We start from the raw sequence: 56499 nt of genomic DNA, 5'->3' as shown, positions 1-56499 counted from the left end.
AAGGCTGCAAGATACATTCCCGTCAACCAAGAGTTCGGTCCGAAGAGCTCCACATCAAGCGTGTTGTGCTGCCGACCTTCAAGGACGCCGTCTTTATTGGGATCCCATTTATCCTCATTAGACTCAGCCCACACATATTCAATGGACTTCTTTATCGATTGCCAATTCGCTTTAAGCCATTCATCGTCCCCCGTGAGCTTCCAGTAAGCATAAGCTCTAATCACGCCGCCGAACTGCCCATCTACCGCGGCGTGAGGGAACTCCCATTGCCCTCGCCCCAAAGGCAGCTGAAGCCGAAAACTTATACGTCCATCTTCCCGCATATCGTATTTATAGTGTAGATCCCACATGGATCTATCGAGTTTTGGAAATAGGAAGAGGGGCGCATAGGCGTAACTCCACACATGCATACAGCTTCCTTCGCAGCAACCGGAGCTTGTATGGCAGCCTTCAAAACCATAGAGGGAACCGTCCTCTAAGCGCAGAACCGTAGGAGACTTAAGAATCGAAATATTCGCTGAGACCGCGTCTAAAACAAAGGGCGGCAAAGTTGACGCGAACAAGATGTCTCTAAAGGTGGCCGTCTCCTCATAGAGGCGATCCCAGTTCTTTAAGCAGTATATGGCTGTTTCAACGGAGTCTTTGAAGATCCTTGCGTAATAATTCTTCCATATGGTTGGTCTCTCAGTTTTCTCCGGGTTCCAATAATTATAGCAGTTCGGAAAGTTCCACGCTATTATAAACCTAGCCTTACCAGATCCCCTAGCCTTAACCTTTAAATGAACCGCGAGGGACGCGTGATCCCGGATTCCTTTCTGCGTAGACTGATATGAGCGGTTCTTAAGTTTACCGGGAGCGGTTAGATCTTTCCAATAGACTTGGAGGCTGTCGAACCATCCTCCCCTGAACCAATATTCCTGATAACTGATGTCTGAAGCGTCAGTTGCTATGGTTAAGTCGCCATACTCAGGATCATTTTCAGAGGGCTTTGTTGAAAACATTCTTATGAGGTGATATTCGCCGTTCCTCTCATACTTGTTGATTGTTGCGCCATCTGGAAGAGGGTTCTGAACAGATAAACATATTGTGTAAGTTATCTCGCAATCGGCCGTATTCTCAACATTTATCTCGAAAAAAGCTGCCGGTATACTTGAATCTAAATCATTAAGCGGAATGAAGGGGTTGAAAGCCGTCATCCTAACCTTTCCCGGAAAATCTTCGTCGATAAACCTTATTTCGGCTATCGGGTAAGTCCCCACAAATTCCGAGCCTCTAAAATGTGGCAGCCCAGCCATATAGCCTCTTGGTGGGCCGAAGCCGAAGGATTGGAAACGCTCATGGCTAAACTCACCTGTGTAGGGAGGAGGTAGATCACTATTTAAAACTCGCGCATCTAGAATTTTACCCTCATGTTCAGCTTTGATTGCGAAATGTGAGAAACCATTTACGCTTCCCTTGTTTGGCCTATTAAAGATTTCCCAGTCTATTAGTCTGCCGTTACCGGCCAATCCTATTGAGCCGGTTCCAATGCCGCCGATAGGAAAAGATATCTCTCTAGTTCTGTCCCCTCTATAAGTGAAGTATTCTAAAAACTGTTTAGAAGAACCTTTTAAGCTCAAAGGTGCTTCCTCCTAATCTTTACTCGTTACGCTGCTTTAACTAAGAACACCTTTTAGGTTTAAAAGAGTAACTGTGTGAAGAAGGAATCTTCCCTATATTTCTTTGCGGAGCTTCGGCAGCAAATATGATAATATAAAGCCCAGTGTTAGAAAAGCGATTATTAGCGCTGCGAAGATCATAAGAATCAATGCGCGGCTCACAAGATATCCATAGATAACTGTTCCGAGGGAAACCGCCGAGAAGGCTATTTCGGCATAGCGCTTAACCTTTAAATCGCTCACCACACAATTTGTTAGGAAGAGGGAGAACGCGCCGAGAGCGATCGATAAACCAATTATTATTATGACAAATTCATTATCAATAAGACCACTCATTATCCATAAAAGCCCAAGAACAATTAAGAGGATCGCTTGAATCAAGGAGCGTCTATTTTCTCTCATGAACCATCCCGTAAAATTTAGATGGATTAGAATATATTAGCGTTTTTGTTACGGCATCCTGAATTAGCGGAGAGCGTTAAGGCGGCATCTAAAAATTAGAAATATGTGGTTGCTGGTAGTGGTAGCCCGGGGGAGATTCGAACTCCCGTCAGCGGGTTTCCTCGGCAAGACCTGTTATATCCTGAATAAAAATCCCCTTTATTGCGCTTGCCTCCAAAGCCCGCTATGCTTGTCCACTACACCACCGGGCTTCATAAATAACCAATCAGAAACCCAGTAATAACTTTAACGCTCAAATATTGCTCGGAGACCTTTTTATAGGGCTTTAAACTCGTTAAACCATTTCTCGTATTGAACCAGCATATCTTTAGACACGCTTGGTTTTCTCATCTTTAGAACGTCTAGGAAATCTTTCATAGATATCGGCCTAGGTTCAGCCTTACTATAATCTACGCAGTTTTCAAATATTTCACTGTTTACTTTGAGTTGAACTGACTGACAAACATCCATAATATCGCTTCCAGAAAAACCTTCGGTGAGAAGCGCCAGCCTCTCTAAGTCCACATCAGACGCCAATTTCAGAGGCTTCGTGTAGAGCTTGAAGGTTTCTAGACGCTGCTTATAGTCTGGGGGAGGCACATAAATCCTTTTTTGAAACCTCCTTATAAATGGGGGATCCAGATCCCAGGGTTTATTCGTCGCGCCGATAACGTAAACTTTAAGCGGATTTTTCTTGTCTAATATGCCGTCCATCTCCTTGAGAAATTGATTTCTAACCCTTATCTCGCCGCCAACCTCAAACCGCCGAGCCCCTATCAACGAATCGATCTCATCAATAAAGATTATCACTGACGAGGTGTTTGCCTCCCTCCTAGCTAGATTGAATAGCCTAGCAACATTCTGTTCAGCTTCACCAAGCCACTTGGACATTATGCACGCCGCATCAACAGGTATGAATTTAGCGCTAATCTCGTTCGCAACAGCTGCGGCTAAAAGCGTCTTCCCACATCCAGGAGGCCCGAAAAGCAAGATCCCTCTAGGCCAACCAAGTGGGAATAGGTCTGGCCTAAGTGATGGATAAACTATGGCTTCTCTAATCGCCCTTTTCGCGTCCTCAAGCCCAACCACATCGTCCCAAGTGACTTTGGGCGGCTCCCTTATAATGAGATCTTCGAAGCGTGTTCTTCCTTCGCCGGTGTCTTCGGCTGTTGCTGGACTTAAGTGTAGGGAGGACTTGAGCGCAGCAACTCTTCTTTTATATGCCTCAGCCCTCTGCAGATATATTTTGTTCAGCTCGCAGCTTGGATTTATCTTCGCTATTTTCAGCAAGCTATCTATGGCCTTTTGATAAGCCTCGATAGCCATCTCCTTCTTACCCTGTCGATCAAGCATCACCGCCTGCTCAGCGTATTTTAGCGCCAGCTGCTCCAGCTCCTGAGCTGCGCTCATGTCTCCCTACACCTATTCGATTTTTATCTTACCTTTCTTGCTTAAAGATTCGAGAACAGCCATTATTTTGGTGGGAGACATGTTCAGTTCCTTTGCGCATTTTGAAATGTTCATCTCACCATTGTTCCGTTCAATATAATCCAAGATTATTTCTTCAGCTAAAACGTTTGATGAGCCTTCTCTCTCGCCAATTATTGAGCCGTCTGCATTAACATAGAATTCTGAGCCGTCGACTGCTAGAGCTATGCGAGGCTTAATAGCCACCTCATCAGGCGGTTCAGGAATAGAGATCTCTCTAGGAGGCTCAGGAATCTTCTTTTCAACTTCCTGCCTAAGGAAGTCCGACGCCTCCTTCAGTATGGCCTCTGTGGCTTCATCCTTAACTACTATAGGCTCCGACACCCTTAAGTTCATCTCAGTCGTTACAATCAAATCATTTATAGAACTCATCAGGTTGTTTAGTTCTGGCGTTAGCGACGGCATTACCTTAGCGATATCTCCAAGCGCGCTTTTAACCTCACTGAACACTCCTTTAATATCTTCTAGGGTTGGAGTTACAGCCTTGAGCGTTTCAAGCCGCAGTATAGCTTTCTCAACGGATATCTGAACCCCTTGCACAAAGCCCATAATCTTTCTTACTTCAGCAATCTCATTAGCGTAAATTATAGCTCTGTTTTTCATCCCTTTGCTCAGGTATGAGGTGCACTCCTCAAATAGCTCCCTGTCTCTTTTAGCCAGCTTCAAGTATGCAAGCTCAAGCCTAGAATAATATTTCCCAAGCTCGCTAATCGCCTCCAGCAGGATTTCGTTTAGAGGTTTCCTGTTCTTCCCAAAAATATCCTTAATCATCGGAGAACACCTGCAATATCTACGCGTATTAGCGATTACTCATTAGTTATACGTACATTTACCACCGGCTTTTGATCAACATACTTATCTGCCGCGACGCTAACATCGGCTCGAACGGAGAGACCGGAAACCTTTTCCTTAGTCTTTAATAAACTCATCTTCCTATACGATGCATATTTTATCTCTCTGAGAATTGATAGGAGAGATTGCCGGAACACGTCGTCCCTTACATTGCCTATACCGTGCTCCATCTCAAGGAAAGTTCTGGCTAAATGAAGCATCCTAATAATGTTTTCTTGAGACTGAATCTGCCGCTCTATGTCGCCTAGAACGCCTTGAACTTTAACCCTCATATCATCTATAGACTTATCAAATTCAGCACTCAAGCTCTCGTAGATTTCGGGCAATATCTCCTTATTCCTAAAGAGGGATTCAAGAATCTCACGCTTCTTTAATAGGACTGGAAGTTTCTCGCAAATCTCCTCAACCCGCCTATCAATCTCTGAAACAAGGAGAACATCGTCCTGTCCAGCCTTAAGCCTCTCAACCGGATATTTAATTATCTCCTCACCCTTATTTTCAACCAGGACCTCCCTAACTTCACCTGAAGAATCTATTACAAAAGACACTATTTTGCCAATTTCCCTGCCGCTATCATCCTTTAAACTTCTACCAATTAAAGTTGCGAAAATATTCGTCTGCAAAACATACACCTCCTAAATTATTCTGAGAAACCTGAGTCTTCGCCAGCCTCCTCCGCTGATTTCAGTGAAGGTAAATCCGGGAACTTTTCCCTCATCCTTTGCTCAGCTATAACAGCTGCTTCATTAAGGATTTTTTGAGCGTCGTCGCTGGCAACCTCAAAGTTAGGTGTCACCCCAGTGACCTCACCGGCCTCAATTATTAGATCGTTTAGCATTGCTCCTATCTGCCCGATTTCTTTCTCAGCGTTCGGTAGCAACCCACTTAACCCTACGCTGACGCTCTGCAAAACCTGTGTGGCCGGAGTTAGAGCTGACATAACGTTGCCGAGCTGAGTTACTGTTTTAAGCCTTAATGCAACCCTCTCTAATGCTAGCTCGGCATTCATCATGAAGTTAGCCATCTTTCTTAATTCAGCGAGCTCATTTGCTAGCACGTGAGCACGCTGAATCTGATGCCTAGAATACGCTTCAACAATCTTTGAGAATAGATATTTGTCTCTCTCACTCAACCGATTTAACGTGCCTTCAATATACTGGATTTGGGCTTCAATGCGCTTAATGGCCAGCTCAATCTTAGTCCTTAAGGGCTCAGATGGCTTGAGCATAGCTTTAAGCCCTTTCTGCTCGCCCTCCTCCCATTTTTTAGCGAACTTCGATGACATATCCTCCACCATTCAACGCTAAATAAACGGGCTTAGCAAGTAGAAGTTTAAATTTGTTAATACGCTTAGAATATCAAAGCATATATATGCCTAATACAACGCTGCATAATCTGCAAGAACCAATTTTACTCTTCAAGTGTAAAATCCAATAAGAAGCCACCTGCTATTTACAGGAAGCATAATATAATTTAAGCACGCTCACTAGAAAACTTTATTCATCAAAATAGGCTCGTATATTTTGCCTAAAAATCGATAAAAATTAGGTTTAAGCGCACCCACACTATTTTATCGTTTTTCTTGAGCCTTAATTTTGAACGCTAGTACCTTGTTCAGATACCCTACCAAAAAACTGTGCTTGCTGGTTTACCAGAGAGAACCGCTTCTGTTTCGTCGGGTTCAAGCGTTTTTCTTACGCCAAGCTTATAGTGCCAATCGTATAAGCAGTACCGGACAATTTTTATCCGTTTTCCTCTCAAGTTTTCCGGCAAAACCTCATTGGGAGTACGCTTTGAAAAACCAGTTAGCTCAATGGTGAAGATGCATTTCTCCCACTTTTCACCCTCCTCATCAGTCATGTATTCGCCAGTCCGCTCAATATCTACAACAATCCCCTGCAATTTTCTAATGCTCATCACAACCACCGCTCTTAAACAGTGAAATTTAATTACTTTTATTAATGGTCATAAGCCCTAAAAATAATTTTTGGAGATGATCTGTATGCGTGACGTGGTTTGGGGAATCCTACTGATGGTGTTAAGCGTGGTGACAATGATAGTGTATTTCTGGGCGCTGTTTTTATCGCCATCTAACATGGAGTTTCTGGGGCACTCTATAAGCGAGTGGGCAGTAATTATACCCGTACTAATATTCGTTTACTTATTCCTCTTCGTTATAGCGTGGATAGGGTGGGCTATGGCTACAACGCCGCCAACCCTACCACTACTTAAAGAGAACCTTAAAGGCGACGACACCCACAGAGAAGACGCGGGAGACAATAAGTAGCACACTTTATTAACTAAGGAAAAATAATTCTTCTTGAAGAGTGATCTCATGGTGGAGAAAATTAGTTTGGAGGATGAAGAAGGGGTTGTAAAGGGACCGCACCACTACCTAGTTAAGAAACGCTCTCTGGATGATATTGAGCGCGAAATATACAGCGTTCTGATGGAACATGGATCGATGCCTCTCTCAGAAATTTGGAGGAGACTTGATTGCCATTTATGGGAGGCATCAGCCGCGCTAATGAGGCTGAAGAGGAAGGGTTTGGTGGAGGAAACCGATGTGACGCCGGAAGCGTACAGGAAAAGGGGTTAAAGTTGTTTTCTAAATTGCACAACGCATTTTAAGGTTTTAACAACATATTATGGCTTAGAGAACAATAGGTTGGGAAGAGGAAAAGGAGGGTTTTGTTGAGCTCATCTGCAATTTCAGGATTCTATAAACTGAGTATTGATGAGAGACTTAAGCTGGTTAAAGAGTTTTCTGGCTTAACCGATGAGGAGGTTAATATGCTTAAGGCGACGGGCGCATTAAGCCTAGATTTAGCCGACCGAATGATTGAGAACGTTATAGGGGTTTTTCCGATGCCTATGGGAATAGCGGTAAACTTTCTAATTAATGGCAAGGATTACCTGATACCCATGGTCATCGAGGAAACCTCTGTTGTAGCGGCTGCAAGCCATGGTGCCAAGATGACGAGAAGTAAAGGTGGAATATTCGCGACCAGTACTGAGCCAATAATGATTGGGCAGATACAAGCCGTAAAGATTAAAGATCCATATAGGGCTAGAATGGCAATTCTAGAGGCTAAGGAAGATATTTTGGAGAAAGCTAATGAGCAGGATCCGATGCTGGTTTCCGTTGGCGGCGGAGCGAAAGACCTAAGGGTTAAGGTTATAGATACGTTTAGGGGGCCGATGGTTATAACGGAGCTGCTCGTAGATTGTAGAGACGCCATGGGCGCAAACGCCGTTAACACTATGTGTGAGGCTGTAGCGCCATTAATAGCGCATATAACTGGCGGAAAAGTGCTTCTTCGCATAATCTCAAACCTTGCAACCGAGAGGCTTGCAAGGGCGTGGGCTATTGTTGACAAAAATGCTGTTGGAGGAGAAGAGGTTGTCGACGGTATAATTGACGCTTATGCTTTTGCCGCAGCCGACCCTTATAGGGCTGCGACACACAATAAGGGCATATTAAATGGTATAATTGCCGTTGCGCTGGCAACATGCAACGATCATAGGGCTATTGAGGCTGGCGCACATGCATATGCCGCTAGGTTTGGACGCTATATGCCGCTCTCGGTTTGGGAGAAGAATGAGGATGGTGACCTGGTCGGCTCAATAGAGATGCCTATGGCTGTCGGGATAATTGGCGGGGCGACAAAGGTGCATCCAATATCTAAGATAGCCTTAAAGATCTTGGGCGTTAAATCCGCCCGCGAACTAGCTGAAGTTATGGTGGCGGTCGGCTTGGCCCAGAACCTCGCCGCCTTAAGGGCTCTTGCATCCGAAGGCATACAGAGGGGGCATATGGAACTACATGCGAGGAATATAGCGATTATGGCTGGAGCTACCGGGGAATTAATAGACATTATAGCTGAGCGGATGGTTAAAGAAAGGAGGATTAGGATGGATAGGGCGAAGGAACTCCTCGAAGAATATAGGAGGAAGCATACTGAAGGCTAGACGCGATTATTTCAGAGAGGATAGCCAGCGTGGCTAAATTATTCTTTCTAGTTTCAGGTGAAAACCCCACATTGCCTTTTTCTGAAGTAAAATCTATTCTCAGCGCCGAAGGATATGACTACCGTGTGCTAGGTGAGCTAACTCAGTTACTAAGGGTCGAAGCCGATATTAAATGTGCGGAAGCTGTCAGGTTTAGATCCGCGTTGGCTAAAGACTGCTGCCTAGAAATATTTAGCTGCGGGGCCGCGATTGACGAGATTCTATCCAATGCCAGAAGAATAGATTTCGCGCAATTTCTAGGTGAGGGAGAAACTTTCGCCGTCAGGGTTTTAAGGGTAAGGGGATGTGCTCCGCACATTAACTGTCTAGTGTTAGAGCGTAGTATAGGCGAAAAGATATTTGAGGGCGCTGGGAAAGTCAGAGTTGACCTTAAGAAGCCGAATAAAACATTTGTAGGCATATTGACCGATAACATGTTCTTCTTTGGGTTAAGGCTAGCTGAGATAAAACATAAGGATTTATTGGAGCGTGGGCCTAGAAGAAGAGTTTTCTTCCACCCATCTGCGATGACGGCTAAAGTTGCGAGGTGTATGGTCAATTTAGCTCAGGCGAAGCCGGGACACCTGCTTCTAGACCCCTTCTGCGGAACCGGAAGCATACTGATTGAAGCTGGCTTAATCGGGTGCCGCACACTAGGCTTCGACGCTAAGAGGCGCATGGTTGAAGGAAGCCTAAAAAACCTCAGGTTTTTCGGTATAGAGTCGACCGTAGCTGTCGCGGACGCCCGTTTTCCACCGCTTCCCGCTGGAAGCGTAGACCGTATCGTGACGGATCCCCCCTATGGGACAGCCGCTTCAACGCTCGGCTTTACAACAAGAGATCTTGTGGAACGTTTTTTCTGTTCAGCTATCGATATTGTCAAGGAGGGCGGCATGATATGTATCGCTGCCCCGAAAAATATTGGGGTGCGTGAGATTGGGCATAGATGCGAATTTAAGCATCTTGAATCGCATTTTATTTATATTCATAGAAGGCTTACCCGTGAAATAGCTGTTTTCAAGTATGGCGGGGACGATTAAGCTTGGTCTTAAGGATTATTTTTCTGGGAACCGCTGCAAGCGTGCCAACCAATGACCGTTCGCTTCCCTCGATAGTAATACAGCGTGAAGGCGATATACTGATGTTCGACTGCGGTGAGGGGACGCAGAGGCAAATGATTAAGGCTAAGATCGGGTTAAACCGTAAAATGATCATCTTTATAACGCATATGCATGGAGACCACGTTTTGGGTTTACCCGGCGTGATACAGACGATGTCGCTTCTAGGCAGAGATAAACCCCTCCAAATTTACGGGCCTCCCGGAGTCCGGGATTACCTAGAGTCTATTTTTAAAACCGTTAGGTTTTGGCTAAATTTCCCCGTAGAGATCGGCGAGATAGAACGGGAAGGAACCATATATGAAAACAGAGATTATGAGGTTCAAGCAGTTTGGGCTGAACATTCAATACAGTCATTGGCATACGCCTTCATCGAGAAGCCTAGACCCGGAAGATTCCACCCTGAAAAAGCTATAGCGTTAGGTGTTCCGAAAGGGCCTTTATGGTCTACTCTTCAAAGGGGCGTGGAGGTTACTCTCCCAGATGGGAGGATAGTTAGGCCGCTGGACGTCATGGAGCCCCCTAGGCCCGGAAGAAAGATTGTTTATAGCGGCGATACAAGGCCTTCAGAGAGGATCATCGATTTAGCGAAAAACGCTGATGTTTTAATTCACGAGGCGACTTTAAGCGATGAGCTCGCCGAGAAGGCGGAGGAGGAAGGGCATTCGACGCCAAGCGAAGCTGCTCAAATAGCTTTGAGAGCCAACGTGAAACTTCTGGTTTTAACGCATATCAGCGCGAGATACGCTGATCCTAAAGTTCTATTGGAGCAGGCTAGAAGAATATTTCTGAACACATGTTTACCAAATGATTTGGAGGTTATTGAAGTACCTCTCCCAAAATGAAGTGCTTATGGAGAGCATAACGTTAGAAGCGATCTATAAGCAGTGTTTTGATCATGTCCCATTTCTCGCCGAGAATCTCTCTTAAAATCTTTTCATGCGAAAGCACCTTCCTTCTTAGCGCTCTAGGATACCGCCTTATTCTATCTCCAAAAAGATACGAGCCTGTGAGACTCGCTGCAAGCTCCTCGAAGCTTGGGATCACATTATACTTTTCGCGGTACATCCACACTTCATGCAGCGTTGGCCTTAACAAGTAGCTTCCGTCTTCCAAATAATGCATACCGCAGCAATTCTTCGCCGTATGATAACTGTAGAAACCTTCTTTACATGTCAAAAATTCCAGCCCATATTTTTCGCATAGACTTTTAGTCTTCATGTAGGCTTTTAGTCTCCACTCAATGCTTGGTCGAACAATTTTCGAGGAAACTTCAACAGATGGCGAGTAAGAGAGCCATGAGCCTAAGTTGCTGTACGCGCTCTTCTCGTAAGCTAGCTCCTCATATATTTTCATGTTTTCCACATCATCTCTCAGCGCCTCAACGATTAACTGTTTTACTCCAGCGTAACGGGGAATGCTTAACAATATCCTCAGCCTCGCAATCCGTTATTCCAGGAATAAATGGTTGTAGACGAACAATCACCGGAACATTCTTCTCCGAAAGCTTCTCAGCCATATTTAGCCTTTCAATTGGCGGCGGCGCGTTAGGCTCCAGCAAGCTGGCGATTTTAGCATTAATCGTTGAGAGCGAGATCTGCACTATAACAAGGCCCCTACTGTTCAACTCCATCAGAATACTGAAGAGATCATTCCTTAAGAGAAGAGTTGCCTTAGTGTTAATTATTAATGGCGCGCTGTGCTTTAGGCACATTGCCATAACATGTTTGCTCACCCGACGTTTCTCCTCAATGGGTTGGAATGGATCAACTAGGGTGGATAACCTGAACGGCATAGTTTTCAGGCTTCTTTTCCTAAGAGAATTCAGCATCCTTTTAAAGTCTCTAGCAACATTAGGCTCCGCCCTGCTTCCTTCAGCTGATTCAACCCTGTACCAACGCCCAAAACAATAGATGCACCTATGTCCGCAGCCTGAATACGGCTCAATTCTAAGGATGGAATAACAATACGGGCTAACGTTAATGCTCGGATTTATCACAAAGGACTCTAGACTCATTGGGAAGCTACCAACCACATTATTTTCATCAATAATTGAAAATTAATCTTATTATTAGGTTTAAGGAACCATTAAATTCTATCCTCACTTTTAGTTGTAGCAGGTGATCGAGGTGGTTAAAGTTAAGGTTAGCGTTATTGGCGCTGGCAGCGCTACTTTCTCTCTAGCGCTCATTAAAGATTTATGTCTTACACCGAACCTCGAGGGAAGCACCATTAGCCTTATGGATATAAACGAGAGGAGGCTGAACGCTGTTTACGCGTTATGTAGAAGGTACGCTGATGAGATGAAAATCAAGTTAAATATTGAGAAGACGTTGAGCCGTGAAGAATCGCTGAAGGATGCTGACTTTGTTATAAATACGGCTTTGGTTGTCGGTTACAGCGGCTATAGAGAAGGATGGAATATAGGCTTTAAGCACGGTTACAGGTTTGGCGGCAGCTACCATGTTATGCATGATGAGGGCTTCTGGATAAACTTCTACCAGTTCAAGCTGTTTGAATCAATAGTGAATGATATATTCGACCTATGTCCCGACGCATGGTACATACAGCTCGCAAACCCCGTTTTAGCTGGAACAACATACTTGGGGCGAAAGTACCCTAAACTTAAATTCGTCGGCTTATGCCACGGGTTTACCGGCGTATACCATTTAGCGGAGACCTTAGGATTCAAAAGGGAAAACATAACTTTTGAAGCGCCAGGGGTCAACCACTTCATATGGTTAACCCGCTTCTACCATAAAGGTGAGGACGCATTTCCAATCCTAGACGAATGGATTGAAAAGGAGGCGCCTAAATACTGGGAGAGGTGCCCGCCAAGTGATGATCTGGGGCCTAAAGCCGTAGACTTATATAAAAGGTTTAGAGCCTTTCCAATAGGCGACACATGTACACCCGGCGGTGGATCATGGCCTTGGTGGTATCATGTTGACGATGAAACGGAGCGCAGATGGAATGAGAACCCGCGGAAATGGTGGAGCTTTGTACTTGAGCCGCCAAAAGAGGATCCCGTCGAAAGCCTTCTCAAGGTGGCGGAGGATCCAACTGTTAAAGTTACGAGCGTCTTTCCGCCGGAAAAATCAGGTGAAATAATTGTTCCCCTAATAGAGTCTATTGCCTGCGATATCCCAAGAATATTCATAGTTAACATAATGAATGCCGGCAACTTTGTTTCAGGAGTGCCGGAAAACTTTGAGGTTGAGGTTCCAGCGCTGGTCAGTAAGAGGGGGGTTCAGGGAATTAGAACCCATGGATTGCCTAAACCGTTAATCGCGTACGTATTACGTGACAGGGTTGCGCCCATTGAGGTTGAGCTCGAAGCCTATGAGCGGGGAAGCAGAGACTTATTACTCCAGCTAATCATGATGGATCCCTGGACAAGATCCGAGGAGCAGGCGAGGAAACTTCTGGATGAAATCATGGCTTTACCGCGATGTGAAGAAATGCGTAGCCATTACACTTAGCCCCAGCATTCCATTGAAAAAGCTCTAATTAAATTAGTCTCCTTAAAGCTTGGATGCTTTCCTCAACATTATTCTTAGATTCTATGACCAACACGCCCTTATAATTCATCTTTTTAATGGCGCTTATAGCTTCAACCCAATTTATACTTCCAAACCCTACACCGAGATGCGCGTCAAAATCCCCGTTGTTATCATGAACATGAATGTGAACTATTTTACTCCTAAATCTCTCCATAAACTCGTTTATCTCCCCATTTATATTTGCGTGTCCAACATCAAACGTTATGCCCAGCTTCAGCCCATCCGCCCCCAAAGCCTCATAGAAACTCTCGAATTCCCCAACCCTCTTAAGCAGAAATGGAAATGGATCCGGAACATTCTCTATGGCTATTTTCAGTCCATGCTTCTCAGCCTCTTTAAGGAGCTCATGGGTAGACTTTAAGTTAATCTCCCAGTCTAAGTTTCGAAGCGCATCGCTTACAGCGCTCCGGATGCCTGGATGAAAAACCCAGCATTCTGGGTTTAATTGCGCTGACAACTCCATTGATTTTTTAAGCCGCTTCATCACAGCGTGCCTTATTGTAGGCGACGTTGACGCAATATTTATGTCAGCAAAGGGCGCGTGCACGGAGAGGCTAATACCTCTTTCAGAGAACGCTTTTTTAAGCATGCTTACCCTTCGACGGTTGAGCGCATGCGGCCCCTCATCAACTATCTCCACATGGTTCACGCTAATTTTGTCCAGAAGTTTTATGGCTGCTGAAAGGGGCTCTCTTAGACAGAAGAGCGTAGATAGGCCTAAATGCATATTTTCAGACTCCCACTGATATTCAACATGCTTGGCGCTCCAGCTACTTCGCTGTTTTTGGCGTTAGCCAATCTATTAGGCTATGCGGATCATCGCACTCTATTTCCACGCATATTGGGCCGAGCGGCGATTCACCATACGGCTGCGAAAACGATATGTGCCCCACGTAGGCAACCTGCTTATTAAGGTAGAAAACTATCCTTTTACCTTGAACCCCCCTTAAAAGGACCGTTCTTGCGGCATCCAGTATGCGTTCCCTCCTCAGCAGATCATAGAACCTTGTTAATGCCTCTAACCCCTCCGCTTTCCCAACGAGCCTCCCATATTCGCCTTCTCCGACAAACTCTAAGTTCATGTTTCCAAGAACCTTTTGGACCGCAACCCTAACTTTATCCGCATCCTCTGTAGGATTAACCTCCACCTCGACTTTAACCTCCACTCTGCCTACAGGCTTGCTCATCTTTAATCACCCTCCTTATTACCCGTTTAATTTCCCTTCTCAGCTGTCCCAGCGTGCCTTCATTAATAATCATGTAGTCGGCCGTCGCTATAACCTCACCTATACCGACGCTCAGCTCCCTTTGATCGCGCGCATAAAATGTTTCCCAATCTTTAGGGTCATCGCTCCTACCCCTCTTAAGAAGGCGCTTAAACCTAGTTTCAGGAGAAGCATGTATGGCTATAACCTTAAACCTAGGGAAAACACGCTTAAACTCCCTAACTTCATGTGGGCTTCGTAGCCCATCGACAATAACTACGCGTGCATCTAAAGCCTTAATCTTCGATACGCATCTTTTAGCTAAGACTTCAGGTCCCTCCTCAGCTCTGATCTGTAGCATAAGTTTACCAAGATTATCCGGTGTTGGTTCAAGATTTCTGCGGGCGGCCTCAGCTCTAATCTCATCACCCATAACGATGATTGGAAAACCGTACTCGCGGACGATTTCCCTAAAAGCGTCTTTTCCAGCGCCGGGCATGCCTGTTACCCCTATAACGATGAGAGGCTTCTTATCTGACACGCTGAATCCCACTTCCACCAAACAGCTTTATTAGGCGCTCGGATAGACCCGGTAATAATACAATTTTATATGGAAGATAAACTTATGGTTTCTTAAGTTTAATCTTAGGATACGGCAGATAGCAGAGACCTGCATATGCAAACGGGTAATTTTAGCCCAAGTAAGGAGGAGATTCGCCGGAGAATCTGGTCGATTATGGAGGAATCTAACATTGCAAGGTTTCCTAGACCAGTCTATGGTAGAATACCGAACTTTGTGGGCTCAGATATTGCCGCGCGAAGATTGTCTGAGCAAGAGGAGTTTAAGCGGGCCAAGGTCGTTAAAGTTAATCCTGATGCTCCTCAAAGCATGGTTAGATACTTAACACTTTTAAGTGGTAAAACTTTGCTTATGCCGACTCCTAGACTTAAATCCGGGTTTTTAATCCTTAATCCAGCTAAAATCCCCATAAAAGCGTATAGCGAGGCGTCATCAATTCACGGAGCATTCAAGTACGGTGAGATATGCGGAATAGATGAGATACCCAGCATAGATTTAATTGTCGCAGGCTCCGTCGCGGTCTCCAGAGATGGGGTGCGCGTTGGGAAAGGTGGAGGATACAGCGAGATAGAGTATGGGATACTGCGCGAGATCGGCGCTGTTGACGAGAAAACGCCAATATTAACAACTGTTCACGATATCCAAATAGTGGATTTCGTGCCTAGAGAAGAATTTGATCTAACGGTTGATGCGGTAATCACACCTACAAAAATCGTTAGAATAGTGAACGTGGGCGAGAGACCTAAAGGCATAATATGGGATAAACTATCGGAAGAACGTACTAGAGAGATACCGATTCTCTCTCAACTCAAGGAATTTAAGCGCCCACTTAATTCGCGGCCTTAAGGAAACTTGTGGTTGATGGGCGCAGCGAAACATTCACGGTATCCTCATACTACCGGATATTCAAATTTATAAGCTTCCCTATTCTCAGCAAGCTTGAGAATCTAATTGAGCGTAAAGATTTATTTTTGGAGCCGCATTTATAGCGTAGTGTTTGATGGGGTTTGGTTGATTTGGATCTAGTTCGCAGCTTCATTGCCTTCGATATTGAGGATGAAAGTGTTATTAGGGAGCTTAGTAAGGTTCAGTCGGCTCTTCTTGAGACTGGCGCGGACATTAAGCTCGTTGAGCCGGAGAACATTCATATAACGGTTAGGTTTCTCGGCGAGATACCACAAGCCATGATCGATAAAGTTTATAACGAGATGATTAAAGTTGTTTTCTCACCATTCGATGTTGAGATTAAGGGTTTAGGCGCTTTCCCAAACATAAGACACATAAACGTTATTTGGGCTGGTATAAGAAAAGGCTCCAACGAGTTAAGAAACATATACTATCAGCTTGAACCTAACCTCCAGAGACTTGGCTTAAGACCTGACGATAAAGGCTTCAGCCCGCATCTGACGATAGCCCGCGTTAAAACCAGCAGAAGGAAAGAGGAGCTTATAAGAATCCTTAAGGAATTTGAGAATTATGATTTCGGCATCATAAAAGCGAGGTGCCTAAGATTAAAGAAGAGCGTCTTAACGTCCAAGGGTCCAATATACTCGACGTTAAGGGAGGTTTGCAGGTAAAGTTTTACTTATAAGCGAACTGGGCTTGGGGGATAAAAGGGTTTGTCTGAGGAGATTAACCTTACATCTGAAGCGAAAATTAGGGATATATGCGAGAAGGTTCTTCAGAAAGCTGTCCCGGACCATGTTGAGCGAGAAAAGACGATGGATTTCTCTATGCGCTTAGTTAGCGCCCTGAAAAGTGAGGTGCTAAGGGATGGGTTGGAGGCTGATGTCCAGATTGAGGGTTCAGTAGCAAAGGATACTTGGCTTGCTGGCGAGAAGGATATAGACATATTCGTGCTTCTTTCGCCCAGATACGGCAGAGACGTATTTTCTAGGGTTTTGGAGTTGGCTAAAAGAGTTTCCGGCGACAATTATCTTGAGAATTACGCTGAACACCCATATATAGAAGCCTACATAGATGGCTTTACCGTAAACTTTGTTCCATGCTTTAAAGTCTCTGATGCTAGGGAAGCCAAGTCCTCTGTGGATAGAACCCCCTTTCACACGTCTTACATTAAAAGTAAATTGAATGATAGAATTAAAAATGAGATACGCTTACTGAAAGCATTTATGCATGGTATAGGCGTTTACGGAGCTGAGATTAAGGTCGGGGGCTTCAGCGGCTATTTATGCGAGCTTCTAACGATCCATTATGGTTCATTCATAAACGTTTTAAAAGTCGCCTCCAGGTGGCATGTCGGCGAGGTCATAGATATCGAAGGGTATTACAAGAGCCAAGAAGAGGTTAAAACAATGTTTCGCAATGAGCCATTAATAGTCATCGACCCAGTTGACAGAAACCGGAACGTTGCCTCAGCCGTTAGAATTGACAGACTAAGCGAGTTCATCATAGCCTCCAGGCTATTTCTTAAAGACCCGGACATAAGGTTCTTTTATCCAGAAGAACCAAAAACGTACTCGGTTGAAGAAGCGTTGCAGGCCATTAGGTTTAGGGGTTCAGCGCTCATTTTCATTAAGACCAGACCTATAAGGGCGGTGCCAGACGTGCTTTGGGGTCAGCTCTTCAGGTCTCAAAAGGCGATTATAAAGTTGCTTAAGCAGTTCAACTTCGATGTTATACGCAGCGACATATGGAGCGACGAAAAAACCGGGAGCATACTTCTCTTCGAATTACCTACGCGTTTCCTGCCAAACATTGAGAAGCACATGGGTCCTCCGGTTGAAAAGATGATTGAATGTGAAAAATTTTTGAGGAAACATCTATTTTCTAAAGACATTTTTTCGGGTCCTAGGATTGAAGATGGCAGGTTGGTCGTTGAGAAACGTAGAAGATACTCGGATGCGGTCACCCTACTAAAAGAGAATCTTAAGAACGGTGGGGGAAGCATAGGTATTGCAAGCCTTGTTTCCGAAGCATTTCTCGATTCTTTAGAGATATTTGTCAACGAGGAGATCAAGGATCTTTACTCCGCCGAGAAGAGTTTTGCATTATTTTTAACTAAGTACTTGATTGGCAGGCCGAGCTGGCTCACTTAAAATGTGCCTAGTGGTTTCTTTAAGGGATCTTAAGAGCGCTAAATATGGGCAGGTTATATGCTATCCTCGCTACGATAGTGGAGAGGTCGAAAAGAGAATTACTGACATGGAGAACCTCGGCGTAAAATCTCTCTGCTTCACGGGTGGAAAAAGCGTTACAAATCTACCGGTTTTAGGTAAGGGGTGTACGGGTATAGTTATCCTCGCGATTCTTGAAGATGACAGCAAGGCCGCCCTAAAAATCAGCAGGGTTGATTCTGAAGCGGGTAGGATCAGTCATGAGGCGAGGATGCTTCAGATCGCTAATAGCGTTGGCGTTGGACCTAGAATTTTAGGTTACACAGATAGGCTTCTCTTAATGGAGTATATTGAAGGTAAACCTATCTTGGAGTGGATCAGAGATCTATGCGGGGGAGAAGCGTCCCTAAGACTTAGAAATGTGCTGAAAGATATTCTTGAGCAATGCTGGAGACTCGATTCGGTAGGTTTAGACCACGGGGAACTTAGCCGGGCCGATAAGCATATAATAGTTGATGAAGGGGACAGGGCACATATAGTGGACTTTGAAACGGCGAGCGACAAGAGGAGACCTTCAAATGTGACGTCGGTAAGCCAGTACCTCTTTATTAGAAGCCCCGTCGCTGGGGTATTCGGCGAGAAAGCGGGACAAATAAATATGGAGACGTTTATTCAGGCCCTAAGAAGATATAAGGAGAAACGCTCTAGAGAAAACTTCGAGACGATCTTAAACGTTTTAAACTTTATGAGAGTGTGAAGATTTTAAGCTACTTTACCTTAGACCTCTCTTACCTCACATTTAATTCTCTTAAGTATCTCTTCAGCTTTAGATGGATCAACCTTTAACGTGTAGAGCATCTTGGGAGTCCGAAGCTTAAGCTTCACAACATCTTTTAACCTTTTAACTCTGCAATGATCGGCCTTTTCAGATAACTCCACAAACTTCTCCACATCAAAGATTTCAGCCGGCATGCTTTAAGGCACCTCTCTTCTTCTAAAGGTTATTCTAAATGATCTGGGTAAGCCGATAAATATTTTTTGGTTATAGTCGCTAGCCATAATTCATAAACTCATATAGGCTCAAAATACTTAAACAATCTTTAAGGTGGAAACTATGTCTGACCCAAAGAGGGCAGCTTTTGAGTGGATTAGGGAAAACGAAGAGAAAATAGCCGATATAAGCGATAAGATTTGGGAGTACGCTGAACTTGGCTTAATGGAATATAGATCCTCTAGACTTCTGTCCGACGAGCTCGAGAAGCATGGCTTTAAAGTTAATCGGGGGGTCGCTGAGATGCCGACAGCTTTTATAGCGAGCTACGGTGAAGGCAAACCGGTAATAGGAATAATAGGCGAATACGATGCTTTACCGGGCTTATCCCAAAAGAAGGTTCCTTATCGGGAACCATTAGCTCCGGGAAAACCCGGCCATGGATGCGGCCACAATATTTATGGGGCAAGCGGGGTAGCCGCAGCCATATCTATCAGATACGCTATGGAAAAGGGTAAGCTGCAGGGAACAATTAGATTTTATGGTTGCCCGGCCGAGGAGAATTTCGGTGGAAAGGTTTTCATGGTTAGAGAAGGGCTCTTTAATGATGTGGATGCCGCGATCGGGCATCATCCGGGATCCATGAATAGAGTTTCATTAGCGAGCTCCCTAGCTTTTAACTCAGTTAGATTTCATTTCCATGGTAAGGCCTCACATGCTTGCACGTCCCCTGAGCGTGGTAGAAGTGCCTTAGATGCCGTGGAGTTAATGAATATTGGTGTAAACTATCTGAGGGAACATATAATTCAGGACGCAAGGATACACTATATTATTGAGAGGGGCGGTGATCAGCCCAACGTTGTGCCAGCCTATGCTAGAAGCTGGTACTATGTGCGGGCGCCTGAGAGAGAACATCTAGATGAAATATATGAGTGGATTCTTGATATAGCGAGAGGAGCCGCCATGATGACTAGGACAAAGTTGGAGATAGAGTTTATTCAAGGCTGCTATAATCTGATACCGAACAAGACTATGGCGGAAATAATTATTCGAAACATGCGGGAGATAGGCACACCAGAGTATAATCAAGACGAATTAAGATTTGCGGAGGAGATATCAAAAACTATTTCAAGGGAGGAGAAGATAGCGCAGTTGAAGGCGTCTAAGCGGCCAAATTGGGAGAGGCTAGTAGACAAGCTAATTGACGACGAGGTTTCAGATCCGTTAGGCGAGGGAGAAATATCCCACGGAAGCACAGATCTCGCAGATGTAAGCTGGCAGACCCCTACGGTTGAGTTTAGCACATCTGCCTGGGTTTTAGGTACACCGGGGCACTCTTGGCAAGCTGTGGCTCAAAGCGGGGTTGGCTTAGGTCATAAATCGGCCATTTTCGCGGCGAAAGTTATGGCCGCCACAGTATTGGATCTGCTGACAAAGAAGGATTTGCTTGCTGAGGCAAAAGAAGAGCACAGGAGAAGAATTGGGGAAAAGAAATATAGGTCTCCCTTGCCAGCCGATTGTAAGCCGCCGATACATTTTTGGGAGGAAAAATAGAGAGTGATTTTATCTTCTATCGATTTATGAACGCTAGTTCGGCTGACACGCTTTCAAATGTTCTTAAAAGGTCTTTGCCCCTCTCAGTTATGAGAACCACTGAGCGGTCGCCCACTATTCTACGCCTAATTAATCCCCGCTTCTCGAGATCGCTAAGGATATCCGTGAGGTTCTTCCAAGATATGTTCGCTGCATACATAATCCTAGTTGGCTTATTGACGCCATGATTAATAATCTTTAAAACATCCATGTAAATCTCCATTTTGCTTCTACGCTTGACGGCATTCCAAACATGGAGGGACGCTGTTTCTATCACCCTCCATCTCTTCCTCCTTAGTAAATAGCACTATTTTCATCTTCACTACGTTTTATAGAGACTCGGAATATATAATAATTAATATATAACATTTGTTCGTTACATTAATACATGAGGGAAAACATGTCAGCTGATGAGGCGGAGCTCTTACTTCAAAACTATGGTTTAACGGGCATACAATCTCGAATATTCGTCTATCTGACAAGGGCAGGGGCAAGCAGCATCGGCATGCTTTCAAGAGCATTAAAAACTAATCGAATGAACATTTATCGAAACCTTAAAAAGATGCAGAATATGGGTTTAGTCAACGTCTTACCGGGAAGACCCACGAGGTTCTCCGCCATTCCAGTTAGAGACGCCCTTGACATACTGATCTCCATGGCGAGAGAAAAGGTTTCCGAGTTAGAGAGTAAATATCAGCAGGTTTTAGACGCATTCTCTAAGTTCTCTGAGGGGCAGGAAGAGTATACTTTGGAGACAAAAGTTAGAATTTACGGTGGCAGAAGAAGAATTTACTCCGTTATAATGGATATGCTTGAGAGCAGCGAGAAAGAAGTTTGTCTCCTAATGGCGCCAGACGATTTAATGCGCCTACTATTTTTCGGAGTTGACGAAATATTAAGAAAACTGCGCGCTAAAGCAGTTGAGGTTAAAATTCTCACAAATGTCGCAGATAAAGAAACTGCAGCAATCCTAAGAGATTACATGAAATACGCTAAAATAAAGCATTCAGACATGCGGATAAAAACGCGTTTTATTGTAGTTGACGGAAGGATTTCTTTAACGTCGCTGTCAATAGATGACTCTACAGGGCTGGATTCTGACGTCGAGTCCGGTCTATGGACTGATTCCCCCCACTATATTCAATCAATAAAAACTTTCTTCGACATAATCTGGCGTAGCTCTCCAGATCTATCCCTAGTACTCCAGTACTTGAAAAGAGGAGGACAGGTGGAGAGGATGCTATTACTCAACAGCGTTGAAGAAACACGTGAATATTTAACTAGAACCTTGACTAGCGCTAAAGACGAGGTGTTAATGTACCTTAGGCGCATAAGATGCCCTCTTTTACCAGAAAACTTTGTTGAAGCCTTGAAGGAGATAAAGAGGCGTGGAGCGAAAATAAAGATATTGACCTCTCTAGAGGAAGAGGATTTTGATTTAAGTGAGATATTTGAAGCTGCGGAGATTAGGCATATTAATGCGGCGTTTGCTGGCGTAAACTTTGTAACATCAGATAGAAGCGAAATTCTTGTATGTATACTGGCAGATAGCATGGATACGCGTGGCGGCACCGGATTAATCAATTGCTTATGGTCAAACCACGCGGGCTTCGCACGTACATTAAGCGAAATCTTCGCAAACATGTGGTCTAGAGCCGTCAGCTCGGAGGCAAGGTTCACTAAGATACGATTTCTACGGGCGATAAAAAACATGCCACATGTTTTGAAGCCCATGGCTGAGGAAAGAGGATGGCTGCTTGAAGCCCCAGCTATGGTTGCGGGCGAGTCGGGTTTAAGACAGAAATTCGACTTAGCCTTAAAGAGAAAGAGGGGTCAGGAAGATCTTATTGTAGCAGATGTTTTTGAGGGTAACGGGGAACTCGCATTGAGGATCGTGACCCTTCATGCTAAAGCTATTGATGTCAAAGCCAAACGGAAAGTTCTCATTATCCCGGAAAAATATTCGTTGAGCCACGAAGAAATGGAGATGGCTACGATTTACAGCATAGACGTGGTAAGTGGGTTAGATGCCGATGAGATAAGTAAGAAAATTGCTGAAATAATAAGCAAAATAACATGAAATTTAAATGGGAAGATGCGCATATTAAACCAGTTAAATAGCTTACTCCACATAATTACGGTTTAGAGAGGTTTTAAGAATGAGAATTGCAGACAATATATATCTTGTTGAGTGCCCCTGGTCAAGGCCCGGATATTTTGTTAGTTCTTGCGTTATAGCTAGGAAGAATATAATTATCGTTGACGCTGGGGTTGAGGAAACTCCAAAAATTGCCATATATCCATATATTGGAAACTTAGGAAGAAAATCTTCTGAAATTTCCCATCTACTGCTTACGCATGCCCATTTTGACCACTGCGGTGGAGCCGCCCCGCTGAAAGAGGAAACGAAATGTCGTCTCGGCGTTCACGAGTTTGGAGAACCGTTTCTTAGAGAGCCGAATCCCCTCATCAACCAGCTTAGTAAAAGGTTTCCAACCCTATTCTCCAAAGGAGAAGCTGCGTTTAAGCCTGCCAGCGCGGATATCTTGTTCAAGGATAATGATTTAATTGATATTGATGGGGTTCGCCTCAGAATTCTTCATACGCCGGGGCATTCAGTTTGCTCATCATGCATAATTGAGGAGGAAGAGGGCGTCTATATATGTGGTGATTCCGCTCAAGGACGTGGAGAGAATAGGCCATTACTCTTCCATAGCTCAGTAGAATACATAGAGTCGATGCATCGGCTTCTAAAGGAACCGGTGAAAACTTTAGTTATCGGCCATCCATTTCCACCCTTCGGTAAGGCTGTGCTCAGAGGGGAGGAAGCCAAGGAACACGTTCGCCAAAGTCTAAGGGCTATTGAAGACCTCAACCGCTTGGTTCTGGAGACCCTTAAAAGTCTCGCGAAGCCAGTGAGCCTAAGACATCTTTACGAAAAGATTGGCGTATCACAGCCTGTCACTGTAGGATGCGTTCTAGAGGATCTGGAAAGGGAAGGGATTGTTGAAAGGGTAGATGTAGATCTATGGGCTTTATCGGTTTAAACACGTCCAAGCGGGATCAAAGTTGAATATTGGAGCAATTTTACATGAGAAAAACCACATGAAAGTAGTTCAATATTGTCGCAAAGTCGGGATTGACGAAGTATGTTTGACTTGCTCATCTATTGAAGGCTATGATGAAAAGGGTTATGTAGACTTTGATTGCCTAAAAGCATATAAAAGTAGTCTTGAGAAGTTCGGAATTAAGCTAAGATCAATGGTTATCACTAACGGCCCTAGCCAGAACGCGCTTCTAGGTGAGCCTAGCTCAAAAGAGGAGCGGGAAAACCTTTCCTTAACAATAGAGAATCTAGGTAAAGCGGAGATAGAGGTTGCGGTTTTATATCCCTTGGTCGAGAGACCCATCAACAAGCTTAGAAGGGAAGAGCGCTGGAGGAAGATTATTAAGTTTTACGATTTTTTAGTTGATTCTGCTGAAAGATTTAAAGTTAAACTGGCAAACCACGCCTTTTATCATCCATGGAGCATGATAAGAAACGTAAAAACCTTGTGTAGACTTTTAGGAGAAGCCCCAAGCCCATATCACGGGGTCACATATTGTCCAGGGTTATATCAGATGGGAGATGACCCCTACGAAGCCATAATAACCTTCGATAAGAAAATATTCTCTGCCCACGCAAGAAACCTCAAGAAAATGTGGCCCCATCCTCGATTTGAAGAGGTCTCTTTGGAAAAAGGAGACGTAGATATAGCCAAGATTTTAAGGCTTTTAAAAAATCGTAGGATATAATGGACTCATATGCCCAGAGCATCTAGGAGAATCGTGTGGAGAAGAGGACCCGCAGGTTAAAGCCATAAAATACTTGCAGAATCTGCTAACCAAAATGAATTATTTTTAGCGGTTAAAGTTGTTTCTACGATTCGCTGCTAAAAATAGCCTTAACTATTTCCCTATATGATCTCCAACAAGACATCACCATTAGCCTGTAAAGGTGTCAACCCAAAGAGCAAATAAGGAGCCTTAAGAAAATATAATTTTAAGGAAATATAAATGAGCATCGTTCAAGTGTACCAGCGAACCCTTATCATTTAAGCGGATAAGGTTTAAAAGTCGTTCTTTTCAGACGTCTTCTTCATGCGGTTTAAAAAACGTGAAAACATCTTTAAATGCTCTATGCCGGCTTCTGTCGTCCTGTAAATTGTTTCGCCGTTAGCATCTTTGATCTCCGCAATCAAACCATCTTCTAGAAGCATGTTAAAGTACTTGCGGAAACTATGGTAATTAACGTTAGCTATATGCATTATCCGCGTTTTCTTGGCGCCATTCATGGCGGCTTCAAGCATGTCAGCAATAATATCATACTTGCTTCTATAAGCCCGCCCCATAAACATAAGATATATAATCAAGCATATTAAAATTTACGATCGCGCAGATCACCGCCCGCTCAAAAATACGTTTTCAGAGTCGATCTAATCAAGCCAACTATATTGTCCATCATCAGAGTGGGTCGAGAAAATCTTTTTTCAACATTTTCAATCTTTTCGCCTAAAATCTCAACTCTATTAACGTCTATCTCTCCCATGCCCGTTTTATATGCCTTCCACAGGAGACTGACGGAATATGGGTTAATGCCCATGATCTTACAGCATACTGCATCGACGGTTACTGGGTTAAAACCAGCAATTATAAGGTTAAGGTTGACCGGGTTGCCCCAAACTGGACCGAGCCCCTCCATGCCAATTATTCCGTCAACTATTATTAGATCCTGGCGAATAATTTTATTCAGATGGAGCAGCACGTCCAATAGATTTTTATGGAAAACTGTTTTTCTTCGATCAGAAAGTACGCCGAACATGTTCTTCATGGATATTGAGATAACAGTGTTGGCGACGTTACATGTTTTAATTTTCGGAAGATTGATGAGGAAGTCGGCGTTTAAAACGGTTTTCGGCACATGCAGTTTAAAACCGGCGACCTCATGTTCTTCACATTCATCGCGGCTCAAATTCATAAATTCAACCTTACATCGCTTCACAATATCCATAACGCCGCTTTTCTCCAATCTTTTTTCAGCTGTCCCCGAATTATTATCAGACTCTACGACAGTAATCCTACTAGTTCTTTCCTTAACGATTTTTAAAACCGCCTCTAGCAGGCGTGGATCGGTTATAATCATTCCATTTGTATTCTTCCAAAAACAGACATTAGGTTTAATAACAACTTTGGCATCTCTGGGAACATTTAGACCCCCTAGAAGCTCAATGGCGCGTCTAACAGAGGCCTCTAAATTGCCATCGAACTTAACAATAGAAACCCTTTCATTATGCCTTACGGTGACTTTCGGTCTCTCCTCAATAGCGTCAACTATCAGCTCCAGCGTTCTACTAAGGTTTAATCCATCATCTACATTAACTCTCAATTCCTCTAGTCCTTCGATCACATTAACGAAATGCGCATGCTCATTTCTATACGATGGATGATTGCCTACCAGAACATCCAAGTATTGAGTGAAGCGTCGCCCAAAATGAATAGTCTTTTTTTCACCATCTTTAACCAATGTTAACGTGAAGGGTGTTCTAAGCAAATCCATAAATATGGATCCTGAACTGCCCTTTATACTGAACTTGAAATAGGGAATGCTGGAAGACCATGCCGCTGAGAGAACCCCTTTAGCGCCGCCGTCGAACTCAACCTCGACGTCTATATCCTCAGTTATCGATTGCCCTTCAGAGTGTGGGCTAACAAACCTGATTCTCTCGACCCGCCCACATAGGTCTTGAGACAGATAGATCACATGGGGGAGCAGATCCTCAGCTACGCCGCCCTTAGCCCGCAGACGGAAGTCTGTAACCGCTTTATAGAACAGCAGATTTGATATAGCTCTACCATAAATCTCTTTTACTTCGCCTATTAAACCCTCCCTCTTAACATATTCGACAGCTCCCTCAAAGCACGGCGTGAATATGAAGTTGTGGGCCGGCATGAGAATTAAGCGCCTGCTCCAAATATTTTGCTCCAACGCATCCTTAACGAGCTTTGCTTCTTTAGTAGACATAGCTATGGGCTTCTCGCATAAAACGTGCTTGCCATGACCTATAGCGTCTATGATCATATGGGCGTGGGTCTCCGGGGGCGTCAATATCCATACAGCGTCGATATTGGCGCACTTTAGGAGCTGACGGTGATCTGTGTAGGTCTCCACATCCCTTAATCCAAATTTCCGCACAACTTTCTCAATGCGCCTCTCATTAACGTCGGCCAGAGCCTTGACTTTAACCCCCGGAAGATCACGGATAGCTGGCAGATGGTGTTTCTCTAGAGCTGCGCCGCACCCTATTACGCCGACCTTAACAACCATGGATTCTCTTCCACCGCCAGAAGACCTCAGCCTACAGTAAATCATGATGGTCACGCATAAAACTGTTGCGGGTTACCGAGGAGGACGCTGAGCTCTTGAGAGGAGGGATTGACTCTCATGAACCTACTGAAAAATAATTTTACTTTACATTAATTTTCTACATCAAAAACAAACGGTGGAGAACTTGAACCTAAAATTTGGTGGGCCGGGCCGGACTTGAACCGGCGACCTTGCAGAACCATTTCAGGTTTTCTGCGCCTCCTGGATTATGTCCGTCAGGCAGACGTCCTAACCAAGCTAGACGACCGGCCCCTTTTCAGGTAATTGCTCAATTATTTTTTGCGCATCTTGCTGTTATAAATCTTATGTTAACGTTTTAAATTGCCACTTGCTACTATAATAATATTTTTGAGGGGTGTCTCTTGGATCTGGTTGGGGTAGAACGTAAAGTTAAGGATCTAATTTGTAAGATGACTCTTGAGGAGAAGATTGCGCAGCTATGTTCTGTTTGGGCCTCTGAGATCCTAGAGGACGGCAGGTTTTCCCGCGAAAAGGCTAAGGAAGTTATTAGTAGAGGCATTGGGCAAATCACGCGTTTAGCTGGGAGCCGTGAGTCCCCCAAAGACCCCGCTAAAATAGCGGAGGCTGCCAACGATATCCAGAGGTTTTTGATTAAGGAGACTAGGCTGGGCATACCGGCGATAATACATGAGGAGTGTTTAAGCGGGTTAATGGCTCATGGTGCAACAACGTTTCCGCAGGCGATTGGATTAGCGAGCACGTGGAACCCGAATCTTGTCCAAAAGGTTACTGCCGCCATAAGAAGACAGATGAGATCTATTGGAGCCCATCAGGGGCTTGCCCCAGTTCTCGACGTGGCTAGAGACCCACGGTGGGGTAGAACCGAGGAGACTTTCGGGGAAGATCAATATTTAGTTGCCAGCATCGGCGTAGCGTATATTAAGGGGCTTCAGGGCGACGATCTGTCTTCAGGCGTTATAGCCACGCCGAAACACTTTGCCGCACATGGTTTTCCGGAAGGTGGAAGAAACTGCGCGCCTGTTCATGTTTCTCCGAGAGAATTGAGGGAAGTGTTCCTCTTTCCTTTTGAGGCGGCCGTAAGGGTGGCCGGAGCCTACTCGCTCATGAACGCCTACCACGATATTGACGGTGTGCCGTGCGCCGCGTCGAGAGAGCTTTTAACCGAGACTCTCAGGTATAAATGGGGTTTTAGGGGATACGTGGTCTCAGATTATGGCGCCATAGAGATGCTTAAAACGTTTCATCATGTCGCCGCGGACGAGAAAGAGGCTGCTGTACAGGCGCTTGAGGCCGGCATAGACATAGAGCTGCCAAGAACAAAGTGTTATGGTGAACCATTACTCAACGCCGTCAAAGAAGGCATTATTTCAGAGGCCCTGATAGATGAGGCTGTTTTCCGGGTTTTAAGAGCTAAGTTCCTTCTAGGGCTATTCGACAACCCTTATGTTGGCGTCGGGGAGACTTCGAAAGCCTTTGATACGCCTGAGGACAGGGCTTTAGCGTTGGAGGCTGCCAGAGAATCTATAATTCTGCTTAAAAATGATGGTGTTCTTCCCTTAAGAAAGGATTTGAGGGCTATAGCTGTTGTAGGCCCCAACGCTGATACGACAAGGGGGCTTTTGGGCGACTACAGCTATACGCTGCATTTAGGTTGTGAGGAAGATGCGGTTAAAATAGTTAGCATCCTAGAGGCAATTAAAAATAAGGTTTCGCCGCAGACCTCAGTGTACTTTGCTAGAGGCTGCGACATATACGATCCCTCAAAAGAAGGGTTTAAAGAAGCCCTAGACGTTGCTTCAAAATCAGACGTTATAGTGGCGGTTATGGGGGAGAGATCAGGAATATTCCGGCTCCCAGCCGTAACCGGTGAAGGCAGGGATCAAGCAAGCCTTTCATTGCCAGGCGTTCAGGAGGATCTCCTCGAGGAGCTGGGAAAACTCGGTAAACCATTAATACTGGTTCTAGTGAACGGTAGGCCATTATCCATAAGGCGAGCCGCCGAAACCGCGTCAGCTGTAATTGAAGCTTGGTTCCCGGGAGAGGAGGGTGGAACGGCTATAGCTGATGCCCTTTTCGGAGACTATAATCCCGGCGGAAAACTACCCATAAGCATTCCACAGGACACTGGCCAGATACCAGTTTACTACGGTAGGAAGGCTTCATCCTTCAGAGACTATGTTTTCATGAGCGCAAAGCCGCTCTTCCCATTTGGGCATGGATTAAGCTACACTAAGTTTGAGTATTCATCTCTAAGAATAGAGCCGGAGGAGGTTGGGCCAGCGGGTAAGATTTCAATTGCTTTTGAAGTCAAGAACGTTGGCGATCGGGTAGGAGACGAGGTCGTACAATTATATATTCATGATGAAGTCGCCTCGGTGGCTAGACCCATAAAAGAGTTAAAGGGCTTTAAGAGGCTAACGCTTAACCCTGGAGAAAAGCGAGAAGTCGTGTTTACGCTTTTCACGGATCAATTGGCCTTCTATGACCGCTATATGAGGCTTATAGTTGAGCCTGGAGCCTACAATGTTATGATTGGAAGCTCCTCTGAGGATATAAGGTTAACTGGCAAGTTCAGGGTTGTCGGGGAGACGAGAATTCTATCGTCCATAAACAGAATCTTCAGCGAAGTTGTTGTCCGATAAAAATCTTTTAACCCTAAATTAACGTGTAATCTCTTTTTTTAACAATGAAGAGCCCCGGCGTAAACTGCATTGTTGAATACAGCTGCTTCTGCCGAATCCCGAGCGCTATCTCTATGAACTCCGGTATCACTTTGTAGATTAGTTCGGCGGATGGTTGGCCCCAATATATGCCGGGACAGAAGGGATCTACGTAGACATAGAAGTTCTGCCCATAGTATTGGAACAAGGCTTCTTTAGGATTGCCATACTTTGGTTTATTAAGGATTTTAAAGGGCCAGAGCTTACATGCTAATGGCTTATTATTCTGTAGTCCACACAGCCATTTTCCGCTTGGAGTCATATAGAGAAAAACACATGAGCCGTCGGGTTTTTTCCCCATGTAGAATTTGTTTAGGCCAGCTTTTGTAACGCCCACACCGTACTTCTTCGTTATATTGAGCCATTCATTAAAGGTTAAAACTACCTCAAACTCTTTGCAGCATATTCCACAGCCGTTGCAGCGCCACAAAGATACTTGGCTCCAAGGTACGAAAACCATACACTGTTCCCTATCTTCCCAATATCTGGAAAAACTGAGAATTAATCTGCTTAATAAATTTTCACTTTTCCTTGCTTAAGAAAATTCTCAAGTCTTAAGCCGCAGAAGCATGGGATACGTATGGCGGAGCGTAAATATAAAATATGTATGAGAAGAAAATTTTTGTGGAGGGCATCGTTATATGAAGGTTAGCTGCGCGTGGCTTTACGCTATAACCAAGTATGGTTATCCACCGTCTTTTGAGAAGTCTTTAAAGGCTATTGAAGAAATGGCTAGTTTAGGATTTAGATTCATTGAAGTGGAGATAGTAGGCGAAAAGCAGCTCCTAGAATATAGGGAACGCTATGGAGAAACCAAGAAGCTTTGTAGGGATCTGGGCGTTGAGATAATAAATTTGTGCGCGATCCTCCCCGACATAGTTAGCTTAAACAGTAGTTTTAGGTCTAGGGCTTTAGAGAATTTTAAGGAGAGCTGCGAGATCTGCCGCCGTTTAGACTGCGAGATGATACAGCTGGATTCTTTCACTCCCCCACTAAAGTTTATTGGCGACCTGCCATACAAGGAGGCTATAAGCTTTGGGCGCCAATTTAAAGTTAAAGTAGATCCGGAGTTTAACTGGAAGGTTTTTTGGTCTAATCTGGTTGAAACATTCAAAGTGTGCAGCGGTATTTCAGAGGAGAAGGGCTTGAAACTGTGTTTGGAGCCTAGAGTGGGTGAAAACATATCTAACACCGATGCTATGTTGAGGTTGCTTGACGCCGTTGGCTCAGAGAATTTTGGCGCTGTGCTCGATGTCGGGCACCTTCATGCTCAAAAAGAGATACTTCCATTATCAGTTGAGAAGCTCGGCTCAAAAATATTTTACGTGCACGCCTCAGATAATGATGGCAGAGACAACTATCATTTGCCGCCCGGAAGAGGCACCGTTGACTGGGATGCTTTAGTTATAGCTCTTAACAAGCATGGTTATAGAGGTTACATTGCAATTGATATAGGGGGAGCCGGCTATACTGGAGACGTAGACTCAGACATGATTGAATCGAAAAACTTTCTAGAGAAACTCCTAAGTAAATATGGTTTACTGGGCTAAGTATGTCAGCTTTGACATTATGTAACGGCAAAGTTTTAACTCGTGGCGGGCTGAAGAATCTTAACGTAACCATTGAGGGCGGCAAGATAACGGATTTAGGTGAAGGACTAAAGATCGGCGAGAAGATAGATTGCTCAGGGCTCTTCATACTTCCAGGGTTTAGAGACCAGCATGTTCATGATTTACCAAGTTTGCTCAGCGAGCCAGGCGTAAATAGGTTTGGGAGAATCGCATCCTCGCTGATTAAGCATGGAGTCACATCAGCTAAACTTGCCACTATAGCTATGCCGCCAGATAAGCTACTGAAGTATGCTGAGGCAGCTAAGCAATACATGTGCTCCGGAAAGAATGGGTTGGAGGGAACTAGGATAGATGGACTGCATGTTGAAGGCACCTTTATAAGGAGGAAGTGCGCTGGAGCCCAGCCGAGGGAATATATACTGGAGCCATGGATGCCTGAGGCGAAAAATCTTTTAGACAAGCTTGAGGAGACCCACGCGGTTAAAATGGTTAATATAGCGGCTGATTTCGGTCCGGACCTGATAGGTTACGCGAGTTCAAAGGGGTTTATTGTGGGATGCGGGCATTCTAAAGCCTCAGCTAGACAATTGAAGGATGCCTGTAAAGCGGGACTTAGATACATTGTGCATATAACTAATGGTTTTATGGGGCAGTCCTTCAAGCCGTTTGATGGGGGCGGAACTTATGAGGGAGCGTTAACTCTACCGTTATCAATAGAAATAATATTGGATGGATATCATGTTGACATGAGATATGTTTCAGACATGATCGAGAGGCGAATCCAAAAGGGGCGAGAGCATGAGATTATAGCGGTAACCGACGCCGTCTTCGCAGTAGATGAAGAAATCCCCGGCGGAGAGTTCCAAGCGTTCTCCGTTGTAGGGTGCAAAAGTAAATACGGAGATGTTTTATTCGTTAAGCGATTCATGGATGAGGATGGCGAATGGAGAGAGCCTGCGCCTAACACTCTTTTCGGAAGCCTCTTAACAATGGATAAAGCTTTCGAGAATTTGTTAAACATGTTCAGCGTTGATCATGAAGGATTTATGATAGATGTCAAAGCGAGAGATTTTAATGAGGCCATAAGACTATCGTCGATTATAACGTCTTTTAATCAAGCAAGTCTAGAGGGCTTAACTAATATGGGGCTTATAGAGAAGGGGCACATAGCCGATATGGTGGTCTTAAATATAGAAGGCGCCCCCGGAAGATATCGCGTTAAAGTTGTTAAGTCTATTGTGAATGGAGTTCTATACGAGTTCACCTAGCTTTCTCAGCAAACTGTTGCCGCTTAAAGTAATGAGCAATTCTGGTTATCCCAAAAATTAATGATTGTTTCTCTAGAAATAGATGCGCTAGAATAGGGCGATTTGTATACGCTTATCTCTTGTAGAGGTACAATGTGTGCGTTGGGAAGCCTAAAAACGAGTTTTCGCAGAAGCGTTCTACCTTGACTGGTTTCCAGCCTATTATCTCGTAGTCGTGGGAAACCACCCTCGCGCCTTTCTTGAGCTCAGCCTCTAGCTTCGGTCTAACTTTTTCGTTTGCGCTTGTTGTAAGGTACAGGTAGACGACGTCAGCCATACTTATGTTCACATTAAAGATGTCGTCATGTATTATTTTAACTCTGTCCTGTAACCCCATCTCGATCACTTTTCTCATAGCCTGCTTGGCCAAGTCTTCTCTTAACTCTACGCCTATGGCGTACGCGCCGAACTCCTTAGCAGCCATTATTACCGGTCTGCCGTCACCAGCCCCTAAATCAACAAATATTTCTCCCGGCTTCAGCTCAGCCATCTGTAGAAGCCTGCGTATAACTGGTTCAGGAGAGGCAACGAAGGGCGATATGAACAAGTCAATTCACCTCTCATCACATTTTCTAGCTAATTGTTAAAAGCATTATTTTTACCTTACGCTCACCCTCAACTAGAACCTTCTCTTCAAAGCTTCCCGCTCAGCCTCAATTATCAGCTCAAACAGCTTATCGGTGATAGCGTTCTCCTTCATTAGTATCTTTTTAACATCGTTTAATCCAAGCCTCTTCCCCGAAAGCGCTATGACAGCGGCTTTACCATACTTTGAAGTAAGCTTAGCGGTTTCAAGAGCTTCTTCCCTAAGATACTCTTCGCTCTTAGTTAATTTTTCTCCCTTCTTCTCCACTAGCGGGTATGCTTCCTCTTCCTCAATCTCAAGAACCCCTATTTTCGATGACCCGCACTTCGGGCAAGACACTTTATCCGGCAGATCCCTAAGGGTTATCATCTCTAGGTAATCCCAGCATTCGGTGCAGATGAACGTTCTCGCCTCGCTTAGAATTCTGGCTTTAGCCGACTCTATTAGAATCCTCCGCATCTTTTCCGGGGGTATAAGATCCGTCTTCATGCTGACACGTTCTATCCCTACGCGAGCTATCGGAGTCGCCTCGCCACCAGTCTCAACCATAACAACCTTCATTTCACCACGCCTCATCAAGCCTAAAACATTTAGGAGATTTCTTAAGTCCAAGTCCTTCGTGAAGACTTCTTTTAAGGCTTCTTCGTAGATTACCGTGTCCTCGAAGCTTTTTACCAGGTTTCTTAAGCTCACGCTCTCGAAGTCAACCCACTTTTGCATGGCGCCAAAACGCCTAGCCACATGTATTAGGCGCCTCTTAAATATGCCGGTTTTAGTGACGGCTTTAGTCAGCATATCTTTAACCTGATCCTCGCCGGCGTCTTTGAGATCCGTAAGGATGTCTATAACCGTTTTCGCTTTAACCTCACCCATGGTTTGAATAAACACTCTATATGGATCGTGCTGAACAATTATTGAGTACCCGGTCAGCTCAGATATTATGTGGCCTAAAATCTGGGCTAAGGCCCTATTAGTCAACGATCCGAAATTACATTGAAGTATAACAAAGTCCTCCCATTCTTCAACGGTTACGCGTTTATCCGTTGGAGCCGGATAACCCATCTTTACATGCTCAACGGTCTCAGCTATAGCGTCCAGTATTGTTTTCTCATCAGCCGGATACTTTTTAGACAGCTCCCTAGCCACTTCCTCAGGGCTTAAGCCGGCTTTCAGCTTCTCCTCTACGAAGGCTCTTATTGCGCCAACTTCCTGGGCGACTTCAAAGGGTACGGGTATCTCCTCCCCAACCCAGCTTGGAATAGCGCCGGTCGGATCGTCAACCGATTTAACATATATTTTGTCGGCATCTAGATTCACTATCTTCCATGGGCTGCCACGTATTATGAACTTGACCCCCGGCTTACCGTATTCGGCCACAAACGCCTCGTCTAGGAGACCTACAGCCGTATCACTTTCTTTATCAATTACGAGATAGTGTTTCTCGTCGGGTATCATCGACAGGTTCTCGAAGAAGTATTCGAAGAGGGCTTTTGACCTGCGGGGCTTGAGAACTACTCCGTCCTCAAAGGATACCCAGGCAAGCCTTGGGAAACGGTTATGCATGTATTCTAGGACGCGCCTTATATCATCCATGGTTAGATTCCTATATGGGTAAGCCTTACTGTAAACCTCATGTATTTCGTTAAACTCTAGGCGCTTCCTCTTCATTAAAAAGGCGACTATTTGATGGGTTAAAACGTCAAAGGGCTTTTCCGGAACATCCACTGGCTCAAGCTCCTCCATGTAGGCTTTTCTGCCAATGACCATAGCCTCCAGCGTATCATCAGAATCCATCGTTACGATCACCCCATTAGCCACGCGCCCGATCCTATGCCCGCTTCTGCCGACACGTTGTATTAGGCGAGTAACCTGCCTTGGACTCATGTACTGGATAACTAAATTTATTCTGCCAACGTCTATGCCCAACTCTAGGCTGCTTGTGCAAACCAGCCCGCGCAATTCACCCTCCTTTAAACCCCTTTCAGCGGCAATCCTAGAGGGCTTAGCTAAAGAACCATGATGAATAGATACTGGAAAGTTTACGTCCCATATTTTAAATCTGCTGGCCAGAATCTCCGAAATAGTCCGCGTGTTTGTGAACAGGAGAATCGAGTCATGTTTCTCAATTAGCTGGCGCATCACTCGAAGCCTAGCCGCAACCTCAGGATGCGTAAACAGCATTGACGCTAGCTCATAGTCTTGGGGTTCAGGTTTAGGATAAAGTATCTGTAGTCTCATCAATCTGGCGACGGGAACCCTCACAATCTCGATAGGGCGATCGTTTCCAACAAGGAACTGGGCAACCCTTTCAGGTGTACCTATGGTAGCCGAGAGACCAATTATCTGAAAGTCTTTGCCAGCTATAACTCTGAGCCTCTCTAAAGCCAGCGCAAGTTGACTCCCACGTTTACTGTCAGCCAGCTCATGAACCTCGTCGACGACAACCCATTTTATGGACTGGAGGTGGCGGCGCATAATCCAGCCGGATAGTATGGATTGAAGGGTTTCAGGAGTCGTTATCAATATGTCCGGCGGGCTCCTCGCCTGTTTTGAACGCTCATTCGCATCGGTGTCGCCGTGCCTAACAGCCAGCCTAATGTCTAGATTATTACACCACCATTCCAGACGCTCAAGCATATCGCGGTTCAGCGCCCTAAGCGGCGTAACATATAAAACTTTTATTCCGGGCTCTCTCTCGGGAAGCTGAATGAGCATGTGGAGTATTGGAAGCATTGCGGCTTCAGTCTTCCCGCTTGCGGTCGGCGATATTAAGAGAACGTTTTTCCCCTCAAGGATCTTTGGTATGACCTTTGCCTGCGGCTCCGTTGGAAATTTAAAGCCCTTCTCTTCAATAAGCTTGCGTATGGGGCGGGCTAGCAGGTTAAATACGTTTCCCTCTGTTTCCTGGGCGCTCTGTGCTTCAACCGCTAGATCCACCGCTGATTACACCATCTATATGGCTTTAAAATAAATCTAAAAATGGAAGTAAAAGCGTTTTGCTTGGACCTCTAAGATCATATTGATCAACATGTTAGCTTTTAAGCGATGGGCGAAAGAAGCATGTAGAACGCGAAGCCTATAAGGAAAACCGCGCTTATGAAAAGTAATAGCCTAATAATCTTTCGGCTTAACATGTTTTTGCCCTTATACACAGAGTAGCCTATGAAACTAAACCAAGAGAGATCGGCTGCCGCATGTCCAATTAGGAAAGAGAAAAAGCCCAGGAGCCCCGCCACAGAAATGGAGCCCAATATTGTGGGGACACCTATTTCCAGCCACCATAAGAAGAAGTAGGGATTCGAGCAGCTCGCTAAGAAACCGGAGAACACGAGGCTGAGGAGAGACATCTTTGCCGCGTCAACATCGGCGGACACTCTCTCACTGATCTCCACATCCTTTATATTAGAGGCGCTCTTTATCAACCGTAGGCCCATAAGCGCTAATATAACGCCGCCAACATATTTCACCACAAACTTAGTGCTCATGGAGTCTAGGAGGGGGCCTAGACCTAGGAAAATAGCGAAAACAATTATATATTCAATAATAAAGTGTCCCAAAACAATTAGGGGCCCAGCCGCCCTACTGCCTCTAAGCGATTCCGAGACTACTAGGGCGAAAACCGGGCCCGGAACAATTGCCCCCGATAAGGCTGCTAGGAAAGACGCTAAGGCAATTCCTATTAAGCCAAGCATCCGTAGACCCTTCAGGATCTAAATTCTTCAATATACTGAGACCTTCAGCACACCTTTAATCTTCAAAAACTCCGGTATAAGCTCTCCGGGAACCTTTGTTTCAGTTATAAGGGTTAGCTTCGGCTCCGGCGTAAGCTCCGGGTCATCAACCACCGCCTGCCTTATACTTATGTTTTTCTGAGCTATTAGAGAGGCTGCCGCAGCCAATATGCCCGGCATCCTAGCATCTACTGGAGTTATTTCGACAACGCCAAAATTCAGATATTTCGCCACGTCGCGCAACGAGGACCCCGCCGGGCTTATTCCGCTAAAAATTGTTTTTAATTCAGGGTTACTCTCAATCATTTTTATCGTTTGAATAACCGTTCTTCTATCGACACCGGCAACGCGGCTTATTCTGACAACTGGAATGATGATGTCACCGCAATAAATTTTCCCATTTCTAATGCTTAAACCATTCTTAATCAGTATCTTAGCCACATTAAGTCTTTCAGGATAACCTTCCAAGTACTTTACTATTTTATCCCACATTACAACCACAGAACCCCGGCTAATTCACGAATATTATTGTTGAAATACCCTATTAATATCTTTCCTTGCAAAACGCATAGATGCCCGGGCATTTTGGCCCTCAAACGCCCTGCCGCCTAGTGATGATCAACCCTCGGGTGGATTAACCTGTACTTAAATTCATCCACGAATTTTACTAGGTTTCTTACCACGGCGTCCACTATTTTTTCACCCTTTTCAGCAGTTGCGAGCGTCGGATCACCAATTATCCCGGTTCTAGAGAATGTGCTGAAGTTCTCACCTAAATATACTGGGCTAGGCTTCAAGAGGTCAAGCCAAACAAAACTAGATTTCTGGAAACCTATGTCTTTAACAGCCTTCTCCATCCTAACGTATTCAGGTTTTAGGCTGAGCATCACAGAGGTTTCCAGCTCGCATGAATGAGCCATACCGCCGGGGAAATCGGATTCTCTAAGACTGCCTATCTCCTTCTCCGCTAGGTTCCACCATGAGATTAACGCGCAGAGAGAATTGCTCTCTTCAGATATTCTGCGGGCAACCATTTGAAGAGGCGCCACATTCCCACCATGCCCATTAAGAATTATCATTTTCCTAAAACCGTGGGCGACAAGGCTTCTGCAAACATCATATACATAACCCATAAAATTCTCTGTTTCTACAGAGATTGTTCCGGGGAAATCCATGTGGTGGGCGCTATAGCCGTAATATATGGGGGGCATAACGAGCAGGTCGCTGCTAGCCTCCGCAGCCTTAACGCATATGGAGAAGACTATGAAGGCGTCTGTGGTTAAGGGTAGGTGGGGGCCATGCTGCTCAATACTGCCAACTGGCAGTATCGGAATCTTCCCTTCTTTAACAGCATCCTTTATTTCGGGCCAAGATAGCTCATGGTAAAAGATCTTTTTGGTAACCATGAGCAATACTCTCCTTGACTGGATGGAAAATATCTGAAATTTTTAAAGTAAAGCTTTTAGAATGGAATCCATTTTGCTTCAGCCTTAAACATTTCGTGAACCATCATTTCAATCTCCCTTGGCGTTAAGATGGCCGATGTTAATGGATCAAACATTACGGCTTGCAGGGCTGCATCTCTATCCCTCTCTAAAGCCGCTTTAACGGCTAACTCCTGAACATTAATGTTTGTTCTATTGAGCGCCGCGCATTGAGGCGGCAAATCGCCCACATGGCATGGATGTATACCCCCCTCATCAACGAAGCATGGAACCTCAACGCAGCATCCGTAGGGTAGATTTGTTATCAACCATTTGTTTTCAACATTACCGTTTATCCTGCATGGTTTACCGGTCTCCATAGAATATATTATATCCACGCCATATTCATGTGACCTGCTCAGCTCGATGGGAATTTCGCCGCTTATCTGCCTCTTTATACGCTCGAAATGGGGCTTCCACGCCTCCTTACATATTTCAAGATAAAACCATCTCGGCTCACAGTATTTCTTCCGCTTCTCCTCAGTTGTCCTGAAATACGGGACATATTCGCTTAAATGGTGACTTGACTCGGTTATAAAGTAGCCCAGATACTTCATCATCTCAAACCTAACTTTATCCTGCTCGTAAATCTCCTTCTTCTTCATAGCCTCCCATAGGAGCGGGTAGGCATCCCTGCCCTTATACTTAAACTCTAGGAAAAAGGCCTGATGATTTATCCCAGCAACCCAGTAGTAAACGTCCTCATAGGGGACATTAATGTATTTTGCCAGCTGCATGGCTGTTCCCTGAACGCTGTGGCAGAGACCAACATTCCTTATTTTCGTCGCCTTATTCATAGCCCAGCAGTTGATCGCCATTGGATTAGCGTAATTAATCAGCAGCGCATCTGGGCAGAGCTCCTCCATATCGTAGCATATGTCCAGCAGAACCGGTATAGTTCTAAGGCCGCGGAAAACGCCGCCTGGACCAATAGTGTCCCCAACCTCTTGATTCACGCCATACTTTAACGGAATATCTATGTCGATTTCAAACGCTTCTAGTCCGCCAACCTGAATCATAACTATCACGTAGTCGGCGTCTCTTAAAGCCTCTCTGCGGTTAAGCGTGGATTCTATCTTCATCTCAGGCGCATATTTTGAGGCTAGCACTTGTGCAAACTCGCTTATTATTTTGAGGCGCTCAGCATCAATATCCATTAGAGATATCGTAGAGCCTCTGAGCTCTGGATGATAAGCGATGTCTGTGAGCAGGCGGCTGGCGAAAACAACGCTCCCGGCGCCGATAAAAACTATTTTAGCCATAAATAAACCACCCCAAAATTACGTTCGCCTTCCCATATATACATTTAACTCAACTCTTACCGTTAAAAAGATTGAACAAAGCTTTTAAATATCCGTGTATCTTCTTTTTAAAGAGCTTATCGGAGGATCGCGCTTGCCTAAAAAGGAGAAGGGTCGCTCACATTCAACTAGACCAGTTGGTAAGAGACCTCCAAGCTGGTGTAAATATACGCCGGATGAAATAGTGGCTCTAGTCGTTAAGCTCGCTAGGGAAGGGAACCCGCCTAGCAAGATAGGCGTTATACTGCGCGATCAATATGGTATCCCGCTTGTTAAAGCCATAGTTGGTAAAAGCATAGTTGAGATATTGAAGGAGAATGGCTTAGCCCCGAAGATACCTGAGGACTTGGATAATCTCCTGAGGAAAGCTGCGCGTATATCTGCGCATCTGCAGAAGTATAGGAAGGATACTCATAACAGGAGAGCTCTACAAATTGTTGAGTCTAAAATCCACCGCCTTTCAGAGTATTATAAAGAGAAAGGCGTTTTGCCACCAAACTGGGAATATAAAACCGTAATAGCCTCCATTAGATAACTGTGGTTTTTCATGATTAATGAGAGACGCTTAAGCGATTTTGTTGATTCCTCTAAAAAGGTAGCTGAGGAAATAGCTGGAGAAGCCAGTAAGGGCAAAAAAATTTTCGTAATCTCTCATATGGATGCTGACGGGATCTCGGCCGCCGGAATAATGGGTAAAGCCCTATTTAGGGCTGGCGCAAACTTTTGCATTCGAATAGAGAGGTGGATGGATGAAAATGTTTTGAAGGAGGCTTCCCAGCTCAGCGAAGAAGATAACCTACTAGTTTTCATCGACATGGGAAGCGGATACCTAGATATTCTAGGTGCAAAGCTGAACGGGAGACGCATAGTCATACTCGATCATCATCAGCCCATTGGAAAAGATAGAGAGAATTTTTCACATGTGAACCCTCATCTCTTTGGCATAGACGGATCTAGAGAGATAAGTTCCTCTGGGATCTCATATCTCGTAGCTAAGTTTTTAGATAGGAGAAACATTGACCTTGCGCATTTAGCTGTCGTTGGGGCCCTAGGGGATTTACAGGATAAATATGATGATAGGAGACTTGGCGGGGTTAACGACTTAATAGTTAAGGACGCTGTTGAAGCAGGGCTTCTAAACGTTGAAACCGACATACTATTTTTCGGCAGAGAGACTCGACCAATATACAAGGCGTTGGCCTACACAACCAGCCCCTATATACCCGGAATAAGTGGTGAGGAAGATAAGAGCCTAGCCTTCTTAAGCGGATTAAACATTGAATTAAAGAAGAACGATAGGTGGCGGGCATTAAGAGATCTATCTCAGGAGGAGAAACGCAGACTGTTTTCAGCCCTACATGACTATCTAATTTCCAGGGGGTTCCGAAGCGAAGATATTATGAATTCGCTTATTGGAGCAGTTTACATCCTTGTGAGGGAGGAACCTTGGACGCCGCTGAGGGATGCGCGAGAATACGCTCTACTATTAAATGCCACCGGGAGAATGAATGTTTCGGGTTTAGGCGTAGCCATATGCATGGGCGATAGAGGCAGGGCATATGAAGAAGCCCTTAAAGTGCTGGAAGAGTATAGGCAGACGATAACTAGATATCTCATATGGCTTAACAGTAATCCGGATCGCGTTGAAGAGTGGGAGAACATATATGTTCTGCACGGAGAGAAGGATATTGATGAGCGGGCGATAAGCAGCATATCAACGATAATTTCAATGAACTTACCTAAACCAGATAAGCCTCTAGTGGCCTACTCCTACATCCCGAGGGAAAAGGTGATTAAAGTGTCCGCACGCGCAACAGAGACCCTTGCAAAAGCCGGATTAAACATTGGGGAGATAATACGCGCTGCCGCAGAGAAATGCTCTGGGATAGGGGGTGGACACGATGTTGCCGCCGGGGCTCAGATACCCTACGAGCAGAGGATGCAATTCTTAAAATATGTTGATTCGCTCGTTAAGGAAAGCGTAATGAGGCTGAAACGCCGTGAAAGCTGAAGTTAAGATAACGCTTACCTATATGGGAAAGGAGGAAGCTAAATCTATTTGCGATGGTGTTTCGCCAGACAACTTGAGGAGACCTAGAGGGCTATTTATAGAGTCGTGGGTTTCAGGTGAAAGTGTCATCACGCACATAAAATATGATGGCGAGAGTTTTGCAACGCTGCTATCAACGATAGACGATTTATTGAGCTGTGTAGCTACAGCTGAAAGAGCTATTTTGGCGGTGAAGAGAAACATTTAATTATTTTTGTTTCCATTCAAATATACAAAAGGTTTTTTAGTCTCATTTATCTATTCCTCAAAAAGGAAAATTAGAAATTATTACTGGAGGAGTGTGACAAAAAGGATGTCGGTCTTCGCCGTCCCCGGAGCATATGACAGAGCCATCACAGTTTTCTCTCCAGACGGTCGTCTCTTTCAAGTGGAGTATGCGTTGGAAACAGTCTATAGGGGGTCAACCATTGTCGGCATACTATGCCCTGAAGGGGTTGTCATAGGGGCAGAGGAGAAAATAGAGTCTAGGCTACAAAACCCAAAGTTCAGCCAGAAGATCTATGAGGTTGACGAGCATATCGGTGCAGCTGTTGTGGGTTTAAGCTCTGATGCGCGCGTATTAGTGGATGAGGCGAGAGTTTTCGCTCAAACCAGTAGGCTAATGTATGATGAGGCTGTGGACGTGGAGATGGTTGCCAAGAGGATTGGCGACATAAAGCAAATGTACACGCAGCATGGGGGCGTTAGGCCATTCGGCGTCTCAATAATTTTCGCGGGCGTGGATAAGGGCGGATGCCAGCTATTTACGACCGACCCAAGCGGAACCTATAGGGCCTACAAGGCTGTTGCGATAGGGATTGGACGTGAAACCGCTGAGAACATCCTTAAAGAGGAGTACCGTGACGATCTGACGCTTGAAGAATCTATTAAATTATGTGTTAAATGCTTGTTAAAGTCCATGCAGGCGCGCGGCGAACAACCTAGAATTAAGGTGGCTGTGGTTCCAACCCACACAAAGCGTTTTAGGATACTGACTGATGAGGAAATTGAGAAGTATATAAAGGAGATACAAGCTTAAAGGATAGCTGAAGGCGATGAGCAGAAATTATACTATCGCTCGCATAAGCATAGGTGGGGAAAACTTCGAGATCCTAGTTAAGCCTGATCCAGCTTTTGCCTTCCGCAGCGGGAAATCGGTTTCATTATCAGATATTCTTGTAACTGACGTCATATTTACCGACGCAAATAAGGGTTTAAGGGCCCCTGAAAAAAAGCTTAAGGAAGCATTTGGAACAACCGACCCCATAGAGATAGCTAAAATTATACTTAAAAAGGGAGCCTTACAGCTAACCACTCAACAAAGAAGACAGATGATCGAAGAAAAGCGAAGACAAATAATCGATTTTATATCGCGTAACGCTATTGATCCGAGAACTAAGCTACCGCATCCTCCAACACGCATAGAGCAGGCTCTAGAGCAGGTTCATTTCTCGGTAGACCCCTTTAAAAGCGTAGAGGAGCAGGTTAATGAAGCCATTAAAGCCCTGCGAACAATTCTGCCGCTGAGCATTGAGAAAATATCCGTCGCGGTTAAAATACCCGCTGAGTATACTGGTAAATCTTATGGTGCACTCAAATCATTCGGCACAATAAAAAATGAAAATTGGTTAAGCGACGGGTCGCTTCTAGTCGTCTTAGAAATACCTATGGGGCTTCACGGTCCCTTACTGGAGAAAATGGGCGAATTAACGCGTGGAAATGCTGAGGTCAAAATCTTAAAGTAATATTTAATTGGTTTGCATGGGGGTGGTTGGTTAAGGCATGTTTTATTTTGAGAATAGGCAGATTGTGACGCCCGGAGAGCTTTTAGCTGAAGGCGACTATATAGCTGGAAATAACACGTATAAGGAAGGGTTTAAGATTTATGCAAGTAGGCTTGGCCTTGTTGAGTATGAGGGAAGAACAGTTCAGGTTATCGCTTTAAACACCATTTATATTCCTTCTCCGGGCGATCAGGTTATTGGTAAAATAGAGGATATCAGCGTTAATGGCTGGACCGTTGACATAAATTCCCCATATAAGGGCATTTTAAGGGCCAATGACGCCTTCAGTAAGCCATTTAAGCAGCAGAGGGATAATTTGGCAAGCCTACTTGATGTTGGAGACCTGATACTTGCAAAGGTTATAGCGTTTGATAGAACTACTGATCCGACCCTCACTATACGTGAGCCTGGGCTCGGAAAAATAACTCAGGGGCAAATAGTTAAAGTGTCCCCGGCTAAGGTTCCAAGGATAATTGGGCGTAAAGCCTCTATGATAAATATGCTTAAGAGGGAGACCGAGTGTAAGATAACAGTTGGGCGTAACGGTATAATACTTGTTTCTGGGCCAAGCCCTGAAAATGAGAGGCTAGCTATATTGGCGATCGAGAAAATAGCGCAGGAGGCGCATACATCCGGGTTAACTGATAGGATAGCCGAAATGATTAGGAGAGAGAAAGGTGTAAAAACATGAGTGGAAAAATTAGGCTCATTGATGAAAATGGTTTAAGAGTTGATGGGAGAAAACCAAACGAGTTAAGGCCAATAAAGATGGAGGTAGGCGTGCTAAGTAATGCCGACGGGTCAGCGTACATTGAGCAGGGCAAAAGCAAAATCCTCGCAGCGGTTTATGGTCCTAGAGAGGTTCATCCGCGACACCTAGCGCTCCCGGATAGAGCCCTCTTAAGGTGCAGATATCATATGGCGCCATTCTCCGTTGAGGAGCGCAAATCGCCCGCTCCTTCGAGACGTGAAATAGAGCTCTCAAAAGTTATAAGGGAGGCTCTTGAACCAGCAATATTTCTTGAAAAATTTCCGAGAACATCTATAGACTTATTCATTGAAGTGCTTCAGGCCGATGGGGGGACAAGGTGCGCTGGTACAACTGTTGCAGCCCTAGCCCTAGCTGACGCCGGAATACCCATGAGAGACTTAGTTGTCGCATGTGCCGCTGGAAAAGTTGATGGCGTCTTAGTCCTAGACCTCAACGACCTTGAAGATAAAGAGGGGGAGGCTGATCTGCCGGTAGCCTACATGCCCAATCTAGGCTTAGTCTCGCTTCTACAGATGGATGGAATTTTAACCTTTGAAGAGTTTAAGCAAGCTTTAAACCTAGCAGTTGAAGGGTGCAAACAAATATATAAGCTTCAGAAGGAAGCCTTAAAATCTAAGTGTGTTGCAATTAAGGAGGAAGTTGAGGAAGCATGTCTTCAATAATGGTTTCACGTATAAGACAAAGACAAATATATCAGATGATTGCTTCTGGAAAGAGGCTTGACGGCAGGGGGCTCATGGATTACCGGCCGATTAAAATAGAGGCCGGTATAATCGAGAAGGCTGAAGGATCAGCAAGAGTCTTGCTGGGTAAAACAGAAATCATTGTGGGGATCAAAGTCGAGGTCGGTGAACCGTTTTCAGATAGACCTAATGAGGGGGTTTTCACGGTTAACTCCGAGTTCGTACCCTTAGCCTCACCGGAGTTTGAGCCCGGTCCACCAAACGAAGAAGCCATTGAGCTCGCGAGGGTTGTTGATAGAGGTGTAAGGGAGGCTCGAGCGATTAATTTAGAAAAGCTTTGCTTGATACCGGGGAAGAAAGTTTACGTCCTATTCATCGATATATATGTCCTTAACCATGATGGCAACCTGATAGATGCTTCAGCCATGGCTTCTTTAGCAGCGCTGCTCAACACTAAAATACCGGTGTACGTTGTTGAAAACGGTGAAGTTAAAAGGACCGGAGAGTATATGCCGCTGCCAATGAAGAATTATCCGATAGCCGTAACATTTGCAAATATAAGCGATAAGATGGTGGTAGACCCCTGGCTCGAAGAGGAGGAGGTTATGAACGCTCGGCTAACGATAACCTGTGATAAGGACTCTAACATATGCGCTATACAGAAGGGCGGTCAGGGCGCTTTAACACCGCAACAGATTATAGAAGCTGCCTATATAGCTAGAGAGAAATCTGAGGAATTAAGGAGGCTGGTGGTGGGAAACTTTGGGAAGAAAATGTAAGAAGACTGGTCCGGCGAGAGGTTTCGGTCCAAGATACGGGGTGTCAGTTAGGAGACGATACATTAGCGTAATTACCGAGATGAAGAAGCGACATATATGTCCAAAATGCGGCTTAAGATCTGTACGTAGAGACAGCGTCGGCATATGGGTCTGCGGAAAATGCGGACTTAGATTTACCGGCGGCGCCTACACGCCGACAACTAAGATCGGCGCGATAACTGAGCGCACCATTAAAGGCACCTAACATTTTTCTTTATTTCAGGGAAAATTGGAGCAAAAATGATTATACTGACGACGTCGCATAGACCTACAAGAAGGATTAGGAGCCTATGTAACGACTTGGCATATTCAATACCGGGCTTAATTAGAGTGAACCGCGGGAAAATGGGGTTAATTGATGTCGCCGAGAGAACCGTCTCCGCTGGCTCTGAGAAATTCATTGTGATTGACAGGTGGAAGGGTTGCCCAGGTAGAATAAGATTTTACAGAGTTATTGACGGGGAGATAAGGGAGGAGCCGCCCCGCATATATATTTCAGGAGTAAAGCTGCGAAGAGAGTTCAAAACATCGTATAGCAGGAGAGGGGAAAAAATTAACTCGCTATTTCTGGACGTAAGTGAAACGCTGGATCAGGAGAGAAACCTATTTAGATCAAGGCTCTCTGAGATACTTGAGGTGCCGATGCTTAAGATAGGGGGAGAGACGCTTAATTATCAGGCTTATATGCATGTTGGCGCTGGAGAAGACTCCTGGGCATATATTTCATTCTGCCTTTTGCCCGGAAAAGTTGAGATTGGGCCGCGCATAAAGATATCACATGTGGTGTGGGATGTATGATTAGAGAAGCGAGCGCCACATTGCGCATCACTTATCCTTCGGAAAGGGAGGCGGAGATCGTAAGTAAATCCATTCAACCGGAGACTCTGGCGACAGTAAAGTATCGCTCAAGGGTTAAGGTGATTAGAGAGGGCAGAAACATGACGCTGATCTTTGAATCAAAAGACACAACCGCCCTTAGAGCCGCAATAAACTCATATTTAAGCTGGCTTACTCTTCTTAAAAACGTTTATAGTTTCTTAGAGAGCCAGAAGTAACGAGGTTTATGACCAGAAAAAATAGGGTTGTTGGGATAGCTATGAGCCGCATTAAACGATTATTTAGTTTAGCCATTGAGGGGCTCAGCGAGAACCCCGATTTATCTCAAAGATATGTGGATATAGCTAGAAGAATAGCCATGCGCGCTAGGATTCATTTACCAAAAGAATATCGCTTATTAATATGTAGGCGGTGTAAGAGGTTTATTTTCCCTGGTGTTAGCTCGCGCATCCGTCTGCAGTCTGGAAGAGAACCCCATGTTGTTATCACATGTTTATATTGCGGCAAACATATGAGAATACCGCTAAAGAGGGATAGAAAATGCAGGGGAAGAGTTTGAGAAGAACAACCAGTTTAAAGCCGACAGCGCATATAGGGAAGAGAGGTGTGACGGAAACTCAGGTAAGAGAGATAGCGAAGCAGCTTGAGGCTAGAAGAAAGGTGAAAGTTAAGGTTTTAAAATCAGCCCTAGTTGAGTGCAGCGTAGAGGAGATTGCCCGGAGGATAGCGCAAGAGACGGGCTCAAGAATAGTTCAGATAATAGGGCATACGTTTACGCTTTATAAGCCTAAGAGAAGGATGCGTTAACCAGAAGTTAAATTGGTGAGAGACTACACGGAGCAAATAAGTATTTATAAGACTCCTTTTTAGATTACTGAAAGAAAAGAGCTGGGGAATTGATAGCGTTGCCAACACCATTCGATGTCCCGCCCTCAACTTTAATACATCGATTAGCAAGATATCTAAAAGATAATGTTGATGCTATTGAACCCCCTGAATGGGCTCCATACGTGAAGACTGGTGTTCATGCGGAAAGAGCCCCGCAGAACCCAGACTGGTGGTATGTCCGCTGCGCCTCACTGCTTAGAAAAATCTATATTATGGGCCCAATAGGCGTGGAGCGGCTGCGCTCCGAATATGGTGGAAGAAAAAGGATAGGTACGAGGCCGGAGCATGCGAGGAAGGGTGGTGGAGCGATAATTAGGAAAGCCTTGCAGCAGCTTGAGAAGGCGGGCTTAATTAAAACTGTTAAGGGTAAAGGTAGAGTCATTACCTCAGAGGGAAGGAGCCTTCTAGATGCGCTTTCAGCTGAGATTAAAAGAGAGCTAGAGAGGGTTAACCCGGCCTTAAGCAAATATTAGGTTTAGGGGGCGGCGCATAGCATGGAATCAGACTATGAGAAAGAGCTTGAGGAAATAAGAAGGCGGAAACTCATGGATTTACAGCAGAGGATGCTTCAGGAGAAGGAGGAAGAAGAGGCTAGAAGAAGAGAGGAAGCGCAAAGGCAGGTCATTTTAAGGAGGATACTAACGCCTGAAGCTAGACAGAGGCTTGCGAATCTGAAGATGGTTAGACCTGATTTCGCGGCGCAGCTAGAGGCTCAGCTAATTCAAATAGCGCAGCAGGGATTAGTGAAAATACCTATAGAGGACGAGCAGTTAAAGGAGATTTTGAGGAAACTTCAGGAGAGTAGGAGAGAAATTCGTATAAGGAGGATGTAAAGTTGGCCAGAAATAAGCCTCTCGCTAAAAAGCTTAGGCTAATAAGCGCTGGTAAAGAGAGTAGCCCCATACCATCATGGGTTATAGCGAAGACTCTGGGCAAGGTTACAAGGATACCTAAGAGGCATTGGAGAAGAAGCAAGATAAAGCCTTAAGGAGGGAAAGTGCGATGAGCGAAGAAGAGAAGGTTGAGGCGGAGGCTGGTGAAGAGAAGAAAGAGGGTGAAAGCGAGATAGTAGAGGAGCGCATATATATTGTTCCGCTTGGCAGAGCTTGGATCACCCCTGTAACTAAAAGGACGCCTAGAGCCATGCGCCTACTTAAAGCGTTCGTTAAGAGACATATGAAGGTTGATGAAGACTCCATAAGAATCTCTAATGAAGTCAATGAGAGGGTATGGTATAGAGGTGTAGAGAAGCCCCCTCGTAAGATTAGGGTGAGGGTAACTAAAGATAGAGATGGATTAGTAACAGTTCATTTAGCTGAAGGAGAATAGAATGGCGCTGTTTCTCTTAGACGTTTTTGGAACAGCGAGCATAGGCGTATTTATGCGTGCAACGGACAAATTTATTGTTGTTCCAAATCAGCTTCCAGAAAGCACCATAAATAAACTTGAAAGATGGTTTGGCATCACGCTCATAAAAACTAATGTTGGTGGATCCGCGCTGTTAGGCTCGTTGATATGCGCAAACTCTCACGGCATAGTTCTACCCCACATAGTGCGAGACGAGGAGGTTGCCGCCTTCAAAACCCTAAGAGACGTGAACATAACCATTATGGAGAACAGTAAGAAGACGGCTTTCGGAAACCTTGTCTTAGCTAATGACTATGGTGCGGTTGCAGATCCTAGATTAAAGAGAGACGAGGTTAAAGTAATATCTGACACTTTAGGCGTCGAAGTTGTCCAAGGGGAAATAGCTGGGCTACCATACGTAGGTTCACTTGCACTCGCAACGAATAAAGGGGTCTTAGCCCACCCATTACTTAAACCCGGCGAAGAAAAACTTTTAGGTGAGATATTAAAAGCTTCAGTTAGTGTTGGAACAATTAACTGTGGAATCCCATATATATCTACGGGTTTAGTGGGAAACAGTCGGGTTGCTGTTGCAGGATCATTAACAACTGGCCCGGAAATCTTCATAATAGGTCGCGCCCTTAAGGTGGTTGGTGAAAATGAGTGAAGTTAAAGTTTACACGATAGTTGGAAAGATAACAAAACCAAACTTTAAAACAATGTTTAAAAAGGAGATTAGAGCGCTGAAGCCGGAGCATGCTTTAGAGGAAATATACAAGATCCTTGGCAGTAAACATAGGGTTAAGCGCTTCCACATAAAAATCTTGAAGATCGAGGAGTCCCGCTGCATAGAAGAAACCTAAAACCCTAATTTATTTAAGTCTCCCTTTTCAATCTATGTTTTGGGTAGATCCTTAATGTCGACATCAACCGGGTCTATAGAGGATGAGGTTAGAAGGCTCATAGTTGAGTTAAGAGTGCTGGAGAACACTGCTGAAAGCCTCCAGTTGAGAGTAAACCTAGTCAACGCTAATTTAACAGAGCTCAATTTAGCCAGCATGTCTCTTGAGGGCATTGAGAAGAAAGATTCAAATTCAATTTTTGTCCCGATAGGCGGCGGCTCATATATTAAGGCTATTCTTGAGGAAACCGATAAAGTCGTCTACGGGGTAGGCGCAGGAGTAGCCATCGAGAAAACAATAAAGGAAGCTAAAGAAGACATAGCGAATAGAATAGCTGAGCTAAGTAAGGCTAAGGTAGCGTTAGAACAGCAGTTAAACCAAGTTTTGGCCGGTATGCGGGAGAGGCAGACGAGGCTCCAAGAATTAACCTCTAGGCTCAGGAGACAGGGTTGAGAGAGAGGAAATGTTCGAGAAGCTCCGTGACGCGTTAAGTGGATTATTGGATAGAGTTTCAACTGTAGAACTTAAGCCAGAGAACCTGCAGGAGATTCTTTGGGAGTTTAAGCTTACGCTTTTAGAGAACGACGTTGCCTTAGCTGTCGCAGAACACATATGCGGTGAAGTGGAGAAGAGAATAGTTGGGCTGAAAGTAGGCAGATTTGAAGATAAACGTAAGGCTATAAGGGAAGTTTTAAGGAGCATTCTGCTGGACATTCTTAAAGTCCAGGAGAAAATAGACCTATTTGATTTGGTTGAGAGAAAGCGAGCTTTAAAGGAACCGTACGTCATAGTTTTCGTCGGAATAAATGGGACTGGAAAAACAACAACCATCGCTAAAATAGCGAACCTGCTGCTTAAGAAGGGTTACTCGGTGGTCTTAGCGTGCAGCGACACATTCAGGGCTGGCTCAATAGAGCAGCTTGAGCAGCATGCGAAAAGGCTTGGGGTCCCCATGATTAAGCATAAATATGGTTCAGATGCTGCCGCGGTGGCTTACGACGCTGTGCAATATGCTAGGGCTAAAGGGATAAATGTTGTTTTAATAGACACGTCTGGAAGGATGCAGACTAACAGGAATCTTATGATGGAAATGGAGAAAATAATTCGCGTGGTTAAACCAGACTTAACAATATTTGTTGGAGACGCTTTAACCGGGAACGACGCTGTTTCGCAGGCAGAAGAATTCAGTAAATACGTTGATATAAGCGGATCAATATTAACGAAGATGGATGCTGACGCGAAAGGTGGAGCTGCGATCTCCATAGCGTACATGACGAAGAAGCCGATATTATTTCTGGGGGTTGGGCAGAAATACGATGACATAGAGCCCTTTAGACCTGAAACAATAGTGGATCGAATATTGGGATACTCCTAGCAGCCTTAGCTTTAGAGGTAATACGATGCCTCATACCCGGCTTTGCGCGGATTTATGTAAAATGATGGTTTTCTTTTTATAAAACCATCGGGTCAGCTGAGTAACTCCCGATCATAGGTTTATTATGTCTCTCGACTCTTCCTACATCATCCCCAAGTCACATATATTGCCACGCGAAATTTAAATCTATTTTTGAACATTACAGATTAAGGATTCAGTATGAGTAGGCTATATGTTCCCAAGCCGTTTTCAGCCGGAGTCCTATTGACCTACAAGTGTACGAACGAGTGTCGGCATTGCATGTACGCGTGTTCCCCAAAATGGGGAAGCTATTGGATAGATTTAAAGAGCGCTGAGAAGATTCTGGAGACGTTCTCCAAATCGTTTAGAGAATACTACCCTGAGGATTTTAATCAGGTTGGAGTTAATATTGGATTACATTTTACTGGCGGCGAACCTTTCCTAAATTTCGACCTTCTATTAAAGCTGGTTGAAGCCGCCAGCAGCCATAGTATACCGTCCATTTTCGTCGAGACGAACTGCTTCTGGTGCATTAACGATAATGTGACTGAAGAGAAGCTTACAGAGTTGAAGAAATCTGGTTTAGACGGCATACTTATCAGCGCCAATCCTTTTGTCGTTGAGCAGACACCCTTCGAGCGTATAGAGCGGGCCGCTAAAATAAGCAGACGCATATTTGGAAGAAACGCGATAATATATCAGGAAAGCTTCTTCAATCAGATGATGTCTATTGGCTTGAAGGGAACCATTTCTTTTGAGGAATATTTATTGATGATGAGTAAAAGGGATCCCTTGGGACTTTATTACGGGTTAAGTTACCCATCAATGCTTTTGATGGGTAGGCTACCCTATAGGCTGGGCCACTTATATAGGAAGAGGCCAGCGAGAGAATTTTTCGGTGAATCTTGTTTGGAAGAATTGACTCGAAACTGGCATGTGCATGTGGATAACTACTATAATTATATAACTGGTTACTGTGCAGGCATATCTTTAGGGGACGCTAGAGAACTGGAGACGCTGTGTCAGGATGGAATAGATTTAGACGAGCACCCAATAATTGGTAGACTTACATCATTTGAGGGTATTAAAAAGCTCTTCATATATGCTTCTGAGAATTACGGGTACAAGGAGAGAGAAAATGGATACATATCAAAATGCCATCTCTGTCTCGACATAAGGAAGCATATCGTAAGCCAAACAAACGATTTTGAAGAGCTTAGACCAAGAGAATTTTACAAACATTTATGAGACGCGCCCACCTCTTATCATATACATAAATGTACAGCTAATATTTCCTCTCAAGCTTTTTATTCTTAATCGCGGATTTTTATGCTGAAAACCATTTTTTAAGTCAAGTGAAAATAAATGCAGTCGCAAAGAAAACAGCCCCTAAGGAAAAAGGTCGAGGAGGAGTTTACAGAGGAAGGTATAGGAGCCAGCAAGCTTGTTGAAATGCTTGTTGAAAGTTTTTTGAGGGCTGGCAGCGATTATGGTGCGATAACCGACATAAGAACTGATGTTGACCGCATTTACACTCTCTTAAAAAACTATATTTCTAGAGAGAAACTGGACATATACGTTTTAAAAGTCGGAGATAAAATATTCATGTCTAAGACTAATGTGAACTTTGACAGGATTTATGAGATTATAAGGGAGCGGTCGCGTCTAGAGATAAAGAGGGGCATAATTGAGATATGGGATGACTCGGAGAACGGATTGCTGCATTTCCTGATTATACCTTTGAGAAAACATTTTCCAATGGAGTATACTACAGAAGATGATAAGGAGAAAATCGTGAAAGCTTTACTCGACGAATATTCAGATGTTTACCTATAAGTCTCAACCATGAGCCTAGCGCCTAGGCTTCTCCTTTCTACCCAAAACCAAATCCTTAAGCGCTATTCCATTAACCGTTATAACTTTCCATCTAACTCCGGGAATATCGCCCATCGACCGCCCTCTTGAGCCGCCTATGCCTTCAATGAGCACCTCATCATGCTCATCAACAACGTTGAGCGCTCCGTCGCCTGGCAGGAAAGCCGTTACAACTTTACCGTTCTTTATGAGCTGAACTCTCACGCATTTCCGTATCGCGCTGTTCGGCTGCTTGCTTTCCCGCCCCACTTTCTCTAGAACTATTCCGCGAGCCATGGGGGCTCCTTCGAGAGGATCCGCTTTAATATCTAACATAAGCATGCGTCTCTTATAGTATCTATCCTTCCAACGGAACTTTTGCCTTCTATCGCGGAGCTTTCTTGCGGCGAACTCTCCTCTAGGCTTTTTAGCCATGTTTTTCAGCTCCAATTATTCAACATTTTGCCAAATGGTTATAAACGTTTCGTTTGTTCAAGTTCTATGCCAAGTTATACTATGATGACGTTACTTATGTTGAAGTAGCGCTTAGCTAGAAATCTAACCTTTTCAGCGTTTCTGCCGTTTTTACCGATGGCTATGCCTTTATCTTTGCTTTCAACTGAGGCGACAGCTATAACGCTTCCGTCAGGCTTCTTGATTATCCGCACCTCTTTGACAACCGCGGGTTTCAAAGCGTTTTTTATAAGCTGAACGGGATCCTCAGAGAACTCTACAACCTCATATTTCTTGCCAGTGATCTTCTCGAGAAGCGCTATGTTTTTGCCTCCTTTACCTATGGCTAGTCCGACTTCGCCCTCCTTTATCACAAAGATGACTCTGTCGAATTTCTGGTCAATTATGCAGTCTCTAACCATGGCTCCTGTTAAGCTCTCGAATAGACGCATATATTCTAATTCATCATTAGTTAAACGAATACCCCTAGACATTTTCACCACCCGCAAACTTGAGGATATCGGAGTCGCCTGGGTCTCTTATTGTGAGGGAGGATACTGGGAAAGGTTTACCGCAAACTGAACCTAAATCTAAGCTTGTGCCAGGATATATTATTAACGGAACACCGGATAGTTTACAGTAGTGTTCGATTTTCTCACGTTTATCTTGTGGACAATTGGATGATAGGACGACTAATTTAGCTCTCCCAGTCATAACGCTCTTCATGGTGGAGTTGGAGCCAAATAAAATTTTTCCTGTTTTAACGGCTATGGATATTGACCTATCAATCTCACTTCTACTGAAACTACTCAAATACTTCACCTTCCTCTAGGTTTGTACTTGAAGATGGAGCCGTCATATAGATGTCAACTAGACCTGTCCCTACGGGTATAGTTTGCCCAACTATAACGTTTTCGGTCACGCCTTTCAGCGGATCAACCTCACCTTTAATAGCCGCTTCAACGATATTTGGCACAGTTATCTCAAATGCAGCCCTAGCGAGAACGCTCGGCTTTTCACCGCTAACCCCATGTCGACCTATCTGCTTAACGCTGCCGGTCACAGTCATTATATCTGCCACAAGCATCACGTGTCTAACATCAACGTCCAGCCCCTGCTCCTCAAGAACACTCATAGCCTCCTCAATTATCGCGTTTCTGGCAGCCTCTATGCCTAAGGTTCTCTCCACCTCATGAATACTGTTTGTCGTTGTTCTCGTTGGATCAATCCCAACAACTTCAAGAACCCTAGGTAGATTAGACCCGTCGGTCCTTATAATCCATTCGCCGTTCTCTTCAGTCACATAAACCCTCTTTATGCCGGGCACGCCCTTCACATAATACGATGAAACTTTATTTAAGAGCTTTTTAGTATCCATTTTCCTTTTAGGCTCAATAAACATTAAGTTGTTCTCGAACCTCAATGAGCAATTTGGTATATTGACTGTTCTGCTGAGGTCTTCTACGGTTATTCCGCGCTCGCTCATCCTGCGTTCGCTCAGTTTAACAATAATCCCGCCGGTTTCCGGATCAATATATGTTTCCTCAGCGATGTCCTCTACGGTCGTATATAGAATTCTCTGCGCAACCTCCATCGCCTTCTCCCGGCTCTTCCTATGCTCTTCATCTAAATACACTGTCATAACAGGGGTTGAAGGCTCCCTCCTCGCATCAACTATTTCAATTAAACGTGGTAGTCCAAGCGTTACGTTCTGCTCCCTAACACCAGCATAGTGGAACGTTCTCAGAGTCATCTGCGTACCCGGTTCACCGATAGATTGCGCCGCAACAACGCCGACGGCTTCGCCGGGCTCCACTAGAGCCTTCTTGTAGCGTTCAAGAGCTAGTTTAACAGCCAGATCCACGCCCTCTCTACTAAGATTTGAGGCTTTAAGCCCCTCTATAAGCTCGCGCACCAGTAGCGGCGTAAGCTCATCTTTAACGCTATTCACTTGGCTCTCAACATATTCTTCTGACGCGGGCTCACCGGCCTCAACCATAAGCCTAACTTGGTCAATAAGCCTGCTGACGTTAACCGCCTTACCGTGATCGCTCTTAGCTGGATCCACGCCGTCCTCACCATACCTGAACTGTACGATTTCACCTAACGAGTTTCTTACAGTTCCATCATACTCAACGCGTAGGTGCTCAAGGGCGTTAATTAGCCTTCTTTGCATGTACCCACTCTGTTGAGTCCTCACGGCCGTGTCCACTAGGCCCTCGCGTCCGCCCATGGCGTGGAAGAAGAACTCTATTGGATCAAGACCGTCCCTGTAAGATGAGTAAACGAAGCCTCTCGCCTTCGGAGACGGATCGCCTATATTGAAATGTGGCAAAGCCCTTTCCAGATAACCGCGTATAACACGCTTACCACGAATAGATTGCTGACCTAGGATCGCTGCCATCTGCCCTATATTAAGTGTTGAGCCTCTAGCGCCAGTCTTCGTCATCACTATGCCGGAGTTTTCAAGGCTAAGATCCTCTTCAGCGACTTTTCCCGCCTTCTCTCGGGCTTCAGCTAACTCATTCATCACGTAAAGCTCAAATGAATCTAAAAGCGTCTGCCCAGGAAGCCTCTCTAGAGTGCCTTCCTGCAATTCTTTCGTCAAAGAGTAGATCTTTTTCTCAGCGTTCCTTATGATTTGGCGTATTTTTCGTCTAGCTTCAGATGAAAGATCGAGTTCGTCAAAGGAGTAGGTGAAGCCGCGTATAGTTATGAAGCGATTAAGTAAGCGGCTAATTTGATTAAGGAATTTTCTGCCAGCCTCGGTTCCATAATCCTTAATTATCCTATGCAGAACGCTTTCAGATTTCTCGGCGCCTATAGAGTTCTTGTCTATTACGCCCTTAATCAAGACGCCGTCTTTTATCACAACATACGCGTCGTATGGGCATTCCTCTTTGAGGCAGACATCACAGTTCCTACATACGCTAGCCTTCAACGCATAGTTGAAGCCTCTGGGGAAGAAAAGGCTGAATATCTGTTTTCCAGTCCATAAAGGCTCAGGCTCCTTAATCGCTGGCTCCGGTAAA

Annotated in this window: 67 protein-coding genes and 2 tRNA genes (2 of these 69 running past the window's edge); 40 read left to right on the top strand and 29 right to left on the bottom strand. The window is 44.7% G+C overall.

Annotated elements, in window-relative coordinates; all coding sequences use genetic code 11:
* The 8 genes from QXR61_05900 to QXR61_05865 all read right to left on the bottom strand — a co-directional run.
* Nucleotides 1-1619, bottom strand: the 5' portion of a protein-coding gene (locus QXR61_05900; protein MEM3757475.1) for a GH116 family glycosyl-hydrolase. 994 nt of this gene lie to the left of the window's left edge; only the first 1619 of its 2613 coding nucleotides appear in the window; the start codon lies at nt 1617-1619; its stop codon lies off the left edge, out of view.
* 93 nt (nt 1620-1712) lie between these two features.
* Complete coding sequence (locus QXR61_05895; protein MEM3757474.1) at nt 1713-2060, bottom strand: hypothetical protein; 348 nt, start codon at nt 2058-2060, stop codon at nt 1713-1715.
* 119 nt (nt 2061-2179) lie between these two features.
* Nucleotides 2180-2311: transfer RNA gene (locus QXR61_05890), tRNA-Gln, on the bottom strand.
* 64 nt (nt 2312-2375) lie between these two features.
* Nucleotides 2376-3509 (bottom strand): AAA family ATPase, encoded by a 1134-nt coding sequence (locus tag QXR61_05885; GenBank protein MEM3757473.1) that lies wholly within the window; start codon nt 3507-3509, stop codon nt 2376-2378.
* 12 nt (nt 3510-3521) lie between these two features.
* Nucleotides 3522-4358: a hypothetical protein gene (locus QXR61_05880; GenBank protein MEM3757472.1), complete on the bottom strand. Its 837-nt coding sequence runs from the start codon at nt 4356-4358 to the stop codon at nt 3522-3524.
* A gap of 35 nt (nt 4359-4393) precedes the next feature.
* A complete protein-coding gene (locus QXR61_05875) occupies nt 4394-5062 on the bottom strand; it encodes a PRC-barrel domain-containing protein (GenBank protein ID MEM3757471.1) in 669 nt (222 codons plus the stop codon).
* Between the two features lie 17 nt (nt 5063-5079).
* The gene (locus QXR61_05870) at nt 5080-5724 is read right to left on the bottom strand and encodes a Snf7 family protein (protein ID MEM3757470.1); all 645 of its coding nucleotides are present in this window, start codon (nt 5722-5724) and stop codon (nt 5080-5082) included.
* Nucleotides 5725-6062: 338 nt separating this feature from the next.
* Entirely contained in the window at nt 6063-6356 is a 294-nt protein-coding gene (locus tag QXR61_05865) for a hypothetical protein (GenBank protein MEM3757469.1), read from the bottom strand.
* Nucleotides 6357-6441: 85 nt separating this feature from the next.
* Between QXR61_05865 and QXR61_05860 the strand changes: the two genes are divergently transcribed.
* The 5 genes from QXR61_05860 (at nt 6442) to rnz (ending at nt 10413) form a co-directional block, all read left to right on the top strand.
* Entirely contained in the window at nt 6442-6726 is a 285-nt protein-coding gene (locus QXR61_05860; GenBank protein MEM3757468.1) for a transcriptional regulator, read from the top strand.
* A 66-nt stretch (nt 6727-6792) separates the two neighbouring features.
* Complete coding sequence (locus QXR61_05855; GenBank protein ID MEM3757467.1) at nt 6793-7038, top strand: Lrp/AsnC family transcriptional regulator; 246 nt, start codon at nt 6793-6795, stop codon at nt 7036-7038.
* Between the two features lie 95 nt (nt 7039-7133).
* Complete coding sequence (locus tag QXR61_05850) at nt 7134-8411, top strand: hydroxymethylglutaryl-CoA reductase, degradative (GenBank protein MEM3757466.1); 1278 nt, start codon at nt 7134-7136, stop codon at nt 8409-8411.
* A gap of 29 nt (nt 8412-8440) precedes the next feature.
* Nucleotides 8441-9490: a THUMP domain-containing protein gene (locus tag QXR61_05845; GenBank protein MEM3757465.1), complete on the top strand. Its 1050-nt coding sequence runs from the start codon at nt 8441-8443 to the stop codon at nt 9488-9490.
* A gap of 2 nt (nt 9491-9492) precedes the next feature.
* Complete coding sequence (rnz, locus tag QXR61_05840; GenBank protein MEM3757464.1) at nt 9493-10413, top strand: ribonuclease Z; 921 nt, start codon at nt 9493-9495, stop codon at nt 10411-10413.
* A gap of 22 nt (nt 10414-10435) precedes the next feature.
* On the opposite strand, the gene QXR61_05835 is transcribed toward rnz, so the two are convergent.
* Both QXR61_05835 and QXR61_05830 read right to left on the bottom strand, forming a co-directional pair.
* Nucleotides 10436-10996, bottom strand: coding sequence for a hypothetical protein (locus tag QXR61_05835; protein MEM3757463.1), 561 nt, complete (start codon nt 10994-10996; stop codon nt 10436-10438).
* Nucleotides 10950-11585 carry a radical SAM protein gene (locus QXR61_05830; protein MEM3757462.1) on the bottom strand — a complete coding sequence of 212 codons (636 nt, stop codon included), beginning with the start codon at nt 11583-11585 and terminating at the stop codon, nt 10950-10952. Before QXR61_05830 ends, QXR61_05835 begins: the two co-directional genes overlap by 47 nt.
* Nucleotides 11586-11697: 112 nt before the next feature.
* Between QXR61_05830 and QXR61_05825 the strand changes: the two genes are divergently transcribed.
* Nucleotides 11698-13050: a hypothetical protein gene (locus QXR61_05825; GenBank protein ID MEM3757461.1), complete on the top strand. Its 1353-nt coding sequence runs from the start codon at nt 11698-11700 to the stop codon at nt 13048-13050.
* A gap of 28 nt (nt 13051-13078) precedes the next feature.
* Here the strand turns inward: QXR61_05825 and QXR61_05820 are convergent, their stop codons facing one another.
* From QXR61_05820 to QXR61_05810, 3 genes are read right to left on the bottom strand one after another with little or no spacing between them, the layout of a single operon-like run.
* A complete protein-coding gene (locus QXR61_05820; protein MEM3757460.1) occupies nt 13079-13858 on the bottom strand; it encodes a sugar phosphate isomerase/epimerase in 780 nt (259 codons plus the stop codon).
* A gap of 43 nt (nt 13859-13901) precedes the next feature.
* Nucleotides 13902-14318 carry an RNA-binding domain-containing protein gene (locus tag QXR61_05815; GenBank protein ID MEM3757459.1) on the bottom strand — a complete coding sequence of 139 codons (417 nt, stop codon included), beginning with the start codon at nt 14316-14318 and terminating at the stop codon, nt 13902-13904.
* On the bottom strand, nt 14287-14877 hold the full coding sequence (locus tag QXR61_05810; GenBank protein MEM3757458.1) for an AAA family ATPase: 591 nt from the start codon (nt 14875-14877) through the stop codon (nt 14287-14289). Before QXR61_05810 ends, QXR61_05815 begins: the two co-directional genes overlap by 32 nt.
* A gap of 135 nt (nt 14878-15012) precedes the next feature.
* Between QXR61_05810 and QXR61_05805 the strand changes: the two genes are divergently transcribed.
* The 4 genes from QXR61_05805 (at nt 15013) to QXR61_05790 (ending at nt 18750) form a co-directional block, all read left to right on the top strand.
* The gene (locus tag QXR61_05805; protein ID MEM3757457.1) at nt 15013-15762 is read left to right on the top strand and encodes a 5-formyltetrahydrofolate cyclo-ligase; all 750 of its coding nucleotides are present in this window, start codon (nt 15013-15015) and stop codon (nt 15760-15762) included.
* A 161-nt stretch (nt 15763-15923) separates the two neighbouring features.
* Nucleotides 15924-16493 carry an RNA 2',3'-cyclic phosphodiesterase gene (thpR, locus tag QXR61_05800; GenBank protein MEM3757456.1) on the top strand — a complete coding sequence of 190 codons (570 nt, stop codon included), beginning with the start codon at nt 15924-15926 and terminating at the stop codon, nt 16491-16493.
* Between the two features lie 42 nt (nt 16494-16535).
* Nucleotides 16536-17975: a CCA tRNA nucleotidyltransferase gene (gene cca, locus QXR61_05795; protein ID MEM3757455.1), complete on the top strand. Its 1440-nt coding sequence runs from the start codon at nt 16536-16538 to the stop codon at nt 17973-17975.
* Between the two features lies 1 nt (nt 17976).
* The gene (locus QXR61_05790; protein ID MEM3757454.1) at nt 17977-18750 is read left to right on the top strand and encodes a serine/threonine protein kinase; all 774 of its coding nucleotides are present in this window, start codon (nt 17977-17979) and stop codon (nt 18748-18750) included.
* Between the two features lie 20 nt (nt 18751-18770).
* Here QXR61_05790 and QXR61_05785 read toward each other — a convergent pair whose 3' ends face one another.
* A complete protein-coding gene (locus QXR61_05785; protein MEM3757453.1) occupies nt 18771-18965 on the bottom strand; it encodes a 50S ribosomal protein L38e in 195 nt (64 codons plus the stop codon).
* Nucleotides 18966-19107: 142 nt separating this feature from the next.
* On the opposite strand from QXR61_05785, the gene QXR61_05780 reads away from it, so the two are divergent.
* Complete coding sequence (locus QXR61_05780) at nt 19108-20538, top strand: amidohydrolase (protein MEM3757452.1); 1431 nt, start codon at nt 19108-19110, stop codon at nt 20536-20538.
* 16 nt (nt 20539-20554) lie between these two features.
* Here the strand turns inward: QXR61_05780 and QXR61_05775 are convergent, their stop codons facing one another.
* On the bottom strand, nt 20555-20854 hold the full coding sequence (locus tag QXR61_05775) for a winged helix-turn-helix domain-containing protein (GenBank protein MEM3757451.1): 300 nt from the start codon (nt 20852-20854) through the stop codon (nt 20555-20557).
* Between the two features lie 123 nt (nt 20855-20977).
* Here QXR61_05775 and QXR61_05770 point away from each other — a divergent pair, with 123 nt between their 5' ends.
* The 3 genes from QXR61_05770 to QXR61_05760 all read left to right on the top strand — a co-directional run bounded on the left by QXR61_05770 (nt 20978) and on the right by QXR61_05760 (nt 24372).
* Complete coding sequence (locus QXR61_05770; protein MEM3757450.1) at nt 20978-22657, top strand: helix-turn-helix domain-containing protein; 1680 nt, start codon at nt 20978-20980, stop codon at nt 22655-22657.
* 79 nt (nt 22658-22736) lie between these two features.
* The gene (locus QXR61_05765) at nt 22737-23624 is read left to right on the top strand and encodes an MBL fold metallo-hydrolase (protein MEM3757449.1); all 888 of its coding nucleotides are present in this window, start codon (nt 22737-22739) and stop codon (nt 23622-23624) included.
* A gap of 58 nt (nt 23625-23682) precedes the next feature.
* Nucleotides 23683-24372, top strand: a complete 690-nt coding sequence (locus QXR61_05760) for a sugar phosphate isomerase/epimerase (protein MEM3757448.1) — start codon at nt 23683-23685, stop codon at nt 24370-24372.
* A 314-nt stretch (nt 24373-24686) separates the two neighbouring features.
* Here the strand turns inward: QXR61_05760 and QXR61_05755 are convergent, their stop codons facing one another.
* The 3 genes from QXR61_05755 to QXR61_05745 all read right to left on the bottom strand — a co-directional run bounded on the left by QXR61_05755 (nt 24687) and on the right by QXR61_05745 (nt 27253).
* On the bottom strand, nt 24687-24974 hold the full coding sequence (locus tag QXR61_05755; protein ID MEM3757447.1) for a DUF4364 family protein: 288 nt from the start codon (nt 24972-24974) through the stop codon (nt 24687-24689).
* A 53-nt stretch (nt 24975-25027) separates the two neighbouring features.
* Nucleotides 25028-26986 carry a DUF362 domain-containing protein gene (locus tag QXR61_05750; GenBank protein ID MEM3757446.1) on the bottom strand — a complete coding sequence of 653 codons (1959 nt, stop codon included), beginning with the start codon at nt 26984-26986 and terminating at the stop codon, nt 25028-25030.
* A 153-nt stretch (nt 26987-27139) separates the two neighbouring features.
* Nucleotides 27140-27253, bottom strand: a tRNA-Val gene (locus tag QXR61_05745).
* A 158-nt stretch (nt 27254-27411) separates the two neighbouring features.
* Here QXR61_05745 and QXR61_05740 point away from each other — a divergent pair.
* Nucleotides 27412-29625, top strand: coding sequence for a glycoside hydrolase family 3 N-terminal domain-containing protein (locus QXR61_05740; protein ID MEM3757445.1), 2214 nt, complete (start codon nt 27412-27414; stop codon nt 29623-29625).
* Between the two features lie 13 nt (nt 29626-29638).
* Here the strand turns inward: QXR61_05740 and QXR61_05735 are convergent, their stop codons facing one another.
* The gene (locus QXR61_05735) at nt 29639-30163 is read right to left on the bottom strand and encodes a YkgJ family cysteine cluster protein (protein ID MEM3757444.1); all 525 of its coding nucleotides are present in this window, start codon (nt 30161-30163) and stop codon (nt 29639-29641) included.
* A gap of 181 nt (nt 30164-30344) precedes the next feature.
* Between QXR61_05735 and QXR61_05730 the strand changes: the two genes are divergently transcribed.
* Both QXR61_05730 and QXR61_05725 read left to right on the top strand, forming a co-directional pair.
* Nucleotides 30345-31253, top strand: coding sequence for a sugar phosphate isomerase/epimerase (locus tag QXR61_05730; protein MEM3757443.1), 909 nt, complete (start codon nt 30345-30347; stop codon nt 31251-31253).
* A gap of 2 nt (nt 31254-31255) precedes the next feature.
* Nucleotides 31256-32542 (top strand): hypothetical protein, encoded by a 1287-nt coding sequence (locus tag QXR61_05725; protein ID MEM3757442.1) that lies wholly within the window; start codon nt 31256-31258, stop codon nt 32540-32542.
* 112 nt (nt 32543-32654) lie between these two features.
* On the opposite strand, the gene QXR61_05720 is transcribed toward QXR61_05725, so the two are convergent.
* From QXR61_05720 to QXR61_05695, 6 genes are all read right to left on the bottom strand, one after another.
* The gene (locus QXR61_05720; protein MEM3757441.1) at nt 32655-33128 is read right to left on the bottom strand and encodes a class I SAM-dependent methyltransferase; all 474 of its coding nucleotides are present in this window, start codon (nt 33126-33128) and stop codon (nt 32655-32657) included.
* Nucleotides 33129-33200: 72 nt separating this feature from the next.
* Nucleotides 33201-36104, bottom strand: coding sequence for a DEAD/DEAH box helicase (locus QXR61_05715; protein MEM3757440.1), 2904 nt, complete (start codon nt 36102-36104; stop codon nt 33201-33203).
* A gap of 101 nt (nt 36105-36205) precedes the next feature.
* The gene (locus QXR61_05710; GenBank protein ID MEM3757439.1) at nt 36206-36859 is read right to left on the bottom strand and encodes a LysE family transporter; all 654 of its coding nucleotides are present in this window, start codon (nt 36857-36859) and stop codon (nt 36206-36208) included.
* A gap of 27 nt (nt 36860-36886) precedes the next feature.
* A complete protein-coding gene (locus QXR61_05705) occupies nt 36887-37390 on the bottom strand; it encodes an amino acid-binding protein (GenBank protein MEM3757438.1) in 504 nt (167 codons plus the stop codon).
* A gap of 116 nt (nt 37391-37506) precedes the next feature.
* Complete coding sequence (locus QXR61_05700) at nt 37507-38304, bottom strand: creatininase family protein (protein MEM3757437.1); 798 nt, start codon at nt 38302-38304, stop codon at nt 37507-37509.
* Between the two features lie 56 nt (nt 38305-38360).
* Nucleotides 38361-39644 (bottom strand): alpha-glucosidase/alpha-galactosidase, encoded by a 1284-nt coding sequence (locus tag QXR61_05695; protein MEM3757436.1) that lies wholly within the window; start codon nt 39642-39644, stop codon nt 38361-38363.
* 133 nt (nt 39645-39777) lie between these two features.
* On the opposite strand from QXR61_05695, the gene QXR61_05690 reads away from it, so the two are divergent.
* From QXR61_05690 to QXR61_05580, 23 genes are all read left to right on the top strand, one after another.
* Nucleotides 39778-40218, top strand: coding sequence for a 30S ribosomal protein S15 (locus tag QXR61_05690; GenBank protein MEM3757435.1), 441 nt, complete (start codon nt 39778-39780; stop codon nt 40216-40218).
* A gap of 12 nt (nt 40219-40230) precedes the next feature.
* Complete coding sequence (locus QXR61_05685; GenBank protein ID MEM3757434.1) at nt 40231-41694, top strand: DHH family phosphoesterase; 1464 nt, start codon at nt 40231-40233, stop codon at nt 41692-41694.
* Nucleotides 41684-41941 carry a KEOPS complex subunit Pcc1 gene (locus QXR61_05680; GenBank protein ID MEM3757433.1) on the top strand — a complete coding sequence of 86 codons (258 nt, stop codon included), beginning with the start codon at nt 41684-41686 and terminating at the stop codon, nt 41939-41941. Before QXR61_05685 ends, QXR61_05680 begins: the two co-directional genes overlap by 11 nt.
* Nucleotides 41942-42034: 93 nt before the next feature.
* The gene (psmA, locus tag QXR61_05675; GenBank protein ID MEM3757432.1) at nt 42035-42772 is read left to right on the top strand and encodes an archaeal proteasome endopeptidase complex subunit alpha; all 738 of its coding nucleotides are present in this window, start codon (nt 42035-42037) and stop codon (nt 42770-42772) included.
* A 16-nt stretch (nt 42773-42788) separates the two neighbouring features.
* Nucleotides 42789-43478, top strand: a complete 690-nt coding sequence (locus QXR61_05670) for a ribosome assembly factor SBDS (GenBank protein ID MEM3757431.1) — start codon at nt 42789-42791, stop codon at nt 43476-43478.
* Nucleotides 43479-43515: 37 nt separating this feature from the next.
* Nucleotides 43516-44208, top strand: coding sequence for an exosome complex RNA-binding protein Rrp4 (gene rrp4 / locus QXR61_05665; protein ID MEM3757430.1), 693 nt, complete (start codon nt 43516-43518; stop codon nt 44206-44208).
* Complete coding sequence (gene rrp41, locus QXR61_05660) at nt 44205-44951, top strand: exosome complex exonuclease Rrp41 (protein ID MEM3757429.1); 747 nt, start codon at nt 44205-44207, stop codon at nt 44949-44951. Before rrp4 ends, rrp41 begins: the two co-directional genes overlap by 4 nt.
* Complete coding sequence (rrp42, locus tag QXR61_05655) at nt 44939-45751, top strand: exosome complex protein Rrp42 (GenBank protein MEM3757428.1); 813 nt, start codon at nt 44939-44941, stop codon at nt 45749-45751. The genes rrp41 and rrp42 overlap by 13 nt, the downstream gene beginning before the upstream one ends.
* Nucleotides 45735-45995, top strand: coding sequence for a 50S ribosomal protein L37ae (locus tag QXR61_05650; GenBank protein ID MEM3757427.1), 261 nt, complete (start codon nt 45735-45737; stop codon nt 45993-45995). Before rrp42 ends, QXR61_05650 begins: the two co-directional genes overlap by 17 nt.
* Before the next feature lie 35 nt (nt 45996-46030).
* Nucleotides 46031-46588: a hypothetical protein gene (locus tag QXR61_05645; protein MEM3757426.1), complete on the top strand. Its 558-nt coding sequence runs from the start codon at nt 46031-46033 to the stop codon at nt 46586-46588.
* Complete coding sequence (locus QXR61_05640) at nt 46585-46845, top strand: KEOPS complex subunit Pcc1 (GenBank protein ID MEM3757425.1); 261 nt, start codon at nt 46585-46587, stop codon at nt 46843-46845. Before QXR61_05645 ends, QXR61_05640 begins: the two co-directional genes overlap by 4 nt.
* An 8-nt stretch (nt 46846-46853) precedes the next feature.
* Nucleotides 46854-47186, top strand: coding sequence for a ribonuclease P protein component 4 (locus tag QXR61_05635; protein MEM3757424.1), 333 nt, complete (start codon nt 46854-46856; stop codon nt 47184-47186).
* Nucleotides 47183-47434 carry a YhbY family RNA-binding protein gene (locus QXR61_05630; GenBank protein MEM3757423.1) on the top strand — a complete coding sequence of 84 codons (252 nt, stop codon included), beginning with the start codon at nt 47183-47185 and terminating at the stop codon, nt 47432-47434. The genes QXR61_05635 and QXR61_05630 overlap by 4 nt, the downstream gene beginning before the upstream one ends.
* A 98-nt stretch (nt 47435-47532) precedes the next feature.
* The gene (locus QXR61_05625) at nt 47533-47988 is read left to right on the top strand and encodes a 30S ribosomal protein S19e (protein MEM3757422.1); all 456 of its coding nucleotides are present in this window, start codon (nt 47533-47535) and stop codon (nt 47986-47988) included.
* 21 nt (nt 47989-48009) lie between these two features.
* Nucleotides 48010-48348, top strand: a complete 339-nt coding sequence (locus tag QXR61_05620; GenBank protein ID MEM3757421.1) for a DNA-binding protein — start codon at nt 48010-48012, stop codon at nt 48346-48348.
* 2 nt (nt 48349-48350) lie between these two features.
* On the top strand, nt 48351-48503 hold the full coding sequence (locus tag QXR61_05615) for a 50S ribosomal protein L39e (GenBank protein MEM3757420.1): 153 nt from the start codon (nt 48351-48353) through the stop codon (nt 48501-48503).
* Between the two features lie 14 nt (nt 48504-48517).
* The gene (locus QXR61_05610; protein MEM3757419.1) at nt 48518-48844 is read left to right on the top strand and encodes a 50S ribosomal protein L31e; all 327 of its coding nucleotides are present in this window, start codon (nt 48518-48520) and stop codon (nt 48842-48844) included.
* Between the two features lies 1 nt (nt 48845).
* Entirely contained in the window at nt 48846-49529 is a 684-nt protein-coding gene (locus QXR61_05605; protein ID MEM3757418.1) for a translation initiation factor IF-6, read from the top strand.
* The gene (rpl18a, locus tag QXR61_05600) at nt 49522-49725 is read left to right on the top strand and encodes a 50S ribosomal protein L18Ae (protein ID MEM3757417.1); all 204 of its coding nucleotides are present in this window, start codon (nt 49522-49524) and stop codon (nt 49723-49725) included. The genes QXR61_05605 and rpl18a overlap by 8 nt, the downstream gene beginning before the upstream one ends.
* A gap of 54 nt (nt 49726-49779) precedes the next feature.
* A complete protein-coding gene (gene pfdA, locus QXR61_05595) occupies nt 49780-50217 on the top strand; it encodes a prefoldin subunit alpha (GenBank protein MEM3757416.1) in 438 nt (145 codons plus the stop codon).
* Nucleotides 50218-50227: 10 nt separating this feature from the next.
* The gene (gene ftsY / locus QXR61_05590; protein ID MEM3757415.1) at nt 50228-51139 is read left to right on the top strand and encodes a signal recognition particle-docking protein FtsY; all 912 of its coding nucleotides are present in this window, start codon (nt 50228-50230) and stop codon (nt 51137-51139) included.
* Between the two features lie 219 nt (nt 51140-51358).
* Complete coding sequence (locus QXR61_05585) at nt 51359-52408, top strand: radical SAM protein (protein MEM3757414.1); 1050 nt, start codon at nt 51359-51361, stop codon at nt 52406-52408.
* Between the two features lie 117 nt (nt 52409-52525).
* The gene (locus QXR61_05580; GenBank protein MEM3757413.1) at nt 52526-52996 is read left to right on the top strand and encodes a hypothetical protein; all 471 of its coding nucleotides are present in this window, start codon (nt 52526-52528) and stop codon (nt 52994-52996) included.
* 15 nt (nt 52997-53011) lie between these two features.
* Here the strand turns inward: QXR61_05580 and QXR61_05575 are convergent, their stop codons facing one another.
* The 4 genes from QXR61_05575 to QXR61_05560 all read right to left on the bottom strand — a co-directional run.
* The gene (locus tag QXR61_05575; protein ID MEM3757412.1) at nt 53012-53449 is read right to left on the bottom strand and encodes a 30S ribosomal protein S12; all 438 of its coding nucleotides are present in this window, start codon (nt 53447-53449) and stop codon (nt 53012-53014) included.
* A gap of 74 nt (nt 53450-53523) precedes the next feature.
* Complete coding sequence (locus tag QXR61_05570) at nt 53524-53961, bottom strand: NusA-like transcription termination signal-binding factor (protein MEM3757411.1); 438 nt, start codon at nt 53959-53961, stop codon at nt 53524-53526.
* Nucleotides 53954-54280 carry a 50S ribosomal protein L30e gene (locus QXR61_05565; protein MEM3757410.1) on the bottom strand — a complete coding sequence of 109 codons (327 nt, stop codon included), beginning with the start codon at nt 54278-54280 and terminating at the stop codon, nt 53954-53956. The genes QXR61_05570 and QXR61_05565 overlap by 8 nt, the downstream gene beginning before the upstream one ends.
* Nucleotides 54273-56499: the 3' portion of a DNA-directed RNA polymerase subunit A' gene (locus tag QXR61_05560; protein ID MEM3757409.1), read on the bottom strand. 1619 nt of this gene lie beyond the right edge of the window; 2227 of the gene's 3846 nt are visible here — the last part of the coding sequence; its start codon lies beyond the right edge, outside the window; it ends in the stop codon at nt 54273-54275. The genes QXR61_05565 and QXR61_05560 overlap by 8 nt, the downstream gene beginning before the upstream one ends.

It is taken from the genome of Candidatus Bathyarchaeia archaeon (genome assembly GCA_038882715.1).
GTDB lineage: Archaea > Thermoproteota > Bathyarchaeia > Bathyarchaeales > DTEX01 > DTEX01.
Note: the sequence above shows the minus strand (reverse complement) of the source record. Positions and strands in the feature narration are given on the sequence as shown.

Excerpts from the sequence above, each read along its gene's own strand:
- QXR61_05790 (MEM3757454.1), top strand. The coding sequence starts at position 17,977 with ATGTGCCTAGTGGTTTCTTTAAGGGATCTTAAGAGCGCTAAATATGGG.
- QXR61_05740 (MEM3757445.1), top strand. The coding sequence starts at position 27,412 with ATGACTCTTGAGGAGAAGATTGCGCAGCTATGTTCTGTTTGGGCCTCT.
- QXR61_05585 (MEM3757414.1), top strand. The coding sequence starts at position 51,359 with ATGAGTAGGCTATATGTTCCCAAGCCGTTTTCAGCCGGAGTCCTATTG.
- QXR61_05685 (MEM3757434.1), top strand. The coding sequence starts at position 40,231 with ATGATTAATGAGAGACGCTTAAGCGATTTTGTTGATTCCTCTAAAAAG.
- QXR61_05760 (MEM3757448.1), top strand. The coding sequence starts at position 23,683 with ATGAAAGTAGTTCAATATTGTCGCAAAGTCGGGATTGACGAAGTATGT.
- QXR61_05580 (MEM3757413.1), top strand. The coding sequence starts at position 52,526 with ATGCAGTCGCAAAGAAAACAGCCCCTAAGGAAAAAGGTCGAGGAGGAG.
- QXR61_05785 (MEM3757453.1), bottom strand. The coding sequence starts at position 18,965 with ATGCCGGCTGAAATCTTTGATGTGGAGAAGTTTGTGGAGTTATCTGAA.
- QXR61_05575 (MEM3757412.1), bottom strand. The coding sequence starts at position 53,449 with ATGGCTAAAAAGCCTAGAGGAGAGTTCGCCGCAAGAAAGCTCCGCGAT.
- rrp41 (MEM3757429.1), top strand. The coding sequence starts at position 44,205 with ATGAGTGGAAAAATTAGGCTCATTGATGAAAATGGTTTAAGAGTTGAT.
- ftsY (MEM3757415.1), top strand. The coding sequence starts at position 50,228 with ATGTTCGAGAAGCTCCGTGACGCGTTAAGTGGATTATTGGATAGAGTT.
- pfdA (MEM3757416.1), top strand. The coding sequence starts at position 49,780 with ATGTCGACATCAACCGGGTCTATAGAGGATGAGGTTAGAAGGCTCATA.
- QXR61_05695 (MEM3757436.1), bottom strand. The coding sequence starts at position 39,644 with ATGGCTAAAATAGTTTTTATCGGCGCCGGGAGCGTTGTTTTCGCCAGC.
- rrp4 (MEM3757430.1), top strand. The coding sequence starts at position 43,516 with ATGTTTTATTTTGAGAATAGGCAGATTGTGACGCCCGGAGAGCTTTTA.
- QXR61_05670 (MEM3757431.1), top strand. The coding sequence starts at position 42,789 with ATGAGCAGAAATTATACTATCGCTCGCATAAGCATAGGTGGGGAAAAC.
- QXR61_05750 (MEM3757446.1), bottom strand. The coding sequence starts at position 26,986 with ATGATTTACTGTAGGCTGAGGTCTTCTGGCGGTGGAAGAGAATCCATG.
- QXR61_05705 (MEM3757438.1), bottom strand. The coding sequence starts at position 37,390 with ATGTGGGATAAAATAGTAAAGTACTTGGAAGGTTATCCTGAAAGACTT.
- QXR61_05805 (MEM3757457.1), top strand. The coding sequence starts at position 15,013 with ATGCAAACGGGTAATTTTAGCCCAAGTAAGGAGGAGATTCGCCGGAGA.
- QXR61_05570 (MEM3757411.1), bottom strand. The coding sequence starts at position 53,961 with ATGTCTAGGGGTATTCGTTTAACTAATGATGAATTAGAATATATGCGT.
- QXR61_05730 (MEM3757443.1), top strand. The coding sequence starts at position 30,345 with ATGAAGGTTAGCTGCGCGTGGCTTTACGCTATAACCAAGTATGGTTAT.
- QXR61_05830 (MEM3757462.1), bottom strand. The coding sequence starts at position 11,585 with ATGAGTCTAGAGTCCTTTGTGATAAATCCGAGCATTAACGTTAGCCCG.
- QXR61_05645 (MEM3757426.1), top strand. The coding sequence starts at position 46,031 with ATGATTATACTGACGACGTCGCATAGACCTACAAGAAGGATTAGGAGC.
- QXR61_05865 (MEM3757469.1), bottom strand. The coding sequence starts at position 6,356 with ATGAGCATTAGAAAATTGCAGGGGATTGTTGTAGATATTGAGCGGACT.
- QXR61_05635 (MEM3757424.1), top strand. The coding sequence starts at position 46,854 with ATGACCAGAAAAAATAGGGTTGTTGGGATAGCTATGAGCCGCATTAAA.
- QXR61_05815 (MEM3757459.1), bottom strand. The coding sequence starts at position 14,318 with ATGAGCAAGCCTGTAGGCAGAGTGGAGGTTAAAGTCGAGGTGGAGGTT.
- QXR61_05770 (MEM3757450.1), top strand. The coding sequence starts at position 20,978 with ATGTCAGCTGATGAGGCGGAGCTCTTACTTCAAAACTATGGTTTAACG.
- QXR61_05755 (MEM3757447.1), bottom strand. The coding sequence starts at position 24,974 with ATGTTTATGGGGCGGGCTTATAGAAGCAAGTATGATATTATTGCTGAC.
- QXR61_05605 (MEM3757418.1), top strand. The coding sequence starts at position 48,846 with ATGGCGCTGTTTCTCTTAGACGTTTTTGGAACAGCGAGCATAGGCGTA.
- QXR61_05880 (MEM3757472.1), bottom strand. The coding sequence starts at position 4,358 with ATGATTAAGGATATTTTTGGGAAGAACAGGAAACCTCTAAACGAAATC.
- QXR61_05870 (MEM3757470.1), bottom strand. The coding sequence starts at position 5,724 with ATGTCATCGAAGTTCGCTAAAAAATGGGAGGAGGGCGAGCAGAAAGGG.
- QXR61_05700 (MEM3757437.1), bottom strand. The coding sequence starts at position 38,304 with ATGGTTACCAAAAAGATCTTTTACCATGAGCTATCTTGGCCCGAAATA.
- QXR61_05895 (MEM3757474.1), bottom strand. The coding sequence starts at position 2,060 with ATGAGAGAAAATAGACGCTCCTTGATTCAAGCGATCCTCTTAATTGTT.
- QXR61_05885 (MEM3757473.1), bottom strand. The coding sequence starts at position 3,509 with ATGAGCGCAGCTCAGGAGCTGGAGCAGCTGGCGCTAAAATACGCTGAG.
- QXR61_05710 (MEM3757439.1), bottom strand. The coding sequence starts at position 36,859 with ATGCTTGGCTTAATAGGAATTGCCTTAGCGTCTTTCCTAGCAGCCTTA.
- QXR61_05780 (MEM3757452.1), top strand. The coding sequence starts at position 19,108 with ATGTCTGACCCAAAGAGGGCAGCTTTTGAGTGGATTAGGGAAAACGAA.
- QXR61_05725 (MEM3757442.1), top strand. The coding sequence starts at position 31,256 with ATGTCAGCTTTGACATTATGTAACGGCAAAGTTTTAACTCGTGGCGGG.
- QXR61_05620 (MEM3757421.1), top strand. The coding sequence starts at position 48,010 with ATGGAATCAGACTATGAGAAAGAGCTTGAGGAAATAAGAAGGCGGAAA.
- rrp42 (MEM3757428.1), top strand. The coding sequence starts at position 44,939 with ATGTCTTCAATAATGGTTTCACGTATAAGACAAAGACAAATATATCAG.
- rpl18a (MEM3757417.1), top strand. The coding sequence starts at position 49,522 with ATGAGTGAAGTTAAAGTTTACACGATAGTTGGAAAGATAACAAAACCA.
- QXR61_05735 (MEM3757444.1), bottom strand. The coding sequence starts at position 30,163 with ATGGTTTTCGTACCTTGGAGCCAAGTATCTTTGTGGCGCTGCAACGGC.
- QXR61_05765 (MEM3757449.1), top strand. The coding sequence starts at position 22,737 with ATGAGAATTGCAGACAATATATATCTTGTTGAGTGCCCCTGGTCAAGG.
- QXR61_05860 (MEM3757468.1), top strand. The coding sequence starts at position 6,442 with ATGCGTGACGTGGTTTGGGGAATCCTACTGATGGTGTTAAGCGTGGTG.
- QXR61_05610 (MEM3757419.1), top strand. The coding sequence starts at position 48,518 with ATGAGCGAAGAAGAGAAGGTTGAGGCGGAGGCTGGTGAAGAGAAGAAA.
- QXR61_05640 (MEM3757425.1), top strand. The coding sequence starts at position 46,585 with ATGATTAGAGAAGCGAGCGCCACATTGCGCATCACTTATCCTTCGGAA.
- QXR61_05820 (MEM3757460.1), bottom strand. The coding sequence starts at position 13,858 with ATGCATTTAGGCCTATCTACGCTCTTCTGTCTAAGAGAGCCCCTTTCA.